44 protein-coding genes and 1 pseudogene (1 of these 45 running past the window's edge) are annotated in these 57,671 nt (G+C 71.5%); 21 read left to right on the forward strand and 24 right to left on the reverse strand.

Translation table 11 applies throughout. The features are described from left to right. Positions 1-226: 226 nt before the first annotated feature. From ACZ69Q_RS08125 to ACZ69Q_RS08145, 5 genes are all read left to right on the forward strand, one after another. The gene (locus ACZ69Q_RS08125; protein ID WP_471038274.1) at positions 227-1,084 is read left to right on the forward strand and encodes an aldo/keto reductase; all 858 of its coding nucleotides are present in this window, start codon (positions 227-229) and stop codon (positions 1,082-1,084) included. Between the two features lie 108 nt (positions 1,085-1,192). Next, entirely contained in the window at positions 1,193-2,959 is a 1,767-nt protein-coding gene (locus ACZ69Q_RS08130) for an ABC transporter ATP-binding protein (protein ID WP_471038276.1), read from the forward strand. A 231-nt stretch (positions 2,960-3,190) separates the two neighbouring features. Continuing rightward, positions 3,191-4,456: a glycosyltransferase family 4 protein gene (locus tag ACZ69Q_RS08135; protein WP_471038279.1), complete on the forward strand. Its 1,266-nt coding sequence runs from the start codon at positions 3,191-3,193 to the stop codon at positions 4,454-4,456. A gap of 29 nt (positions 4,457-4,485) precedes the next feature. Then, the gene (locus ACZ69Q_RS08140) at positions 4,486-5,307 is read left to right on the forward strand and encodes a transferase (RefSeq protein WP_471038281.1); all 822 of its coding nucleotides are present in this window, start codon (positions 4,486-4,488) and stop codon (positions 5,305-5,307) included. A gap of 25 nt (positions 5,308-5,332) precedes the next feature. Then, a complete protein-coding gene (locus ACZ69Q_RS08145; RefSeq protein WP_471038284.1) occupies positions 5,333-6,181 on the forward strand; it encodes an SDR family oxidoreductase in 849 nt (282 codons plus the stop codon). A gap of 10 nt (positions 6,182-6,191) precedes the next feature. Here the strand turns inward: ACZ69Q_RS08145 and ACZ69Q_RS08150 are convergent, their stop codons facing one another. Then, positions 6,192-6,821: a TetR/AcrR family transcriptional regulator gene (locus ACZ69Q_RS08150; protein ID WP_471038286.1), complete on the reverse strand. Its 630-nt coding sequence runs from the start codon at positions 6,819-6,821 to the stop codon at positions 6,192-6,194. 87 nt (positions 6,822-6,908) lie between these two features. After that, positions 6,909-7,559 (reverse strand): TetR/AcrR family transcriptional regulator, encoded by a 651-nt coding sequence (locus ACZ69Q_RS08155; protein ID WP_471038288.1) that lies wholly within the window; start codon positions 7,557-7,559, stop codon positions 6,909-6,911. Between the two features lie 128 nt (positions 7,560-7,687). Here ACZ69Q_RS08155 and ACZ69Q_RS08160 point away from each other — a divergent pair, with 128 nt between their 5' ends. The 6 genes from ACZ69Q_RS08160 (at position 7,688) to ACZ69Q_RS08185 (ending at position 23,839) form a co-directional block, all read left to right on the forward strand. Further along, entirely contained in the window at positions 7,688-8,821 is a 1,134-nt protein-coding gene (locus ACZ69Q_RS08160) for a VOC family protein (protein WP_471038291.1), read from the forward strand. Continuing rightward, the gene (locus ACZ69Q_RS08165) at positions 8,818-9,777 is read left to right on the forward strand and encodes a fumarylacetoacetate hydrolase family protein (RefSeq protein ID WP_471038293.1); all 960 of its coding nucleotides are present in this window, start codon (positions 8,818-8,820) and stop codon (positions 9,775-9,777) included. Before ACZ69Q_RS08160 ends, ACZ69Q_RS08165 begins: the two co-directional genes overlap by 4 nt. After that, positions 9,774-11,753 (forward strand): acyl-CoA synthetase, encoded by a 1,980-nt coding sequence (locus ACZ69Q_RS08170; protein WP_471038295.1) that lies wholly within the window; start codon positions 9,774-9,776, stop codon positions 11,751-11,753. The genes ACZ69Q_RS08165 and ACZ69Q_RS08170 overlap by 4 nt, the downstream gene beginning before the upstream one ends. Positions 11,754-12,009: 256 nt before the next feature. Beyond that, entirely contained in the window at positions 12,010-13,266 is a 1,257-nt protein-coding gene (locus ACZ69Q_RS08175) for an MFS transporter (RefSeq protein ID WP_471038298.1), read from the forward strand. Beyond that, positions 13,266-16,526, forward strand: a complete 3,261-nt coding sequence (locus tag ACZ69Q_RS08180; protein ID WP_471038300.1) for a type I polyketide synthase — start codon at positions 13,266-13,268, stop codon at positions 16,524-16,526. The genes ACZ69Q_RS08175 and ACZ69Q_RS08180 overlap by 1 nt, the downstream gene beginning before the upstream one ends. Continuing rightward, positions 16,523-23,839, forward strand: a complete 7,317-nt coding sequence (locus ACZ69Q_RS08185; RefSeq protein ID WP_471038302.1) for a MupA/Atu3671 family FMN-dependent luciferase-like monooxygenase — start codon at positions 16,523-16,525, stop codon at positions 23,837-23,839. The genes ACZ69Q_RS08180 and ACZ69Q_RS08185 overlap by 4 nt, the downstream gene beginning before the upstream one ends. Before the next feature lie 69 nt (positions 23,840-23,908). Here ACZ69Q_RS08185 and ACZ69Q_RS08190 read toward each other — a convergent pair whose 3' ends face one another. Further along, positions 23,909-24,259, reverse strand: coding sequence for a hypothetical protein (locus tag ACZ69Q_RS08190; protein ID WP_471038304.1), 351 nt, complete (start codon positions 24,257-24,259; stop codon positions 23,909-23,911). A 69-nt stretch (positions 24,260-24,328) separates the two neighbouring features. Next, positions 24,329-25,327, reverse strand: a complete 999-nt coding sequence (locus tag ACZ69Q_RS08195; RefSeq protein WP_471038306.1) for a GlxA family transcriptional regulator — start codon at positions 25,325-25,327, stop codon at positions 24,329-24,331. A gap of 224 nt (positions 25,328-25,551) precedes the next feature. Between ACZ69Q_RS08195 and ACZ69Q_RS08200 the strand changes: the two genes are divergently transcribed. Beyond that, positions 25,552-26,013, forward strand: coding sequence for a DUF2269 family protein (locus ACZ69Q_RS08200; protein ID WP_471038308.1), 462 nt, complete (start codon positions 25,552-25,554; stop codon positions 26,011-26,013). 168 nt (positions 26,014-26,181) lie between these two features. Further along, complete coding sequence (locus tag ACZ69Q_RS08205) at positions 26,182-26,397, forward strand: hypothetical protein (protein ID WP_471038310.1); 216 nt, start codon at positions 26,182-26,184, stop codon at positions 26,395-26,397. Positions 26,398-26,403: 6 nt separating this feature from the next. On the opposite strand, the gene tgmB is transcribed toward ACZ69Q_RS08205, so the two are convergent. From tgmB to ACZ69Q_RS08240, 7 genes are all read right to left on the reverse strand, one after another. Next, positions 26,404-27,384 carry an ATP-grasp ribosomal peptide maturase gene (tgmB, locus tag ACZ69Q_RS08210; RefSeq protein ID WP_471038313.1) on the reverse strand — a complete coding sequence of 327 codons (981 nt, stop codon included), beginning with the start codon at positions 27,382-27,384 and terminating at the stop codon, positions 26,404-26,406. A 16-nt stretch (positions 27,385-27,400) separates the two neighbouring features. After that, positions 27,401-27,592, reverse strand: coding sequence for a putative ATP-grasp-modified RiPP (gene tgmA, locus ACZ69Q_RS08215; RefSeq protein ID WP_393504048.1), 192 nt, complete (start codon positions 27,590-27,592; stop codon positions 27,401-27,403). Between the two features lie 117 nt (positions 27,593-27,709). Continuing rightward, positions 27,710-28,006, reverse strand: a complete 297-nt coding sequence (locus ACZ69Q_RS08220) for a DUF1232 domain-containing protein (RefSeq protein WP_471038316.1) — start codon at positions 28,004-28,006, stop codon at positions 27,710-27,712. A gap of 405 nt (positions 28,007-28,411) precedes the next feature. Beyond that, positions 28,412-29,575 carry a hypothetical protein gene (locus ACZ69Q_RS08225; protein ID WP_471038319.1) on the reverse strand — a complete coding sequence of 388 codons (1,164 nt, stop codon included), beginning with the start codon at positions 29,573-29,575 and terminating at the stop codon, positions 28,412-28,414. A gap of 219 nt (positions 29,576-29,794) precedes the next feature. Beyond that, positions 29,795-30,289 (reverse strand): lamin tail domain-containing protein, encoded by a 495-nt coding sequence (locus ACZ69Q_RS08230; RefSeq protein ID WP_471038323.1) that lies wholly within the window; start codon positions 30,287-30,289, stop codon positions 29,795-29,797. 101 nt (positions 30,290-30,390) lie between these two features. Beyond that, positions 30,391-31,356, reverse strand: a complete 966-nt coding sequence (locus tag ACZ69Q_RS08235; RefSeq protein WP_471038329.1) for a DUF1152 domain-containing protein — start codon at positions 31,354-31,356, stop codon at positions 30,391-30,393. Between the two features lie 99 nt (positions 31,357-31,455). Beyond that, positions 31,456-32,820, reverse strand: a complete 1,365-nt coding sequence (locus tag ACZ69Q_RS08240) for an FAD-dependent oxidoreductase (RefSeq protein ID WP_471038334.1) — start codon at positions 32,818-32,820, stop codon at positions 31,456-31,458. A gap of 160 nt (positions 32,821-32,980) precedes the next feature. Between ACZ69Q_RS08240 and ACZ69Q_RS08245 the strand changes: the two genes are divergently transcribed. Together ACZ69Q_RS08245 and ACZ69Q_RS08250 are read left to right on the forward strand one after the other, a co-directional pair. Beyond that, complete coding sequence (locus tag ACZ69Q_RS08245; RefSeq protein WP_471038339.1) at positions 32,981-33,670, forward strand: RNA polymerase sigma factor; 690 nt, start codon at positions 32,981-32,983, stop codon at positions 33,668-33,670. Continuing rightward, a complete protein-coding gene (locus ACZ69Q_RS08250) occupies positions 33,663-34,562 on the forward strand; it encodes a CU044_5270 family protein (protein WP_471038345.1) in 900 nt (299 codons plus the stop codon). The genes ACZ69Q_RS08245 and ACZ69Q_RS08250 overlap by 8 nt, the downstream gene beginning before the upstream one ends. Positions 34,563-34,611: 49 nt before the next feature. Here the strand turns inward: ACZ69Q_RS08250 and ACZ69Q_RS08255 are convergent, their stop codons facing one another. The 3 genes from ACZ69Q_RS08255 to ACZ69Q_RS08265 all read right to left on the reverse strand — a co-directional run bounded on the left by ACZ69Q_RS08255 (position 34,612) and on the right by ACZ69Q_RS08265 (position 41,075). After that, positions 34,612-35,430: a chitosanase gene (locus tag ACZ69Q_RS08255; protein ID WP_471038350.1), complete on the reverse strand. Its 819-nt coding sequence runs from the start codon at positions 35,428-35,430 to the stop codon at positions 34,612-34,614. A gap of 157 nt (positions 35,431-35,587) precedes the next feature. Continuing rightward, positions 35,588-38,365 carry a SpoIIE family protein phosphatase gene (locus ACZ69Q_RS08260; RefSeq protein ID WP_471038353.1) on the reverse strand — a complete coding sequence of 926 codons (2,778 nt, stop codon included), beginning with the start codon at positions 38,363-38,365 and terminating at the stop codon, positions 35,588-35,590. 184 nt (positions 38,366-38,549) lie between these two features. Further along, positions 38,550-41,075: a SpoIIE family protein phosphatase gene (locus ACZ69Q_RS08265; protein WP_471038358.1), complete on the reverse strand. Its 2,526-nt coding sequence runs from the start codon at positions 41,073-41,075 to the stop codon at positions 38,550-38,552. A 343-nt stretch (positions 41,076-41,418) separates the two neighbouring features. Here ACZ69Q_RS08265 and ACZ69Q_RS08270 point away from each other — a divergent pair, with 343 nt between their 5' ends. Beyond that, positions 41,419-43,101: a tetratricopeptide repeat protein gene (locus tag ACZ69Q_RS08270; protein WP_471038362.1), complete on the forward strand. Its 1,683-nt coding sequence runs from the start codon at positions 41,419-41,421 to the stop codon at positions 43,099-43,101. 55 nt (positions 43,102-43,156) lie between these two features. Here ACZ69Q_RS08270 and ACZ69Q_RS08275 read toward each other — a convergent pair whose 3' ends face one another. The 4 genes from ACZ69Q_RS08275 to ACZ69Q_RS08290 form a co-directional block, all read right to left on the reverse strand. Next, positions 43,157-45,040: an ATP-binding SpoIIE family protein phosphatase gene (locus ACZ69Q_RS08275; protein WP_471038363.1), complete on the reverse strand. Its 1,884-nt coding sequence runs from the start codon at positions 45,038-45,040 to the stop codon at positions 43,157-43,159. Between the two features lie 64 nt (positions 45,041-45,104). Beyond that, a complete protein-coding gene (locus ACZ69Q_RS08280) occupies positions 45,105-45,785 on the reverse strand; it encodes a class I SAM-dependent DNA methyltransferase (RefSeq protein WP_471038364.1) in 681 nt (226 codons plus the stop codon). Between the two features lie 142 nt (positions 45,786-45,927). Then, a complete protein-coding gene (locus tag ACZ69Q_RS08285; protein WP_471038367.1) occupies positions 45,928-46,278 on the reverse strand; it encodes a hypothetical protein in 351 nt (116 codons plus the stop codon). Positions 46,279-46,341: 63 nt separating this feature from the next. After that, positions 46,342-46,824 (reverse strand): hypothetical protein, encoded by a 483-nt coding sequence (locus tag ACZ69Q_RS08290; RefSeq protein ID WP_471038369.1) that lies wholly within the window; start codon positions 46,822-46,824, stop codon positions 46,342-46,344. Between ACZ69Q_RS08290 and ACZ69Q_RS08295 the strand changes: the two are divergent. Beyond that, a pseudogene (locus tag ACZ69Q_RS08295) lies at positions 46,823-48,393 on the forward strand (amidohydrolase). The gene ACZ69Q_RS08290 and the pseudogene ACZ69Q_RS08295 sit on opposite strands and share 2 nt — an antisense overlap. 191 nt (positions 48,394-48,584) lie before the next feature. Here the strand turns inward: ACZ69Q_RS08295 and ACZ69Q_RS08300 are convergent. Next, a complete protein-coding gene (locus ACZ69Q_RS08300) occupies positions 48,585-50,399 on the reverse strand; it encodes an ABC transporter ATP-binding protein (RefSeq protein ID WP_471038371.1) in 1,815 nt (604 codons plus the stop codon). A gap of 241 nt (positions 50,400-50,640) precedes the next feature. Here ACZ69Q_RS08300 and ACZ69Q_RS08305 point away from each other — a divergent pair, with 241 nt between their 5' ends. After that, the gene (locus ACZ69Q_RS08305; protein ID WP_471038375.1) at positions 50,641-50,814 is read left to right on the forward strand and encodes a hypothetical protein; all 174 of its coding nucleotides are present in this window, start codon (positions 50,641-50,643) and stop codon (positions 50,812-50,814) included. Between the two features lie 63 nt (positions 50,815-50,877). Here the strand turns inward: ACZ69Q_RS08305 and ACZ69Q_RS08310 are convergent, their stop codons facing one another. Next, positions 50,878-51,804 (reverse strand): GNAT family N-acetyltransferase, encoded by a 927-nt coding sequence (locus tag ACZ69Q_RS08310; protein WP_471038376.1) that lies wholly within the window; start codon positions 51,802-51,804, stop codon positions 50,878-50,880. Between the two features lie 83 nt (positions 51,805-51,887). Then, positions 51,888-52,283 carry a peptidase M23 gene (locus ACZ69Q_RS08315; protein ID WP_471038377.1) on the reverse strand — a complete coding sequence of 132 codons (396 nt, stop codon included), beginning with the start codon at positions 52,281-52,283 and terminating at the stop codon, positions 51,888-51,890. A gap of 350 nt (positions 52,284-52,633) precedes the next feature. Between ACZ69Q_RS08315 and ACZ69Q_RS08320 the strand changes: the two genes are divergently transcribed. Beyond that, a complete protein-coding gene (locus tag ACZ69Q_RS08320) occupies positions 52,634-53,083 on the forward strand; it encodes a hypothetical protein (RefSeq protein ID WP_471038379.1) in 450 nt (149 codons plus the stop codon). A gap of 82 nt (positions 53,084-53,165) precedes the next feature. Beyond that, positions 53,166-53,984, forward strand: coding sequence for a DUF817 domain-containing protein (locus ACZ69Q_RS08325; protein WP_471038382.1), 819 nt, complete (start codon positions 53,166-53,168; stop codon positions 53,982-53,984). 43 nt (positions 53,985-54,027) lie between these two features. On the opposite strand, the gene ACZ69Q_RS08330 is transcribed toward ACZ69Q_RS08325, so the two are convergent. The 3 genes from ACZ69Q_RS08330 to mgrA form a co-directional block, all read right to left on the reverse strand. Then, positions 54,028-54,354: an antibiotic biosynthesis monooxygenase family protein gene (locus ACZ69Q_RS08330; protein ID WP_471038386.1), complete on the reverse strand. Its 327-nt coding sequence runs from the start codon at positions 54,352-54,354 to the stop codon at positions 54,028-54,030. Positions 54,355-54,480: 126 nt separating this feature from the next. Then, positions 54,481-55,641, reverse strand: a complete 1,161-nt coding sequence (locus tag ACZ69Q_RS08335; RefSeq protein ID WP_471038390.1) for a S1 family peptidase — start codon at positions 55,639-55,641, stop codon at positions 54,481-54,483. A 239-nt stretch (positions 55,642-55,880) separates the two neighbouring features. After that, positions 55,881-56,924 carry an L-glyceraldehyde 3-phosphate reductase gene (mgrA, locus tag ACZ69Q_RS08340; protein WP_471038393.1) on the reverse strand — a complete coding sequence of 348 codons (1,044 nt, stop codon included), beginning with the start codon at positions 56,922-56,924 and terminating at the stop codon, positions 55,881-55,883. Positions 56,925-57,230: 306 nt separating this feature from the next. On the opposite strand from mgrA, the gene ACZ69Q_RS08345 reads away from it, so the two are divergent. After that, positions 57,231-57,671: the beginning of a DUF8189 domain-containing protein gene (locus ACZ69Q_RS08345; protein ID WP_471038395.1), read on the forward strand. Its footprint extends 1,671 nt past the window's final position; the window shows 441 of its 2,112 coding nt (coding positions 1-441); it begins with the start codon at positions 57,231-57,233; its stop codon lies off the right edge, out of view.

The raw sequence follows: 57,671 nt of genomic DNA on the forward strand, positions 1-57,671 counted from the left end.
GCGCCGGCGGACAGCGGGAGACCGCGCAAGCGGATGGACGGACGGTTGGGCCTATCCCGGCGCTCCACGGATTCAGTGGCACCGTCGCTGAATCCGTTCTCTTTCTTCTATTGGACCTCTCGCGTCCGGACGGCGAGGCTGGTGTCGGTCCGGTCCGGCCGTGCTCCACGGCCCGTTGACCGGCGACAACGTTTTCCGCGCGACAGCCGAGAGAGGTCACGAGCCCATGCACACCCGCCGCATCGGGGATGTCGAGGTCAGCGCGATCGGCCTGGGCGCGATGCCCATGTCCATCGAAGGCCGCCCGGACGAGGCCCGTTCCCTCGCCACGATCCACGCCGCGCTCGATGCTGGCGTGACCCTGATCGACACCGCGGACGCCTATCACCGCGACGCCTACGAGGTCGGTCACAACGAGACCCTGATCGCCAAGGCCCTCGCCTCCCACGACCTGGGCAAGGACGTCCTCGTCGCCACGAAGGGCGGCCATCTGCGCCCCGGCGACGGCAGTTGGACGCTGGACGGCAGCCCCCGCCACCTCAAGGCGGCGTGCGAGGCGTCCCTGCGCCGGCTCGGCGTGGAGGCCATCGGGCTCTACCAGTTCCACCGGCCCGACCCGAGGGTGCCGTACGCCGAGTCCGTCGGCGCTGTCCGCGACCTCCTTGACGAGGGCAAGATCCTCATGGCCGGGATCTCCAACGCGGACCCCGAGCGCATCAGGCAGGCGAACGACATCCTCGGCGGCCGGCTGGTCTCCGTGCAGAACCAGTTCTCCCCGGCGTTCCGCTCCAGCGAGCCGGAACTGCGCCTGTGCGACGAGCTCGGCATCGCGTTCCTGCCCTGGAGCCCGCTCGGCGGCATCTCCCGAGCCGGTGAACTGGGCTCCGCCTACGCCCCGTTCGCGCGCGTCGCCGAGGCGCACGGTGTGAGCCCCCAGCGGGTGTGCCTGGCCTGGATGCTCGCCAAGTCGCCGGTCGTCGTGCCGATCCCCGGGTCGAGCCGGCCGGAGACCATCCTGGACTCGCTCGGCGCGGTCGACCTCGTGCTCACCGCCGAGGAGATCGCCGAACTGGACGCCGTCTGACGGGAATCCGTCCGGGATCGCGTGTGTACTCCCTCCCGGGACCGGATAGGAAGCGCTTGCTATCGCAGGGCCCGCAATCCATCCGGAACCTCGGGAAGGACAACGCCTATGGCGTCGTCGCATGAGAGACCGCTCGACCACCGCTACCGGGACGAACACCCCGTCCGCACACTCGCCTATCTGTTGCGAGCCGACCGCCGCCGTCTCGCGGCGGCGGTCGGCGTCTTCACCGTCAAGCACAGCCCGGTCTGGCTGCTGCCGCTGATCACCGCGTCCATCATCGACACCGTCGTCCAGCATCAGCCGATCAGCAGGCTCTGGCTCAGCACCGGCGTGATCATGCTCATCCTGCTGGTCAACTACCCCCTGCACCTGCTCTACGTACGCCTGCTGTACGGCAGCGTGCGCCGCATGGGCACCGGCCTGCGCTCGGCGCTGTGCACCCGTATGCAGCAGCTCTCCATCGGCTACCACTCCCGTGTCAGTGCCGGTGTGCTCCAGGCCAAGGTCGTGCGGGACGTCGAGACGGTCGAGCAGATGGTGCAGCAGACCGCGGAGACGGGGCTCGGCGCGACCACCGTGCTCATCGGCGGCCTGGTCATCATCGCCGTACGCACACCGGAGTTCGTGCCCGTCTTCCTCGTCGTCGTGCCCGCCGCCGCACTTGTCGTCGCCCGCCTGAGGGCGCGGCTGCGCACCCACAATGAGCACTTCCGCCACGAGGTGGAGACCCTCTCCTCCCGCGTCACGGAGATGACCCGTCTCATCCCGGTCACCCGCGCCCACGGCCTGGAGGGCAAGGCGCTGCGCCGCATGGACGGCACCCTGCGCCGACTCCTGACCTCCGGCATGCGCCTCGACCTCGTCAACGGCCGCTTCGGCTCGCTCGCCTGGGTCGTACTGAACGTCGTCGGCGTGCTGGTCCTCGCCGGCGCGGCACTGATCTCGTACTACGGCGTCTGGGGCGTCACCGCCGGCGACGTCGTCATGCTGAGCGCGTTCCTGACCACCCTCACCAACTCCACCACCACGCTGGCCGGTCTGGCCCCGGTCATCACCAAGGGCCTGGAGTCCGTCCGCTCCGTCGGCGAGGTCCTCCAGGCCCCCGAGCTGGAGGACAACGAGGGCAAGGCCGAACTCACCTCGCTGCGCGGCGCCGTGACCTTCGAGGGCGTCGGATACGCCTACGACGCCGGCCGCCCCGCCGTCCGCGACTTCACCCTCTCCGTCTCGCCCGGGGAGACGATCGCCCTCGTCGGCGCGTCCGGCGCCGGCAAGTCCACCGTGCTGAACCTCGTCATCGGCTTCATCCGCCCGAGCTCCGGGCAACTGCTGCTCGACGGCACGGACATGAACACCCTCGACCTGCGCACCTACCGCCGCTTCCTGTCGGTCGTGCCGCAGGAGTCGATCCTCTTCGACGGCACGATCCGCGAGAACGTCGCCTACGGCATGGACGACGCCGACGAGGAGACGGTGCGCGCCGCGCTGCGCGACGCCAACGCGCTGGAGTTCGTCGACCGGCTGCCGCAGGGTCTGGACACCCTGGTCGGCGAGCGCGGGGCACGGCTGTCCGGCGGGCAGCGCCAGCGCCTGGCCATCGCCCGCGCCCTGATCCGGGACCCGAGGGTGCTCGTGCTGGACGAGGCGACGTCGGCCCTGGACACCCAGTCGGAGGCGCTCGTCCAGCAGGCACTGGCCCGGCTCCTGCACGGCCGTACCACCTTCGTGGTGGCCCACCGACTGTCCACCGTGCGCGGCGCGGACCGGATCGTGGTGATGGGCGACGGCCGCATCCAGGAGATCGGCACCCACGAGGAACTCCTGTGCCGGGGCGGGGCGTACGCGGCACTGCACAGCGGTCAGGTCGCCTGACGCATCCGTCCCGCCCGCTCCACCCACGAGATCGCGTGGAGCGGGCGGGACGGGCAACGAGGCTACGGCAGACCGACCACTGGGCCCAGTTCGATCCGGTCGATGCGCTGCGGGTGTCGCTGCCGCGTGCACCCGGGGTCCTGGTGGTCTGTCAGGCCGGCACATGACCTGCAAGGCAACGGAGCGGTAACAGAAGGCAACTGAAAGGGAGTCGGTGCGGTCTAGTCCGCCATGAAGATCTCTTTCCTGCTCCACAACGCCTACGGGATCGGAGGCACGATCACCACCACGTTCAACCTGGCCCAAGCCCTCGCCGGACGGCACGAGGTGGAGATCGTCTCCGCCCTGCGGCACCGGGAACGCCCGAACTTCACCCTGGACCCGCGAGTGTCGTTGAGGCCGCTGGTGGACCTGAGGCACGAGAAGGAACATCCCCTGCATCTCAGACCGGCGCGGGTGTTCCCCGCCGCCGAGTACCGCTACGGACAGTACAGCGAACTGACCGACCGGCGGATCGGCGAATACCTGGCCCAGACCGACGCCGACGTCGTCATCGGCACCCGGCCGGGGCTCAACGTGCAGCTCGCGCGCCAGGCGCCGGAGCACGTCGTCCGCATCGGGCAGGAGCACCTCACCCTCGACAACCACTCGCCCCGGCTGCGCACCGCGCTGCGCCGGGCCTATCGCCGGCTCGACGTGCTGACCACGGTCACCGAGGCGGACGCCGCCGCCTACCGGCGCAAGATGCGCCTGCCCGGCGTCCGCGTGGAGGCCCTCCCGAACAGCGTCCCCGATCCGGTGCTGCCCGCTGCGGACGGCACCGCGAAGGTGATCGTCGCGGCCGGCCGACTGGTCCCGGTGAAGCGCTACGACCTCCTCATCGAGGCCTTCGCCCCGGTCGCCGCCGCCCACCCGGACTGGCGCCTGCGCATCTACGGCAAGGGGGAGGAGCAGGCGAGGCTGCGGCAACTCATCGAAAGCCTCGGTCTGAGCGACCACGCCTTCCTGATGGGAGCGGCGGCGCCCATGGAGGCGGAGTGGGTCAAGGGCTCGATCGGCGCGACAGCGGCCAACTTCGAGCCGTTCGGCATGACCATCGTGGAGGCGATGCGCTGCGGCCTGCCGGTCGTGAGCACCGACTGCCCCTACGGACCCGGCGAGATCATCGAGGACGGCACCGACGGCCGACTCGTCCCCGTCGGTGACCGCGAGGCGATGAGTGCCGCGCTGCTGGAACTCGTCCGCGACGACGAGCGGCGCCGGCGGATGGGGCGCAGAGCACTGGAGAACGCGCGACGGTTCGCCCCGGTCCCGGTCGTGGAGCAGGCCGAGCGCCTGATCGACGACGCGATGGCCGCACGCAGGGCCGGGCGACGGGCCGCAGCGGGACGCGGACGAATACAACGCGCCCTGGTCAGCCAGGGTTTCGCCGCTCGCGACGCCGCGCACGCCGCGGCCTCCGGCGCGCTGCACACCGTACGGAGGGGACGCCGATGACCACCGAACACGGTACGGAGGGGATGCCGATGACCACCGAACAAGGCACGACGAGCGTGGCCGACCTCCGTGCCGACTGCACGGCCGACGCGGACGGCCGGCTCACCTTCGCGCTGCGGGCACCGTCGGCCGCGGGCCGTCTGCTGCTGCGACTTCGCCCCAAGAAGGGGCAGCCCGAAAAGGTCCTTCACACCCTCGACCTGGAACCGGCGGAGGACGGCCGATCCCGTGCGGTCCTGGTGCCGGAGCCCGCGCTCGCCGAGGGCCGGTGGGACGTCTACCTGATCCCCGAACCCGGCGCGCCGCGGCAGCGACTGCGCCCCGGACTGCGGGACCTGCGGACCCTCGTCGACGGCCATCTGCGCGACCGGCCGTCACCGGTCGCCGTGCGCGTCCCTTACGTCACCAAGGACGGCTACCTCGCGCTGCGGGCGTGGCTGCGCACCGCCCACGCGGAGGTCGAGGGCGTCGATGTCACAGACCACTCGATGACCGTCAGGGCACGGTTGCACGGCGCCACCCTCGGCGCGGGACCGGCCGTGCGGCTTCGTCTGCGGGGCAAAGGCGGCACCGAGCGGACCGTCGTGCCGGTGGCCGAGGAGGACGGCCGGGGGTTCTCTTTCACCGTGGACTACGGGGAGTTGGCCGGTGGCGCCGGTGCCGGGAACAGTGTCTGGGACCTGTCCGTCCGGGGCGAGGGTGAGACCTCGGTCCGGATCGGCCGTCTCCTCGACGACATCGCGGACCGCAAGGAGATCTTCGTCCTTCCGGCCGCTGTGATCGGCGGCGCGGTCGTGCGTCCCTACTACACGGTCGACAACGACCTGTCCGTACTTGCGGACCGAACCTGACCGCAAGTCCTCCTACGGTCGTTCCATGACACAGACACAGCAGGCGCAGAAGGTCCTTGTCACCGGAGCCACCGGAACCGTCGGCCGCCAGGTCGTCACCGAACTGCTGGCCCGCGGTCACGCGGTCCGCGCCCTCACCCGGGACCCGGTCAACGCCGACTTCCCGGCCGGCGTCGAGGTGGTCCGGGGCGACCTGACCGACCCCGACAGCCTGGTGACGGCTCTGGAGGGCGTCACCGGCGTCCACCTGATCACCTTCGGCGGGGCCTACTTCGCTCCGCTGGAGACGGGCCCGCGGATCCTGGAGCTGGCCCGGGCCGCGGGCGTGCGCCGGGTCACCGTGCTGCACGGCGGTGAGGCGACGCCTCTGGAGAAGGCGGTGCGGGAGTACGACGGCCTGGAGTGGACGGTGCTCATGCCGGTCGAGTTCATGGGCAACGCCCTGGAGTGGGCGGACGGCATCGTGACCTCCGGTGAGGTGCGCGAGCCGTTCGTCTCCCGGCTGAGCGCCATGGTCCACGAGGGCGACATCGGCGCCGTCGCCGCGGTCGCGCTCACCGAGGAGGGGCACGGAAGCCAGGTGTACGTGATCACGGGCCCCGAACTGCTCACCGTGGGCGACAAGGTGGCGGCCATCGCCGCCGCGCGCGGCCGGGAGATCGCCCTGGTCGAGCTCACCGAGGAACAAGCCGTCGAGCAGTGGCGGGCGGCGGGTCACTCGGAGGAAGTGATCGGGTTCCTGCTGGAGGCCTACGGCAACACGCCCGAGGTCGGCCGTACGGTCCTCGACACCGTCGAGAAGGTCACCGGCCGGCCGGCCCGTACCTTCGGCCAGTGGGCCGCGGAGCACGCGGACACGTTCAGGGCGGGCTAGCCCGACCGCCCTACCGCCGCCCCTGCGCCAACCGCGCCGCCGCGTCGTGGACGACCTGTGCGTGCAGCTCGAACAACGCCACGAGGTCGACGGTGTCGCCCTTGACCTCGCGGTGCACGAACAGGCCGTCCGCGCCGGCGACGGCGTAGGTGGTGAGGGTGTCCACGGCGGCCTCGTCCAGGTCCGGGAACAGGGTGGCGGCGACCTCGGCGATCTTCCGGTGGGTGATGTCACGGATTTGGAGGAACACCGTGCGGCCCCGGGGCTCGGTGGGGCGTCGCTCCAGGGCGAGCATGAGGCCGAGGCGCAGGAAGTCGGGGGCGTCGACGAGCGACTTCGCCACGTTCCCGGCCATGGCGGTGACCCGCTCCAGGGGCTTACCCGTCTCCTCGCCCGGCAGCTCGACGGCTGTGAGCCAAGCCTCGAAGCTGCGCTCGATGACCGCGGCGATCAGGTCGTCCTTGTCCTTGAAGTGCCAGTAGATGGAACTGGCGGGCAGCCCGCACTTGGCGCTGACGGCAGCGATCGAGGTGCCGTCGTAGCCGCGCTCACCGGCGATCTCCACGGCGGCGTCGAGGATGCGCTGACGTGACTCCACTCCGTTCGCGCGCTTCTTGCGCGTCGTCTGCGCACTGGTCATGGGGTGCCTCCGGTGAACGCTCACATGCTGAAGCGTCCACTCTAATTGGAGCATCCCCTACAGCAGTGCCGGTGCCCCGGCGCGGGCTCAGCCGACGAGGGTGTCGACCACGTCGAGATCCGGCAGGTCGAGCGAGCAGATCCGCGCGGCCTCGTCCGCCGGGAGGCCGAACTGCCGCAGCAGGCTCCGGGCGAGAAGGTCCGCGGACTTCGCGTCGTCGCGGTCGGGCTGGGCGTGCAGCAGCGAGCCCAGCGCCAGCACGGCGGCGGCCGTCATCGTCAGGGCGAGATCCACGTCCTCCACCTCGAAACGCCCCGCGTCCACCGCGGTGCGGATGTCGTGGAACGCCCGGGGCGCCAGGCCCCGTTCGGACCGTGCGAGTTCTAGGCCCTGGTTCAGCAGGACCCGGCTCAGCTCCGGGTGGCGGCGGTGCAGCCGGCCGGTCATCCGGAAGCTCTGCGCGAAGGCGACCGCCGGGTCGTCGATGTCCGCGGTGAGGCGGTCCATCAGCGAGCCCCACCACTCCAGCGCCTCCGCCACCGCGACACGAAAGAGCTCTTCCTTGCTGTCGAAGTGGTTGTAGAACGAGCCGACCCCGATGTCGGCCAGCTCGGTGATCTCCAGGATGGGGACGTCGGTCCGCCCTTCGGCCAGCAGGCGCTGGGCCGCTTCCACCAGCGCGGTGCGCGTGCGCGCCCTTCGCCGGTCGACCCGCCCGGATGCGGTCCGCTCGGCCATCGCACCATCCTCCATCCCGCCCGTACTGCCTTCCCCCGCACTCTAGCTGCACTCTTCTGTTTCCTGAAGATTTCTTCAGTTCCCTTGACTGACGTCAGATTCGGAAGTGAATATTTCTTCAAGAGGTGATGGCCGTGGGTGGCACGCACAACGACCTGCATTCCGAGCAGGGAGCACTCCCCGGGGAGCATCCGGGCCGGGCGACGAACCCGGTGATCAAGGTCCACGACATCGCGTGGCTGGAGTTCCGCAAGCCCGACCTGGACCGCGCCGAGGTCTTCGCCCGCGCCTTCGGCTTCGCCACGTCGTACCGGGACGACCGTGAGCTGCACCTGCGGGGAACGCAGGCCGGCGCACCGTGCGTGATCATCAGGAAGGGACACGGGTCGCGATTCCTCGGCCCCGCCTTCCGCGCCGCGGACACCCGCGACCTGCTGCGGCTGGCCGAGAGCGCCGGTACCCGGGTGCGGTCACTGCCGCAGCAGCTCGGCGGCTCGGTCGTGGAACTGCTCGACCCGAGCGGGCTGCCGGTCCGCGTCGTCGCCGACCTCGACGAGCTGCCCGCGCAGGCCGCGCAGGGCACCCGGACGTTCAACTTCGGCGGTGGACTCGACCGGGTCAACGCCACCCAGCGGCCCCCGCGGGAACCCGCGGGCGTGCGGCGCCTCGGCCACGTCGTCCTCCAGACGACCACCTATGGCCGCACGCTGAGCTGGTACCTGGAGCACCTCGGCCTGATCGTCAGCGACTTCCTCTACTACGAGGGTCAGCGCGAGCGCGGGCCCACCATGAGCTTCATCCGCTGCGACCGCGGCCGGACCCTGACCGACCACCACACCCTGGCCCTGACCCTCGGCCCCTCCAACCGGTATGTGCACTCGGCGTACGAGGTCGCCGACCTCGACGAGCTGGCCGCCGGCGGCCAGCACCTGCTCGGCCAGGGCTACCGGCGGTCGTGGGGGATCGGCCGGCACATCCAGGGCAGCCAGATCTTCGACTACTGGCGCGACCCCGACGGCTTCCTGGTCGAGCACTTCACCGACGGCGACATGTTCGACTCCACCCTGGAGCCCGGCTGGGCGCCCATGACCGCCTCCGGCCTGGCGCAGTGGGGCCCGCCGGCCACCAAGGACTTCCTGGGCATCGCCCCCGGGCGCGAGTCCCTGGCCGAGCTGCGCTCGATCATCACGGCCCTTCGATCCGACGACAACGAGTTCGACCTGGAACGCCTGCGCGGCCTGCTGAAAGTGGCTACCTCATGACCCTCTCCGTCCTCCGTACCTCCGACACGTGGTGGGTCGCGCTCGACGAGCACCGTGCCGTACCGGTCGAGACACCCGCGACGACCACCGCGGAACTCCTCGACGACGTCGTCACGGTCCACATGGCCTTGGCCGAGGCCCGCGCGGGTACCTCGAAGGCGCGGCCCCGCCGCATCGCCGAACTCCCGCTCGTCTCCCCGGTCACCGCGCCCTGCCGGGTGGTCGCGCAGATGACCAACTACGTCTCCCATGTGCGCGACTCGGGCATGAACCCCGAGACCGTCCCGCTGACGTTCTTCCGCAAGACCTCCGGCTCCATCGCGGGACCCTTCGACGAGATCGTGAAGCCGGCCCACGTCCGCTTCCTCGACTACGAGATCGAACTCGGCCTGGTCATCGGACGCCCCCTCGACGTCGGAACCGACGTGACCGCCGCCAACTGGCGGGACCACATCGCCGGCCTGGTCGTCACCAACGACGTCTCCGCACGCGACGTCCAGCTTCCCAAGACCCAGTTCTACGAGGCCAAGTCCTACCCGACCTTCACCCCGGTCGGCCCCGCACTGGTGCTGCTGGACGCCGACGAACTGGACCGCCTCTCCGAGCTCAGGCTCGTCCTCAAGGTCAACGGCGAGATCCGCCAGAACAGCGACCTCACCGACATGATCTACCGCCCGCTCCAGGCCCTCCAGGAGCTCTCCCGCTTCCAGGCCCTCGCCCCCGGCGACCTGATCCTCACCGGCACACCCGGCGGTACGGCCCTGAAGGCGCCGCCCAAGCCGGTGGAGATCATCGGCGCGCTCCTGCCTCCGGCCATGAAATGGAAGGCGTTCTTCAACTCCCAGGCCAAGAACGACAAATACCTCCGCGACGGCGACGTACTGGAGCTGTCCATCCGCACCCCCGACGGCGCCATCGACCTCGGCACCCAGCAGACCAAGGTGAGGTTCGCGTGACCACCGAGACCCCCATGGCGTGGCCGCGCTACGACCACCCCGACGACCTGGCCGCCATCGAGGCCACACCGCTCGCCGCGCGCGGACTGCCCGCCACCTCGTACGACCTGCTGCGCCGGGCCGCCGACCAGTGGCCCGAGCGGACCGCGCTCACCGTCCTGCCCGACGCCGCTTCCTGGCGCACGCCCAGGAACCGCACCCACGCGGACCTCCTCGCCGACGTCCACCGGGCGGCCAACGCCCTGCACCGCCTCGGTGTCCGCCGCCACGACTCCGTCGCCCTGCTCGCCCCGAACTGCGACGAGCTCGTCACCGCCCTCCTCGCCGCCCAGCTCGCCGGCATCGTCACACCCGTCAACCCGGCGCTCGCCCGTGACCACGTCGCCGAACTGGTCCGCCGCGCCGGCACCCGCGTGATCATCACCGCCTCCCCGGAGCTGGACCCCGAGGCGTTCGCCACCGCCGCCGAACTCGCCCGGCAGGGCCTGGTGGACCATGTGCTGCTGCTGAGCCCCACCGCCGGTCCGGCCGTGCCGCCGCCGTCGGTTGAGAACGCCACCGTGGCCCACCTCGCCGACGCCGCGGCCGACCGCCCGCACGACCGCTTCCTCGGCGAGCCGCCCACGAGCACCGACCTCGCCGCGTTCTTCCACACGGGCGGCACCACCGGAGCCCCGAAACTCGCCGCCCACACACACGCCAACGAGGTGTCCGACGCGTGGATGATCGCGGCCAACTCCGTGCTGGACGAGGACTCGGTCGTGTTCGCCGCGCTGCCGCTCTTCCACGTCAACGCACTCATGGTCACGCTGCTCGCACCGCTGTTCCGAGGTCAGCGAGTGGTGTGGGCCGGGCCGTCGGGCTACCGCGACATCACCCTGTACGCCGAGTTCTGGCGCATCGTCGAGCACTACCGGATCGCCACGATGAGCGCCGTGCCCACGGTGTACGCCGTGCTGGCCACGTGCCCGGTCGACGGGACTGACATCGGCTCGATGCGCTGCGCGATGGTCGGCGCCTCCGCGCTGCCCGACGGGGTGCGCGCCAACTTCGAGACGGCGACCGGGATACCGCTGCTGGAGGGGTACGGCCTGACCGAGGCGACCTGTGCCAGCGTCCGCGGATTCCTCGACGTCCGCCGGCCCGGGTCGGTCGGGCAGCGGCTGCCGTACCAGAACATCAGGATCGTCGACACGGACACCGGCGCCGAGCGGCCGGCCGGTGCCGTCGGCACCGTCCTCGTCAGCGGTCCGACGGTCTTCCCCGGCTACGTCCAGGGCCGTACCGCGGACGGCTATCTGATCAGCGGTCAGGGAAAGGTGACCGACGGCTGGCTCGACACCGGCGACCTCGGCTACCTCGACGAGGACGGCTTCCTCCACCTCACCGGCCGCGCGAAGGACCTCATCATCCGCGGCGGCCACAACATCGACCCCCGTGTCATCGAGGACGCCCTGCTCTCGCACCCCGCGGTCACCGGGGCCCAGGCCGTCGGGCAGCCGGACGAACGGGCGGGCGAGGTGCCGGTCGCGTACGTGACGCTCGCCGACGGCACGGTCGGCGAGGACGAACTGCGGACCTGGGCCGCCGCGCACGTCAGTGAGGCGGCCGCCGCCCCCAAGGCCGTCCGTGTCCTCGACGCCCTCCCCGTCACCGCGGTCGGCAAGCCGTACAAGCTCGCCCTGCGCGCCGACGCCGCGCGCCGCGTGCTCAACGACGTCCTCGGCGACATCGAGCACGTGGCAGGGGTCGGCGCAGACGCCGACTCCGGGTCGGTCACGGTCACCGTGACGCTGCGGGCCTCGGCACCGACCGGCACCGCGGCCGAGGTGGAACGCCGGGTCGGCACCTTCGCCGTGACCTGCCGAGTCGTCGGCCGGCACGGGGAAACGACTGACGCACGCGCCGGTTCCGGCGACCGGCGCGGGGCCGAGGAGCGCGCCGAAATCGCCAAAACCGGACCGGAAGTCGTCTAGACCTCCCCGGAGTCTTGAACCCGCCGGTCCGGGTCTGCTTGGGTGACGAACCAATGGCCGCTGTCCGGCGGCGTATAGGGGGAATGGTTTCTGTGCTGGGCCGGCAATGGGGGCTTGAACACGCCGTGCGACAGCGGTGGGCGACGCCGTACCGGCTTCTGCCGTCCGCTTGGGGCCCGACTCGCGACTGAGCGGGCGGGCACGGCATTGCGGCCGCACACCACTCACACCCTTCATGCAGACCAGGGGAAGGTGCATGAGGTATTTCCGTCTGCTCGTCCTGGGCAACGGCATCTCGGCGTACGGCAGTTACCTGAACATGGTGGCGCTGAACGTCTTCGTCTACGACGCCACCGGCAGCGCGCTGGCCGCCGGGCTCTTCATGGCCGTCCGCCTGGCGACGAACGTCGTGTCGGGCTGGGTCAGCGGCAGGCTCGTCTCCGCCTATGACCGCAAGAGGCTGATGGTCGGCGCCGACCTGTGCCAGGCCGTGGCGCTGCTGACGCTGCTGTTCGCCCCGGACGGCATGCGCGTGGGGCTGCTCTACGCCCTCGCCGTGATCACCGGAGGCTGCTCGACGCTGTCCCAGGTGGCCCTGCGCAGCAGCATCCCGGAGATCGTCGGGGCCGAGCACCGGGTGCGGGCCAACGGACTGCTGGTGACGGGGCGTTCGCTCGCCATGATCGCCGGGTTCGCCTCGTCGGGCCTGGTGGTGGCGGAGTTCGGGTACTCCGCCGCCTTCGCGCTGGACGCCGCGACCTTCGTGGTCTCGGCGACGGTGCTGTTCCTGCTGCCCGTGCGCACGAAGGCCGCCGCGGCCGGCGCAGGTTCCACGGAGCCCTCCGACGCCGCCCGCTGGACCGCGCGGCTGCTGCTCGGCACGGCGCCGTTGCTGATGGCGATGATCGCCATCCGGGCGGTGGACGGGCTCGGCTCCTCGTCCCACAACGTCGCCCTGCCCATCTACTCCAGCGGCCTGGATCCCGCCCATCCGGCCACGTTCATCAGCCAGTTCTGGGCGACGTGGGCCATCGGCAACATCGTCGCCCAGCAGGTGATCGGCCGTGTCACCAAGAAGAGCGGGCGCACGCCGGGAGAGCGGGCCTTCGCGCTGGGTGCCTGCGTGATGTCGGCCGGGTTCATCGTGGTGTTCTGCGGACTGCCCACCGTGCCCGCGGTCATCGCCGCGCTCATCGCCGGAGCCGCCGACGGATTCACCGAGATCGTCTATGTGTCGCGGCTCCAGACCGCCCCCGACGAGCAGCGCGGCCGCCTCTTCGGGCTGTCCGCCTCGGCCGAGAACACCGGCTTCGGCCTCGGCATGCTCGTGAGCGGCGCCCTGCTGGAGTCCTTCTCGCCGCTCCAGGTGGTGGCCGCCTTCCACGGCCTCGCGATCGCCCTTTGCCTGGCCCTGCTGCTGATGCTGATCAGACGGGGCGGCACACGCGACCGCGGCGTCGAGGACAAGGCCATCGACCGTGACACGTCGACGGTGACGGAGGGACGCGGCTGATGACCACGAACGAACCCGACGCCCGAACAGCCGTTCCGGACCCCCGGATGGCCGTCATCGGCATGGCCTTCCGCCTGCCCGGCGCCGACACGCCCGAGGACCTCTGGCGCATCGTCCACGACGGCACGGACCGCATCACCCGATTCACCGACGAGGAACTGGCCGCCGCCGGCGTCCCGGCCGAGGAGTACGGCGCGGCGGACTTCGTCGGCGCCTCCGGGGTGGTGGAGGACATCGCCGGCTTCGACGCCCAGCACTTCGGGATGAGCGCCCGCGAGGCCCGGATCACGGACCCCCAGCACCGCATGTTCCTGGAATGCGCCCAGCACGCCCTGGAGAACGCCGGGTACGCGGACGAACGCGACGGCACCCGCGTCGGCGTCTACGCCAGCACCGGCTACCACCTGTACACGCTCCAGAACTACCTCCTCAACAACGTCCTGCCGAGCGAGCCCGTCACCGACTGGACGGCCGGCATGCAGATCACGGCCGGCAACTACGCCGACTTCACAGCCACCCGCGTCGCCTACCGGCTGGGCCTGACCGGACCCGCCGTCAACGTGCAGACCGGCTGCTCCAGTTCGCTCGTCGGCGTGCAGTCCGCCGCCCAGTCCCTGCTGATGGGCGACTGCGACATCGCCCTCGTCGGTGCCACTGCCGTCCATGTGCCGCAGATCCTCGGCTACCGGTACGTCAAGGGCTCGATCCTCTCCAAGTCGGGCCGCCTGAGGGCTTTCGACGCGGGCGCCGACGGCACCGTCGGCGGGACCGGCGTCCTGGCCGTCGTACTGAAGAAGCTGGCCCGGGCCGTCGCCGACGGCGACACGATCCACGGCGTCATCAGGGGCTGGGGCATCAGCAACGACGGATCGGACAAGACGGCGTACACCGCCCCCAGCGCACAGGGGCAGCGCGTGGCCATCCGGCAGGCCCTGCGGCGGGCCGGCGTCGGCGCGGACACCATCGGCTACCTGGAGACCCACGGTACCGGCACCCTCAAGGGCGACCCCATCGAGTTCGACGGCGCCGCCGGCGCCTACCGCGAGGACACCGACCGGACCGGCTACTGCGCCCTCGGCTCGACCAAGGCCAACATCGGCCATCTCGACGCGGCCTCGGGTCTGGCCGGACTGGTGAAGACCCTCCTGGTCCTGAAGCACGGCGTCATCCCGCCGATGGCCAACTTCGACGAGCCCAACCCCGCCCTCGACCTCGACCACAGCCCCTTCTACATCCCCCGCACCGCCCGCCCCTGGCCCCAGGGCGACACGCCCCGGCGGGCGGGCCTCACCTCACTCGGCGTCGGCGGCACCAACGTCCACCTGATCCTGGAACAGGCCCCGCAGCCCACACCCCGGACCGAAAGCGCTACACCACCGGACGTGCTCCTGATCTCCGCGAGCAGCGCCGACGCCCTCGCGGACAACGCCCGCGCCCTGAGCGAACGGTTACGGCAGCCGCCCGTACCGCAGTTGGCGGACCTCGTCACCACCGCCGCCCTCGGCCGCTCGCACGGCCGCCACCGGCTCGCGGTCCGTGGAGCCACCCCTGACGCCCTCGCCGACGCCCTCGACGGCTGGCTCGCCGGGAACGCGGGAGCGGCCGTGCACACCGGGACGGCACCGCCGGAAGGACACGCGCGCGTGGCGTTCCAGTTCACCGGGCAGGGCAGCGCATACCCGGGGATGGCCACCGCCCTGCGCGAGCGCTTCCCCGTGGCCCGTGAGGTACTGGACGCCTGCGAGCACCGCTACCGCGAACTCACCGGCGACCCGCTGTTCACCGACGAGGCAGCGGAGGAAGGCGCCCTCCAGGACACCGACACCGCGCAACCCGCGCTGTTCGCCCTGCAATGCGCCCTCGTCCGGCTGTGGCGCGAGACGGGCATCGAGCCCTGTGCCGTCACCGGGCACAGCGTCGGCGAATACGCCGCCCTGTACGCGGCCGGCGCCCTCTCGCTCGACGACGGGCTGCGCCTCACCGCCGAACGCGGCAAGTTGATGCAGGGGCGCTGCGCCCCCGGCGCGATGGTGGCCGTGCCGCTCGACCGGGCGGCAGCCCGCGCGCTGACCGCCGAAGTGCCCGGGCTGGAGACGGCCGTGACGAACGGGGACCGCACCCAGGTGCTCGCCGGAACGGTGGAGGCCGTCGACCGGGCGTGCGCGCTGCTGGAGGAGCGCGGCGTTCCGGGGCAGCGGCTGCCGGTCACCCGGGCCTTCCACACCGCCCTGATGGAACCGATGCTGGAGGAGTTCCGCAAGGTCCTCGCCGACGTGGCCCTGCGGCCGGTCGGCGTCCCGTTCGTCAGCGCCCTGGACGGTGTGACCCACCCGCCCGGCTGGATCCCGGACGCGGACCATCTCGTACGCCACACCCGCGAGCCCGTCCGCTTCGACCTGGCGTTGCACGCCATCGGGGCCCAACAGCCCGACGCACTGCTGGAGATCGGGCCGCACACCACCCTCAGCGGACTGGCCCGCCGGACATTGCCCGCCGTCGCGAACCTGCCGTCCCTGCGCCGCGGTGCGGGGCTCGGCGCCCTGTGGGGTGCGGCGGCGGGGCTGCACTGCGCCGGGGCGGACGTCGACTGGCGGGTGCTCCTGGCGGGCAGCGGGGGCCGGCGCGTGCCCCTGCCCGGATACCGATTCCAGCACAAGGACCACTGGACGGGGCCGCGGTTGACGGCTCCGAGCACGGCAACAGCAGCGAGAGAGGGAGCCGAAGTGCTTCAGCAAGACGCAACGGTCGCGCAGGTACTCCACAGCATCGTCCGGACCACCGCCCGGCACCTCGGCGAGGAGCCGTCGGCGATCCCCGGTGACGCGTCCTTCTTCGACCTCGGCGCCGACTCGCTCCAGATGATCAGCGTGCTGCGGGAGCTGGAGCAGGAGCACCAGGTCAAGGTGACGATGCGGCAGCTCTTCGAGGAGACGGGTACGCCGCGACGGCTCGCGGAGTTCATGGTCGCGCGGATGCCGGCGCCGTCGGGGCAGGAGCCGCCGCAGTTGGCCGCCGTACGCGAACCGGAGCCGGTGACCGTGCCGATGCCCCTGTCCCCGCCGGCGGTCGCCGCACCCGCACCCGCTCCGGAGTCCGCCCCCGCCCCCGAGTACGCCACCCGCGAGGAACTGGAGGACCTCGCCCGCAAGATCCAGCAGATGTCGCAGATACAGCTCCAGCTCATGTCCCAGCTCTCCCAACTGCTGGCGCTCCAGACCGCTTCCGTCTCCGACCGGCTCAACGGCACGGTGACCAAGTGACCGGGCTGAACGGCATATCGGCCGCACTCGACCGCGACCTGGCGGCGATGACCGAACTCTCCCAGCGCATCGCCGGGCAGCTCGGCGACGGCGTTCCGGCTCCGGAGCCGCAGTCTCCGGAGCCGCCGCGCGTGCACGGCCCCCGGGTCACGGTCGCGAGGAGCTCCGGCATGGTGCGGGACGCCTCCCCGCAGACCCAGCAGCAGCACCTGGCCGACCTCGTACGCCGCTACACCGCGAGAACCCCGACCTCCAAGCGGATCGCCCAGCGCTACCGCCGGGTCCTGGCCGACAGCCGCGCGGTGGTCGGCTTCCGCAGCGGCACCAAGGAGATGCTGTACCCCATCGCGGGCCGCAGGGCCAGCGGGGCACGCCTCGAGGACGTGGACGGCAACGAGTACGTCGACATCACCATGGGCTTCGGCGTCCTCCTCTTCGGCCATGAGCCGGAGTTCGTGACGGAGGCCGTGCGCGAGCACCTGTCCCGCGGCATCCAGCTCGGCCCGCGCAACGTCGAGACCGGCGAGGCGGCCGAACTCCTCGCCGAACTCACCGGCCTGGAGCGGGTCGCCTTCGCCAACTCCGGTACGGAGGCCAACTCCGCCGCCATCCGCCTGGCCCGTGCCGCCACCGGCCGCGACAAGATCGTCACCTTCCTCGGCGCGTACCACGGGCACGCCGACAACGTCCTCGGCCGAGCCTCCGCAGCGGGCACCGACCCAGCGACCGTGCCCGTGTCCCGAGGCATCCCGCAGTCCGCCGTCGCCGATCTGCTGGTCCTGGACTACGGCAGCGACAGCGCCCTGGAGAGCATCGAACGGCACGCCGGCGAGATCGCCGCGGTCGTCGTGGAGCCCGTGCAGAGCAGACACCCCGCGCTCCAGCCCGTGGAATTCGTACGCAAGCTGCGGGAACTGACCCGCCGCCACGGCATCGTCCTGCTCTTCGACGAGATGCTGACCGGCTTCCGCCCCGCCCTGCGCGGCGCACAGGAGCTGTACGGCGTCACCCCGGACCTCGCCACCTACGGCAAACTGCTCGGTGGCGGCTTCCCCATCGGGGCCATCGCCGGCCGCGCCGACATCATGGACGGCGTCGACGGCGGCCACTGGTCGTACGGCGACGACAGCTACCCGCCCGCCGACACCACCTTCTTCGGCGGTACGTACATCCAGCACCCGGTCTCGATGGTCGCCGCGCGCGCCGTGCTCAGCCACCTCAAGGAGCACAGCCCGAGCCTCCAGGAACGGCTCACCGCCCGCACCGCCGAACTCGCCGCGACGCTCAACGGTTTCTTCGAGGCCGAGGAGTACCCGCTGCGCATGACGCACTTCGGCTCCCAGTTCCGCTTCGAGCACCGGGCCGACCTGGAACTCCTCTACCACCACCTGATGCTGCGCGGTGTCCACGTCTGGGAGTGGCGCAACTTCTTCCTGTCCACCGCCCACTCGGACGGCGACATCGAGTTCGTGGCGGACGCCGTACGCGATTCGCTGCGCGAGCTTCGGTCGGCGGGCTTCTTCCCGGGCGGGCCGCTCGTGGCGCCGCCGAAACCGGTACCGGTGCCGTCGACTCCGGCTCCCGAACCGACACCGCCCACCCGGGTGGCCTCCATGGCCTGGAACGCGGCGGCCGTCACCGAATCCCGCACGGCCCCCGCGAACGAACAAGCCCCGCGCACCCCCGACTTCAGCGTCTACTTCTTCGGCGACTACCCGCAGGACGCCTCGACGTCCCGGCACGGCCAGTACGAACTCCTCATGGACGTCGCCCGGTTCGCCGACCGACACGGGTTTCACGCGCTGTGGATGCCCGAGCGCCACTTCCACTCCTTCGGCGGACTCTTCCCCAACCCGGCCGTGCTCGCCGCCGCGCTGTCCCGCGAGACCGAACGCATCCGGCTCAACGCGGGCTCCGTCGTCCTGCCCCTGCACGACCCCATCCGGGTCGCCGAGGAGTGGTCGATGGTCGACAACCTCTCCGGCGGGCGCGTCGGCATCGGTGTCGCCAGCGGCTGGAGCGCCAAGGACTTCGTCTTCTTCCCCGACCGCTTCGGCCGGCACAAGGAGCTGATGTACGAACAGCTCGAAGAGGTACGGAAGTTCTGGCGCGGCGACGCCCTGCGCCGGACCGGCGGGGACGGTCAGGCCGAGGTGCGGCTCTTCCCCCGACCGGTGCAGGACGCCCCGCCCCTGTACACGGCGGTGGTCGGCAACCCCGCCTCGTACGAACTCGCCGCCCGCCACGACCTGGGCATCGTCACCAACCTGATGACCCAGAGCGTGGAGCAGCTCCGCGAGAACATCGCCCTCTACCGCCGCACCCGGGCCCGGCACGGCCTGGACCCGGACACCGGGCGCGTGGCCGTCCTGCTGCACACCTACCTCGCGGACGACCACGACACCGCGAGGACCGAGGCGTACGAACCGCTGTCCCGCTACATGCGCGCATCCCTGTCCGTCTTCAGCGGCGTCACCAACAGCCTCGGACACAGCATCGACCTGGCCGAACTGAGCGAGGACGACCTGGACGCGGTGTTCCGCCGCGCCTACGGCCGCTACTGCGACCAGCGCGCCCTGATCGGCACGGTGGACAGCGTCCGGCCGGTGGTGGACGCGGTCACCTCGGCGGGCGCCGACGAGATCGTCGCCCTGGTCGACTTCGGTGTCGCGCAGGACGCGCTGCGCGAGGGCCTGCCGCACCTGGACGCATTGCGGCGCCACCACCGCCGGCGGGCCACCGAAGCCGCCCCCGTCGAAGCGCCCTTGTCGCCCGGCCAGGAACGGATCTGGTTCCTGGAGCGCCTGCTCCCGGGCCGTACCGCCTACAACGAGATCAAGGCGATCCGCCTCGACGGTCCGCTCGACACGTCCGCGCTGCACGCCGCGTTGCGCGGACTCGTCACCCGCCACGAGGGGCTGCGCACCGTCTTCCGGGACGGCGCGGGCGCACCACGCCAGGTGGTACGGCCGTCCGCCGACCCGGACTTCGAGGTCGTGGACGGCACCGGCAGCCCAGAGACTGTGCTCCAGGACGTCCTCGCGGTCGAGAGCGCACGCCGTTTCGACCTGGCGGACGGCCCGCTCTTCGTCACCCGGCTGGTCAGGCTCGCCGAGGCGGAGCACGTCCTCGTGCTGTCCCTGCACCACATCGTGGTCGACGCCGCCTCCGCCACCGTCCTCGCCCGCGACCTCTCGGCCCTCTACCGAGCCGAACGCGACGGAGCAGCCCCCGACCTCCCCGAGCTGACCTGGTCGTACGCCGACCACGCCAGGGAGCAGGCCGCGTCCGCGCACGGCCCGCAGGCCGACGAGGACCTGGCCTACTGGCGCCGCACCCTCGGCGGAGAGCTGCCCGTCCTCGCCCTGCCCTATGACCGGCCGCGCCCGGCGACGATGACGTCCGCAGGCCGCGCCGTCTTCCACACCCTCGAACCCGAACTCTCCCGACGGCTGAGGGAGTTGAGCCGGACCCGCCGCAGCACCCTGTTCATGACCCTGCTCGCCGGGTACGCGGCGATGCTGCACCGGGTCACCGGACAGACGGACCTGGTCGTCGGCACCCCGATCTCGGACCGGCCCGAGCGCGCCGAGAATCTGCTCGGGTTCTTCGTGAACACCCTCGCGCTGCGCCTGGACCTGTCCGGGGACCCCGGGTTCGGCACGCTGCTGGACCGCGTGCGCTCGGTCGCGCTCGACGCGTACGACCACGCGCGCGTGCCGTTCGAGAGGGTGGTGCGCGAGCTCGCCCCGCCCAGGGCGGTGGACCGGACGCCGGTCTTCCAGGCGTTCGCCGAGTTCCAGCGCGCCGAACCGTTCCGCTTCGACCTGCCCGGCGTCGAGGCCACCGCGCTGGACGCCGGTCCGGACAAGTCCCTGACGGACCTGACCGTGTACTTCACCGACCAGCCGCAGGGCATTCGCTGCCATCTGGAGTACAACACCGACCTGTTCGACGCGCTGACCGTCGACGGGTTCTTCACCACCTTCCGCGATCTGCTCACCGCCGCCGTCGAGACACCCGAGGCGCCGCTGTCCCGGCTCGCTCCGGCCGCCGCAGACGGCGACCCGGTGCCGCTCGCCTGGCAGCGCGGCCCGTCCCGGCCGGTACCGGACACGACCGTCCACGACCTCGTCGCCCGGCGGGCGGCCGAGCTGCCCGGCAGCATCGCGGTGATCAGCGGCGACACGCGGCTGACGTACCGTCAACTCGATGACAGGGCAGAGCGCCTGGCGAGCGCCCTGCGGGAACGGCACCCCGAGGGCGGCGCCGAGATCGCCCTGTGGCTGCCCCGATCCGCCGACCTCGTCGTCGCCATGCTCGCCGTGCTCAAGGCCGGCTGCTCCTATGTGCCGCTCGATCCGTCGCTCGGACGGGCGCGTGCCGAACAGATCCTCGCCGAGTGCGGGGCCCGGGTCCTGGTGGCGACGCGTGAGCAGGCCGCCGCCCTCGAACTGCCCGCGGGTGTCACGGTCGTACCGCCCGACGCCACCGCGCAGCACGCGTCACGCGTGCCCGCGGGTGTCACGGTCGTACCGCCCGACGCGACCGCGCAGCACGCGTCACGCGCCGCGTCCCCGGGCACGGGCCACGAACCATGTTGCGTGCTCTACACCTCGGGCAGCACCGGCACGCCCAAGGGCGTCGTGGTGCCGCACCGTGCCGTCGTCGACCTGTCCGAGTGGCAGCGCCGTCGCTTCGCCTTCACCCCGGCCGACCGCAGTGCTGTCGTGTGCAGCCAGAGCTTCGACGCCTCGCTGCTGGAGCTCTGGCCGGCGCTGACCTCGGGAGCGTCGGTCACGGTGGCGGACGAGGAGGTCCGCAGGGACCCGTCGGCCCTCGCCCGGTGGTACGCCGAGCAGGGCGTCACCTTCTCCATCCTGCCCACTGCGCTCGGCGAACAACTGCTGCGGCTGCCACCGCGCGACCAGCCGCCGCTGCGCCATCTGCTGCTGGGCGGCGACGTACTGCGTACCCGGCCGCACCCCGAAGCGCCGTACGAGACGGTGAACGTGTACGGCCCCACCGAGATCACCGTCCTGTGCACCACGGAGACCGTCGCCCCGAAGGGCAAGCACTCCACCGCACCGATACCGATCGGACGCCCCGTCGACAACGTGCGCCTGAGCGTGCTGGACGAGTCCGGCGATCCCGTCCCGGTGGGCACGGTGGGGGAGTTGTACGTCGGCGGCCCGGGCGTGGCCCTCGGCTATCTGCACCGTCCCGAACTCGGCGCGCAGCGCTTCCTCCCGGACCCGGGCATCGACCCCGACGCCCGCCGGTACCGCACCGGCGATCTGGTCCGCTGGACCCCCGACGGGAAACTGGAGTTCTGCGGGCGGGCCGACGACCAGGTCAAGGTCCGGGGTTTCCGGGTCGAGCCGGAGGAGGTCTCGCGCGCACTGAACGCCCTCGACGGGGTGCGTGAGGCGGCCGTGCTGGCCCGGCGCAACGCCCGGGGTGAGGCGTACCTCGCCGCCTATGCCGTGCCGGCCAAGCCGATCGGTACGACGGCCGACGACCGGCAGGCCCACGCCGACCTGCTGACCGCCGAACTGGCGGCCCGGTTGCCGGAATACCTCGTGCCGCGCGCCTGGCGTGTCCTGCCCGCCCTGCCCGTCTCGGGCAACGGCAAGCTGGACCGCTCCGCGCTGCCCGCACCCGACCTGGTCTCCACGGCACCGAGCCGCAGGCCCGGCGTCCGCTCCGCACCGTCCGCCGGCCACCGAACGGACATCGAGCGGCGCGTGCGGGAGCTGTGGGCGGACGAGTTCGGGATCGACGCCGACGGCATCGCGGACGACGCCTCGTTCTTCGACCTGGGCGGCCACTCGATCACCGCGATGCGGTTGGTCAACCGTGTCCGCGAGGACTTCGGCACCGAGTACCCGATGCTGAGCTTCTACCAGGACCCGACACCGCGAGCCATGACGGCTCACCTCGCCGGCGGGACGGGCGAGGAGAGCGGGGCGGCGTCGAGCCGGTCGTCCGAGGGCGATGCCGGGCCGAGCGCTGTGGAGCGCCGTGGGCCGGCCACCGCGCAGCAGGCCCGCTTCGCCACCGTCCATGCCGACCACCCCCTGCCCCAGGTGTTCAACGTCGCCCTGCGCATCACCCTCTCCGGCGAGCTGGACCCGGCGGCACTGCGGACCGCCCTGACCCGACTGGTCGAGCGGCACGAGGGTCTGCGGACCCGTCTGGCCCGCAGCGGGGAAGGCTGGGAGCAACAGGTACTGCGGCCCGGCCCGGTCGAGCTGCCGGTCGAGGACCTCACCGCGCGGCGGGCGCAGGAGCGGGAGTCCGCTGTGGAGCGGGCCAGCGCCGAGGCCGCCGAGACGCCCCTCGATCCCACCCGCGGTACGCCGCTGGCGCCGCGTCTCCTGCGGACCGGCCGGAGCACCTGGGTTCTGCTCCTCGTCCTGCACCACTCCGCCTGCGACGGCTGGTCGGTCAGCCTCCTGCTGAAGGAGCTGGCCGCGCTGTACGGGGCCGCCGTGCGCGGCGAACCGGACACCCTCCCGCCCGTGGGGTGCCAGCCCGTGGCCTACGCCCGGTGGCAGCAGGAGCAGGCCGACGACGCCGCCGACGGGCGGAACCTGGAGTTCTGGCTGCGCGAGCTCGACGGAGTCCCGTTCACCGTCGGCCTGCCGCTGGACCGACCCCGGCCGCAGAGGGCGAGCGGACGTGGCGGCGCCGTGGTGTTCACCGTGCCCGCCGAGGTGCGCGCCGGAGTCGACCGGCTGGCGAGAGCGCGGCGGACGACGCCCTTCGTGGTCACGGCGGCGGCTCTGGGCCGGATGCTCGCACGCAAGTCCGCCCAGTCCGACGTCGTGTTCAACGTCTCCTACGCCAACCGGGAGCGGCGCGTGTTCGAGTCCATGCTGGCCTGCACGATCACCGGCTTCGCGCTTCCGGTACGCGACGGCGCCGCCGATTCCTTCGCCGCTCTGACGGACCGGGTCGCCAGGGCAGCGGTGGAGTGCATGGACCGTGCCATGCCGGTGCGCCGGATCGCCCCGGCCATGCGCGAGCGCCACGGCGTCGACGTACCGGACAAGCTGGACGTCGGTTTCGCGTACCAGAGTTCGCTGGAGGCGGAGGTCGAACTGCCCGGACTGACCACGGCCATCGAGGATCTGGCGCCCGCCGCGTCCCGGACCGAGCTCACCTTCGGGCTCATCCCGGCCGGGGACGAACTCAGGGGCTTCGTCGAGTACTCGTCCGACCTGTGGGACCACGCCACGATCGAGGGCTGGGCCCGCGACTACGTCGACGTGCTGCGCGAGGAGGTGGAGCGGGCGCTGCGGAGCTGAAGTCCGTCCGCGACGCCGTCCCCCGAAGCGCCGACGCCGGCGCGGCGCGGGGGACGGCGTCGCGGACGCTCACGCCGCGCTGCTGCGGCGCGGCATCCAGTGCCGGCAAGTCATCTCGTGCTCGGTGCCGAGGCTCGTCCACCAGCGTTCGCAGCACGCCGAATCGAGCTCCGCCCGGACGATCGCCTCGGCGGCGTCCCCGCCCCCGCGGGAGGCCCGCGCGATCAGATCCAGCAGAATCCGCCGCTGTTCACCGATCACCGTCTCGCGTACGACGGCGATGACCGGCACGAGACTGGCGGCCGCGAACAGACAGGCGGCCCACATGGGGCCGTACCGGACCTCGAGGATCGAGGTCCAGGCGAGCCCCCCGCTCGTGGCGACGTAGAGGACACACAGCAGGCGGCTGGAGCAGTTCATGGGCACCGTCCTTGGGGCGGATGGAATCCCCCTGTCCAACTGCTCACAGCCCTCGTGGATTCGGGTGAATTATCCCACCGTGACTGACCGGGCGTGATCCGCCGGATTCGACGGGGCCGCGACGGCGGCCTTCCCCTGGAACGCGGCCCGATAGGAGTGCGGTGTCGTGCCCACCACCCGGCGGAAGCGCTCGCGGAACGCCGTCGGCGAACCGAACCCCGCCTGGCGTGCGATCCGCTCGACCGGATGGTCGCTGTTCTCCAGCAGATACTGCGCCCGCCGCACCCGCGCCCGCAGCAGCCACTGCAACGGAGTGGTGCCGGTCTGCTCCCGGAACCGGCGGCTGAAGGTGCGCTCGCTCATCCCCGACCGGTCGGCCATCGCCCCGAGGGTGATCTCCGCGGCGAGGTTGTCCTCGATCCACTCCAGCAGCGGTTCGAGCGCCGAGCCGCGCGGCACGGGCGGGTGCTCGTGCACGATGAACTGCGCCTGACCGCCCTCGCGTTCGAGCGGTACGACGGACATGCGGGCGGTGTGCGCGGCCACCGCCGACCCGAGGTCCCGCCGGATCATGTGCAGGCACATGTCCAGTCCCGCGGCGGCGCCGGCCGAGGTGAGGATCTGCCCGTTGTCGACGTACAGCACGTCCGGCTCCACCTGCACGTCGGGGAAGCGCCGGGCCAGGTCGTCGGTCGCCATCCAGTGGGTGGTGGCGCGCAGCCCGTCCAGCAGTCCCGCCTCGGCCAGGACGAAGGCGCCCACGCAGACGGACGCGATCCGCGTGCCGGCCTCGGCGGCGTCACGCAGGGCCGCCGTCACGTGGGCGGAGGGCGGCCGGGTCTCGTCGCAGCCCGGCACGATGATCGTGTCCGCGTCCGCCAGCCCGTCGAGCCCCCGGTCGATGCGCAGGGCGAAGCCCTCGGTGCGCACCTCGGGCGACTCGGCGCACAGCCGGACCCGGTAGGGACGGCGGCCGTCGGGGAGCCGTGTCCAGCCGAACATCTGGAAGGGCGTCGCCATGTCGAACGGCACCACGTTGTCGAGAACCAGGATCGCCACGGTGTGCATGAATGCCACCTTAGGCAGCTTCCCGCCATTGCCAGAAGCCCTGGTCAGGGCAGTGATCCTGGGCACAGGACAAGATAGGGGTGATGGCGAGAATCCGTTGGTTCCTGTCATTTCAGCCCCTGTGCGACGAGGCTGAAGATCCCTAACGTGGGCGGGGCCGCCGTCCCGCGCGAGCCGGGGCCGCGGCCTTGATGCCACGCCGACACGGAGACCTACACCACCCGATGACCAAGATCCTGCTGATCCTTCACGTCCTTGCCGCCATCGTCGCCGTCGGCCCCGTCACCGTCGCGGCCAGCATGTTCCCGCCGGCCGCACGCCGCGTCCCGGCGACGGACGGCGCCGTGGCGGTGGGCACCGTCCGCCTCCTGCACCGCATATGCCGCGTCTACGCCGCCATCGGGCTGTCGGTTCCCGTCCTCGGCCTCGCCACCGCCCTGGCGATGGGCGTCCTGGGCAGCGGATGGCTCATCACGTCCATCGCGCTGACCGCGGCTGCCGCCGGCCTGCTGATCGCGTTCGTTCTGCCCCGTCAGGAGGAAGTCCTGGAGCAACTGGCCGCCGAGAAGCCCCTCGAGCGCTCCGCCACCGTGCAACTGGCCATGGTCACCGGCATCTTCAACCTCCTGTGGGCGACCGTGACCATCCTGATGATCGTCCGGCCCGGTTCGACGACCGGTGCCTGAACCGGGCAGGCCGGCGGCCCGCGACCGCGCGTCGGGGCCGCCATAGCACCGGTTCGTCGCCCGTGAAGCGCTCTGGCAGAATTCGTACTTCAGTGTGCGTCGGCGCCTAGACTCGACAGCCGTGCCCATATGCACACAGGGGCCACGACATGAAAGGCGCGTTGACGGGTGTTTCAGGATTCCCCCATTTACGACCGGCTGATCGCGGAGCGCGGCGACATCCCCACCCAGGTGCGCAGGGAGGCCGAACGCGTCAGCCGGGACCTGGAGTTCGTGATGCAGCCGGGGCCGCCCCTCGGCCACGCACCGGCTCCGATGCGAACGGCGCCGCCGGCCCCGACCTGGCAGCGCAGTGCCCTGCCGCCCGGTCCGCACGTCGGCTGAGCCTGCTCAGACAACCCTCGCGCTCGCGCCGTTGACGTGCGACTCCGGCCCGGCGACGGGCCGGGCGAGCCACTCGGCGATGGTGCGGGCGATCGGCTGGCCGGTGTCCACCTCGACGAAACCGAACTGGCCCGACTGGTTGCACTCCAGGAACCACCACACCCCGTCGGCGTCCTCGACGAAGTCGAAGGCGCCGTAGGACAGTTCGGCGCCCCGCATGTAGGCGAGGACCGCTTCGGCGACCCGCGGCGCGACATCGACGGCCTCCCACGGCGCGTCGGACGTCGCGAAGCGGACGTCCACCTCCACCTCCGCCTCGGGACCTGTCGCCTTGCGGGCGGCAAGCAACCGGTCGCCGACCACAGTGAGACGGATGTCGGCCCGCTTGGCGACGCGCCGTTGCAGCAGGGTCGGTCCGAACGCGACGGCGGAGAAGTCGCTGTCCGGAGCGACCCTGCTGGTCGGAACCGCACGCGGCGGATCCTGGGGATGCGCGCCCGACACCGGCTTGACCACCAGATCCGGGTAGCGCTCGGCGAAGTCGCGGGCGGCTTGCGGGAATGTCGTGATCAACGTGGCCGGCACGGGCAGTCCGCACCGCTGGGCCAGCCGCAACTGCCAGGGTTTGTGACGGGCCCGGCGGGCCGCGTCGGGATGGTTCATCCAGCGGGCCTCGCTGCCGCGCAGCATGCCGTACAGCGCCTGCCCTGCCTCCTCCGTCAACCAGGTCGAGGGGCTGGCCGCCCGCTGCGCCGCGGCTCCCGGCCTGCGCAGCCAGACCGAGCGCAGCCCGGCGATGCTCACCAGGCGTCCCGAGGCCGACAGATGGCCGCGGAACGCACCGTGCACGAACTCGCCCGACAGGGATACCCCGCCGGTCAGGTCGGCGGGGTCGAGCCGGAACACCGGAACGCCGGCCGCGTTCAGATGCACCACCACCATGTCCGCCGTCACGTCTTCTTCGCTCGTCAGAATCAAGACGGTCATCGTCGCCGACCTGTGTTCAGTCGTCGAAGTGAGTCTTGGAGCCCGCTGTGGACGTCGTGGTGCCCAACTCCCGCATCAAGGCGTGATCACAGGCGGCTATGCGGCCGTCACGGAGCACGTTCAACTGCATACCGGAGTCGTAGACGTACGGAGTGGTGACCTCCAACTCCGCTGCCGGCCGTGCATAGTTGAGCGCGAACGGTTGCATCGTCTCTCCCTTACAGGTGCTGCTCCGATCGAGCCTGGTCACCCGGCGGCGGCCCTCGGTCACCGACGCCCTTAGGTTTCCACTTACTTAAACGAATCGAACGAGTGATTGGTTTCCTTACTTTCTGTAATCAACGGCGTCCGGCGGTCCCGCCTCGGGAGAACGGCGCAGGGTACGCAGTGCCAGCAAGAGCACGCCGATGTCGTCCAGATACACCGGATCCGGCACCAGATCGGCCGGCAGGACGAAGTACAGGACGGCACCCCAGAACACCCATCGCGGCCCGGTCGGCAGCCCGGAGCGCCGCAGCAGTCGCCGCGTCCGTACGAGCCGCACCAGCACCCCGACGGCCACGGCGAGAACGACGGCCGCGAGGGCCACGGCGGCGATGATCACCGCGGTGGTCGACTCCACTGACCCTCCTCCTGCCGGTGCCGCGCGTCACACGCACTGCTAGTCGGATGCCCGCTCCGGTCGCGCACATTGCATGAGGACGGTCACCCGGCTGCATCGCATCACCCGTCAGGACGGAAGACGCACAAACTGCCCGGTCACCTGCTCGCCCCACCCCATCGACACACCGAACGCCACCCGCCCGACGCAGTAGGCCGCCCCCACGAAAGCACCGCAGCCGCAGTACGCCGCGGCGCCTCGCCCGCAGCCGACCCAGGGGCGCGGGGAACCGCGCGACCGACCACGCACGACCCGAAGTCGCCCGCGAACCCGGAGCTCTGAGCTTTCGCGCCGCCCGCGAACCCGGAGCTCTGAGCTTTCGCGCCGCCCGCGAACCCGGAGCCCTGGGCTCTTTTGCCGCCGCGCCTACCGGTGCGACGTCTCCCGTTGAGGCTCGACGGCCTCGGCCTCCTGGTCGATGCCCGTGTCAGGCGTGGCCTTGCGGGTCCGTGTCGAGCTCTTGAGGCGTTCGAAGGTGCGGGTCAGGTGCTGGAGAGGGGTCGGTGCCGTGGTGGTGGCCGGCTGGGCCTGCCGCTCGGGCGCGGCGTCGGCGGACTCCCGGAAGGCGGCCAGGGCCGCGTGCGCCTGCTCGGCGGCCTCGCGGTACAGGTCCCGGGACTTCGTCATCGCCTCCAGGGCGTCGGCGTACATCGCCACGAGCTCGCGCTCGCGCGCGAGTTCCTCCTCCAGGGTCAGCAGCCGCCAGTCCTCCCGCAGGGCGGTGAGGGCCTCCATGCCGCCCTCCGGCAGCGGCCGTGGGAGCGCGGCGAAGCGCGTCACGGCGTGGATGAGTTCTGCCGGCTCCGAGCCGTCGAGGAAGACGCTGCGTACGGCGAAACCGTCGGCGTCGTAGTCGGCCGGGGCCGGCGCGCCGGGCAGCACCACGGCGCCGCCGCGCGGCACCTGTACGCCGAGGTCCCGCAGGGCCCAGTTCACGACGCGAAGCTGACTGGGCACGGCGCGATGCTCGACCACCCGGTGCCGCAGGCTCGGCGGCAGCATCCCGGCCAGCGGCATCTGCCCGCGCTGGTCGGTGGTCATGGCCTCGTGGACGACGACATGGATGCTCCAGCCGTCCCGCGCGGCGTCCCGCAGTATGCGCCGTACGGCCTTGTCGTCCGAGGGCAGGGGGTTGACGTCCCGGAACCGCAGGTCCGTGACCGGGTCGTGGTCCCAGGCCGCGTCCGGCTCCTGCGGCCAGAACATCGCGGCCGGCGACGGCCACCGGGGATCCCACGGAGCCTCCGCCTCCGCGACCAGTACCCACTCCTGTCCGCTGCCTGAGTCGGGTCGTACGGTCAGCCGGGCCCTGACGGTCACCGATCCGGCGACCCGCCATCGGGCCTCGAAGACCCAGTCCTGGGCGGCCTGGCCCTCGGACACTTCCAGGAAGTCGTCGATGGTGCGGCTGTCCTTGAGGTGCCGCAGGCCGGTCCGGACCGCGTCCTGAGCCGCGGGACCGGGGTGGCGGCCGTGGGCCGACCACACCGTGGGAGGGGTCATGGGGCGGGTGCTGGAGGAGCTGGGCATGGGTCCATCTATGGGCGGGGGCGCGTGCTTCTTACAAGTATCGTCGTCGCAGATGCCTGCCCACCGGGCGGGGTCCGCACACGGGGTGTGCGTGATCCGCACCGGCTGATGGCCGTTCACCCGTGGCCCGCGCCACGTCCCGTCATGACAATGACTCGTTGAGCGGGACCCGCCCACCATCCGCATTGGGGCGGGTCCCGCTCATCCGTCCACGTCCGCTCAGTTGTGGTACCCGATGTAGCCGTTGCCGTCGCGGTCGTTCTGCGTCTTGGTGTAGGCGTGCGAGTCCGCCCCGGCGCCCGAGGGCTTGTAGAGGTAGATCGTGTCCTTGTCGTTGTTCCACATGAAGTTGCAGTTGTCGCGGTAGACGACGTTGCCTCTGTCGGAGTCGGTGCCGTTGCCGCCCCGCAGCTTCACATAGTCACCGGGCTCGAGGTTGTGATTCGCCGTGAACGTGAACTTGTTGCCGGCCTTGTCCTTCACGACGTAGCCCTTGAGGTTGACCGTCGTGCCGGACGAGTAGTTCTTGATCGTCAGGTACTCGTCGTCGGTGTTGCCGGTCCGGCAGTTGTTGGAGTCGCGGCCGGGCGCGTCGTACTGGATGCCGCGGATCTTCAGCGCGGACGAGTACTCGGTGGCCTGGGCGGGTGCCGCGGCGAGAGCGGCGAGGGTTCCGGCCGCGAGGGCGGTCGTGGCGATAATGCGTATGCGCATGGAGAAACATCCCCCTGTGTGGAGCTTCTGTGAAGATCAGGAGTGTAACCAGGCGCTGCGGGAGCTGAGCCGACTTCACCGAAATGCGAGACGCGGGTGCGTCAGTGCGGGTAAGCCCGAGGTGGCCGCTGGCGGGGGAGCTCGTCACGGAAGTCCGAGATGACCGAACTGATCTGACGCATGAGCGCGGTGTTCTCGAGCCGGTCGAGATACAGGTTCTGCCTGGCGAGGGCGGGCGCGTCCACGCAGAAGTACAGGGCCATGAGCGGATTGACGAAGAGTTCGCCGCCCTTGGTCCGCTCGGTGAACCGGACGTCGCCGAAGTCGCCGCGCACCGCCGCGGCGACGGAACCCTGGACGATGCTCGGGTGGTCCGGCGTGCACCGCTGGGCGTGCGCCACCGCGTCGAGATACAGGCGCCCCTCGCGGCTGTCGCGCGGCAGCGAGAACGCGCCGAGATAGCCGCCCTCGCGGTCCAGGGCGGCGAGATTCTCCAGCACCAGCGAGTGGTTGACCCCGTGATAGGCGTCCACCCCGAAGCCGAGGCACGCCACCAGCCGTACGGCGACCTCGTCGAGCCCGGCCACGGCGGCCAGGCTCGCCATGTCCTCCTCCGGCGTACCGAGCCCGTTCTCGTCGCCGCGCATGAGGATGTCGGTCCCGCCGTCCACCAGTACGACGGCGTCCACGCCGCCCAGATGTGTCAGCAGCGTGCGGTAGGCGGCCCTGAGCGGCCGCACGCCCGTGAGCGGGAACGCGTACACCGTGTCGGGCAGGTCCTGCTCGGCCAGCCAGCGGGCGAGCGTCCGCTCGGGGAAGTAGTCGCCGCGCGCGGCGGTGTCCGGGCGTATCGCCGCGACGTCGTGGTCCACCCACACATCGAGGTCCAGTCCGTACAGGTCCGAGAAGGACAGGTTGGCCAGATGGACCTCTTTGCCGGCCGTCCGCAGGGCGAGCGCCAGGGGGAGTCCGGCGTACACGTCGAAACCGCCGCCCGCGCCGGCGACGAGCACCCGCCGCGCGTCGCGCAGCCGGGTCAGGAAAGGGGGCTCCAGGAGTGAGAACACCGGGGGACGCTAACAGGCGGCGATCACCGGGGTGAGGGAAAAACCGGGAGGGCCGGAGGTACGAACCTCCGGCCCTCCCTGTCGATGCCCGTCGGCGGGTTACGCGCCGCTCTCGCGGAGCATGTCCTCGCGCTCGACGAGCTTCACGCGCTCACGGCCCTGCGGCTCGCCCAGCGCCTTCTCGGCGGCGTCGAGCTTGTACCAGCCCTCCCACGTGGTGAACCGCACGTTCCGCTCGGCCAGGAAGGCGTCCACGGCCTCCGGCTCGGGCGAGGCCGGCGTCTGGAGACGACCGTTCGTGAAGTCGTCCAGCAGGTTCGACACCGTCTCGTTGGCGTCGCCCTTGGTGTGACCGATCAGGCCCACCGGACCGCGCCGGATCCAGCCGGTGACGTACGTCGACTGAAGGTGCTCGCCGGACTCCTGTATGACCCTGCCGCCCTCGTCCGGGACCGTGCCCGACTCGATGTCCCAGGGCAGCTTGGGGAGTTTGTCGGAGAGGTAGCCGACGGCGCGGTAGATCGCGGTGACGTCCCAGTCCTTGAACTCGCCGGTGCCCTTGACGTTGCCGGTGCCGTCGAGGGCGGTGCGCTCGGTGCGCAGGCCGACGACCTCGCCGTCCTCGCCGAGGACCTCGGCGGGCGACTCGAAGAAGTGCAGGAACAGCTTGTGCGGGCGGTCGCCGACGTCGCGGATCGCCCAGTTCTCCAGGGTCTTGGCGACCATGTCGGCCTGCTTGTTGCCGCGCCGGGTCGCGATCGAGCCCTCGTCGTAGTCGATGTCCTCGGGGTCGACGATGACCTCGATGTTGGGGGAGTGGTCCAGCTCCCGCAGCTCCATCGGGGAGAACTTCGCCTGCGCCGGGCCGCGGCGGCCGAACACGTGGATCTCCAGCGCCTTGTTGGCCTTCAGGCCGTCGTAGACGTTCGGCGGGATCTCCGTCGGCAGCAGCTCGTCCGCGGTCTTGGCCAGGATGCGGGCCACGTCGAGGGCGACGTTGCCGACGCCGAGCACGGCGACCTTCTCCGCCTGAAGCGGCCAGGTGCGCGGCACGTCCGGGTGGCCGTCGTACCAGGAGACGAAGTCCGCCGCGCCGTACGAGCCGTCGAGGTCGATGCCCGGGATCGCCAGCGCACGGTCGGCCGTCGCACCGGTCGAGAAGATCACCGCGTCGTAGAACGCGCGCAGGTCGTCCAGGCTGAGGTCGGACGGGTAGTCGACGTTCCCGAAGAGACGGATCTGCGGCTTGTCGAGCACCTGGTGGAGGGCCGTGATGATGCCCTTGATCCGGGGGTGGTCGGGGGCGACGCCGTAACGGATCAGTCCGAACGGCGCGGGCATGCGCTCGAACAGGTCGATGGAAACGCCGGGCTCGGCGGCCACCTCGGACTTGAGCAACGCGTCGGCGGCGTAGATCCCGGCGGGGCCGGCTCCGACGATGGCTACCCGCAGGGGGCGGGGCATGATCAGGTTCCCTTCGAGAGGCGATAGATCGACTCGAACGGGAAGCCTAAACTAAGGCAAGCCTAAGTCGGTACGCGGGTCCGACCTATGAGCTCATAAATCAATTCTATGGGCTGAAAACCGGAACTCGAACACGGGCATCGGCCAACAGCAGTCGACCATGCCCGCGACCTCGAGGGAAAGCCATGCATCTGGAAGGCGAGCAGTGACCGCCGCGCCGAGCGTCGGAGTCAACGCCGTGCCCGGCCCGCACGACGACCCCGACTCCGACGCCTCGGTCATCGAGCGGTCCTGGGCCGACCCCGACGTGTTCGCGGTGCTCTTCAACCGCCACGCCGACGACATACACCGGTACGTGGCCAGGCGGCTGGGCACCGAGGTCGCCGACGACCTGATGGCCGAGACCTTCGTGATCGCCTTCCAGCAGCGCCGCCGCTACGACCTCGCGCGTCCGCAGGCTCGCCCGTGGCTGTACGGCATCGTCACCAACCTCGTCGGCCAGCACCGGCGCGCGGAGGCTCGGCGCCTCAAGGCGCTATCCCGGGCCGCCGCCACCGCCCCGGCGCAGGGCGAGCCGCTCGAGGACCGGGTGGCCGCCCGCGTCAGTGCCGAGGGCTCCCGTGCCCGGCTGGCGGGCGCCCTCGCGGCGTTGCCCGCCCGCAACCGGGACGTGCTGCTGCTGATCGCCTGGGGCGACCTCGACTACGCGGAGGCCGCCGAGGCCCTCGGCGTCCCCGTCGGAACCGTGCGCTCGCGGCTGCACCGGGCGCGCACCGGACTGCGCCGGGCGCTGGGCGGGTCGGATCCCACAGCCCTTCACGAGGAGACCGAGGAGACCGATCGTGGATGACCTCACCGCGGTGCGTGACCTTGCGGCCGACGTGCCCCCGCCCACCGACGACGCCCGCTCGGCCGCCCGCGCCCGGTTGCGGCACGCCATCGTCCAGGAGGGCCGGCCGCGCCCGCTGTCGCGGCGGCTGATGCTGCGCGTCGCCGTCGCGGGGACGGCCGCGGCGGCGGTCACGGGAGGAGCGGTGTACGCGTCACGACGGGACCGGGAAACCGACAGCCCGCGGATGACCGCGCTGAGCGCCGCGCAACTGCTGCACCGCGCCGCGGACCGCTCCCGGGCCGACGGCGTGCGGTTGCCGATCCCGCGCAACGACCAGTACGTGTTCACCAGGAACTTCATCACCCGGACCTATGTGAAGGACGGCAGGACCAAGACCTGGACGGACGAGAGCTGGATCTCCGTGGACGGCTCCAGGCCGTCCCGCCGCCAGGAGTACGGCAAGGTCCACAACGACCCACCGCTCGGTGAGCACGAGGTGGCGTGGCCGCCGACCGAGTACGCGAAGCTGGCGAAGTGGCCGACGGACCCGGACCAGCTCCTGAAGTTGCTGAGGATGCATCGCCCCGGCGGTGACATCGAGGCGTTCTCCAACGCGTGCCAGTTCTTCGTCGTGCCGCGGGTCATGCCCCCGGGCCTCGAGGCGGCCACATTCGAGGCCGTCGCCAGGATTCCCGGCATCAGGATCGACCACGAGGCGCTCGACGGGCTGGGCCGCGAGGGGGTCGCGGTGGCCTACCCCCAGCTCACCTACTCGTTCATCTTCGACTCACGGACCTACGCCTACCTGGGCCTGCGGCTGAAGGGCAGCACCGGGGGCCGCGACAAGTACCACGAGATGCGCAGCCGTGCGGAGATCGGCGTCGTGGACCGCATCGGGCAACGCCCGTAGGCCGGCGGGTTGCCGTACGGAAGGGGGCCGTACGGCAACCCGTGCCGGGTCAGCCGATGTGGAAGCTGTCCCCGTACACCTTCCAGTCCAGCGGGGTGTTGAGGTCGAGGTTGCCCGCCCGCAGGAAGACCCGCTGGGCCGTGTCGACCCGGCTGGTGTCGCTGTGGGCCTCCTCCTGCTTCATGGCCCACACCCGCGCGTCCAGGAAGGCGTTGAGGTACGTGACCTCGTCGCCGCCCTGCGCCGGCGGCCGGGCCCGGTTCAGGGCGCGCTTGCGGATGTTGCGGAAGCTGGTCGGGTCCGTGCCGTCGCCGTGCATGACGATGGCGTCGTAGTACGCGAACTGACCGAGCACCCTGAGGCCGTCGGCCTTGCCCTGCTGCACGGCCGGGTTGAAGTACACCCGGTCGCGCTCGTCGTTCTGCGCCTGCTTGAACGCCTGGTCCTGTGCGGCCCGGCCCCAGTCGCGGGGGTAGTTCGGGTCGAGCCCGTCGTGCGAGTCGGTGCCGTCGACCCGGCGCAGCGCCGGCAGATACGGGGCGAGTACGTTGCCGGGGCGGCGGTCGGAGTACAGCTCGACGAGGTCGAGCATGTCGCCCGTGCCGGAGCAGAAGCCGATGATGCCGGCGGTGTAGCCGCGGCCGTCGCCGATGTCCTCGATGTACTTGTACTGGGCCTTCCAGTCGAGCGAGGAGTTCTCCGCGCTCGACACCAGCTTCATGGCGATCTCCTTCTTCGCCGGGTCGTCGAGTCCCACCGCGACGCTGTGCGCGGCGGCACGGGGGGAACCGAGGAGTGGGGCTGACGCCAGTGACGCGCCGATCAGGGTGAGAAGCGTACGGCGCGACGTGTGCGTGGGGTGCTTCACGGCGGCTCCAAGTGGAGGTGGGGGGTGGGGAGTTGGCCGTTGCTGATACTGATAGGAAGGTTTCCTATCAGAAACAGGGCGCACAGGGCACCGGTCGTGTCAAAGGTTCGTACCTATCTACAAGCCGCCATGGCTGCGGCAGGGGCTGCCGCGCCGGTCACGGAAGCGGCTGCTCCGCCCAGATCACCTTGCCCGCCGGCAGGTACCGCGTGCCCCAGCGCTCGGCGAGCTGCGCGACCAGGAACAGGCCGCGCCCGCCCTCGTCGGTCATGGCGGCGTAGCGCAGGTGCGGCGAGGTGCTGCTGGCGTCGAAGACCTCGCAGATCAGACTCCGGTCGCGCAGCATGCGCACCCGGATCGGGTCACCGCCGTACCGGATGGCGTTGGTGACCAGCTCGCTCAGCATCAGCTCCGTGGCGAACGACAGCTCCTCGAGCCCCCAGCGCTCCAGCGTCTCCGTCACCGCGGAGCGGACCTGGGCCACGGCCGCCGGGTCGGACGGCACGTCCCACTCGGCGACGAGGTCGGATCCGAGCGCCCGCGTCCGCGCCACGATCAGCGCGATGTCGTCGCTCTGGCGGCCCGCCAGCCGCGCCTCCAGTACGGCCTGGCAGATCTCCTCCGGCGAGCGGCCGCTCCCGGTCAGCGCCTCGCGCAGCAGCTCCAGACCCTCGTCGATGTCGTGGTCCCGGTCCTCCACCAGACCGTCCGTGTACAGCACGAGCCGGCTGTCCTCCGCGAGCTCCAGCTCGGCCGTCTCGAACGGCAGACCGCCCAGGCCCAGCGGGGGACCGGCGGGTACGTCCGGGAACTCCACGGTGCCGTCCGGCCGGACCAGGGCCGGCGGCGGATGGCCGGCGCGGGCGATCGTGCACAGCCGGGAGACCGGGTCGTAGATCGCGTACAGGCAGGTCGCGCCGGTCACCGCGGCGGTGTCGCCCTCCTGGGCCTCGTCCTGGTCGATGCGGGCGACCAGCTCGTCGAGCAGCGAGAGCAGCTCGTCGGGCGGCAGGTCCAGGGCGGAGAAGTTGTGCACGGCCGTGCGCAGCCGTCCCATGGTGGCCGCCGCGTGCAGCCCGTGGCCCACGACGTCCCCCACCACCAGAGCGACCCGGGCGCCGGACAGCGGCAGCACGTCGAACCAGTCGCCGCCCACGCCGGCCTGCGCCGGCAGATACCGGTAGGCGATGTCCAGGGCGTTCTGCTCGGGCAGGTTGCGCGGCAGCAGGCTGCGCTGGAGCGTGACCGCCATGCTGTGCTCACGCGTGTACCGGCGGGCGTTGTCGATGGACACCGCCGCCCGGGCCACCAGCTCCTCGGCGAGCGCCACCTCGTCGGCGTCGAACGGCTCGCCCTTCTGCGACCGCCAGAAGCTCACCACGCCCAGCAGCAGCGACCCCGCCCTGAGCGGCACCGCGATCAGCGAGTGGATGCCGAAGTCCACCACCTGCGCCGAGCGCTCCAGATCCTGGGCACGCCAGCCCGGCGCCTCATCGAGTCGCGGCTGGTTGACGGCCTGCCCGCCGCTCAGGGCCCGGGCCTGCGGCGAGGAGTCGACGAACCGGATCTGCTCGCCCACCGGGTACAGCGGCGCGTCCTTGCGGATGCCGCTGTACGCCGTGCGCCGCAGCCGCGTCACCGCCTCCGGCTGTCCGCCGCCCAGCACGGCCTCGAAGAGGTCGACGGTGGCGAAGTCCGCGAACCGGGGCACCGCCAGCTCCGCCAGTTCCTCGGCGGTCCGGGTGACGTCCAGGCTGGTGCCGATGCCCACTCCGGCGTCGTAGAGCATGTTCAGGCGCTCGCGGGCCTCCTCGGCGCGGCCGGACAGGGCGCGCAGCTCCGTCGAGTCACGCAAGGTGGCGACGCTGCCGGAGGGGCGGCCCCTGAGGTGGGTCGGGCGCTGGTTGACCGCGAGGAGGCGGTCCTTGACCAGGTGCACCTCGTCCGTGGCCATCCGGCCGGAGTCGAGGAGCTCGGCCGTGTCGGGGGCGAGGCCGAGGTCGAGGACCCTGCGTCCCTCGGCGTCCTCGGGCAGGTCGAGCAGCCGGTGCGCCTCGTCGTTGGCGAGGAGCAGCCGGCCCTCGTCGCCGACGATGATCACGCCCTCGCGCACGGCGTGCAGAACGGCGTCGTGGTGCTCGTACATCCGGGTCATCTCGTCCGGCCCGAGACCGTGCGTCTGCCGCAGCAGCCGCCTGCTGACCAGGGCCGTGCCGGCCGTGGACAGGGCGAGCGCGGCAGCGGCGGCGGTCAGGACGAGCGGTAGCTGCCGGTCCGCCGTACCGCCCACGGTGGCCGTCGTGATCCCGGCCGACACCAGGCCGACGACCTTCCCGTCGGGGTCCTTGATCGGGACCACGGCCTGCACGAGCGGCCCTATGGTTCCGGTGATCTGCTCGGTCACCACCTTGCCCTCGAGCGCGGGCTCCAGGTTCCCGACGAACTTCTTGCCGATGCGGTCGGGCTTGGGGTGGGTGTAGCGGATGCCGTCGGTGTTCATGACGACGATGAAGTCCACATCGGTGGCCTCGCGCGCCGCCTCGGCCTTCGGCTGGAGCACGGCCGTGGGATCGGGGCTGTTCAGCGCCTCCCGGGTGCCCGGCGCGTTCGCGAACGCCTCGGCCACCGCGACCGAGCGGTTGCGGGCCTCCTGCGTGCTGTCGTAGCGGACCTGGAGCACCAGGGCCACGACCGCGGCGACGACCAGCAGCAGCACGATCACGACCTGGAGCAGGAACACCTGCCCGGCGACGCTGCGGCCTCCTACGGCGGCCCGAAGCCAGGCGAGCGGGCCCCTGCGCGGCTCCTGTGCGCCCGGATCGAACGGCACTGCGCGTTCGGGCACCACCGTGCCGCGGTCCGGCGCACGCCAGGTGCGGGGACCGCTTGGACGACGTGCCGACCGGGCCCCGGATCGACCCGATAGTCGGACCATGTGCCCATGTCTACACTGCCGGGCCTCCGGAGGCGAGAGACGTCACGGACCGTGACAGGAGCTGTTTGCTCTCTCACACGACGATCACCCGACGATCACCGCAGTGATCCGCCGAAATCGGGCAACTCCCGCCCCCGCCACAGCAGTACGGCGCGGACGGCCCCCGGATGCGCAGGCTCGGCCCTCACTTCCGGCGCAGTGGTGTGGCGCGCCGGGTGGCGAGCAGCAGCGCGATGTCGTCGGGTCGGTCCGTCATGTGCCGGGCCGTCGCGGTGAGCCGGTCGGCCAGGCTCGCCAGTGAGCGGCCACCCGGGCGGGCACCCGGGCCGCCCGCCCTGGCCAGCGCCACCCGCAGCGCGCTGATGCCGTCGTCGATGTCGACGCCGGGCCGCTCCACCAGCCCGTCCGTGTACAGCGCCAGCACGGCACCGGGCTCCATCCGCAGCTCCGAGACCGGGTACTGGGCCTGCGGGTCCACGCCGAGCACGACGCCGCCCGGCAGGTCAAGGAGATGGGTGCGGCCGTCGGGGCGGCGCAGCAGCGGGCGCGGGTGCCCGGCCACGGCCGCCTGCGCGACGCCGGTCGCCGGGTCCAGCCGGATGTAGCAGCAGCTCGCGAACAGCCCGGCGTCGAGGTCGATGAGCAGGTGGTTGGTGCCGCTCATGACCTCGTCCGGCGGCCGGTCGCCGAGGGCGAAGGCCCGCACTGCGCTGCGCAACTGGCCCATGGTGGCCGCCGCCTGCACGCCGTGCCCCTGCACATCGCCGATGACCAGTGCGATCGCGTCCCCGGCGGACACGACGTCGTACCAGTCGCCGCCCACCTCCATGCCCTGGGTGCCCGGCAGATAGCGTCCCGCGGTCTCCAGCAGCGGGTGCTCCGACAGCCGCCGCGGGAGCAGCGCCTGCTGGAGACCGCGGGCCAGCGCGGCCTCGCTCTCGTAGCGCTGCGCCTTCTCCAGGGCGTGCGCGATCAGCCCGGCCATGGCGGTGAGCACCGAGCGTTCCTCGCCGCTGAAGCTGCGGGGCCGGTCGAAGCCGAGGATGCAGGAGCCGACGGGACGGCCGGAGGCGATCAGGGGCAGGAAGGCGCGGGCGCCCTCCGTCGCGTCCAGCGCGATGCCCGGGTAGGCGTCGGCGAGCTGCTGCATCGAGTCGAAGAACAGCGGGCGCCCGTTGGTCAGCGTCTCCACGCCCGGCAGCCCCTCGTCCAGCCCCACACCGTCGAACGGTGCGAGGAACCCCTTGGGGAAGCCCGTCTCCCAGGCCAGGTACAGATGCCGTTCCTGGAGCAGGTAGATGGCGAGCCGGCGGCCGCCGAACACGGGCAGCAGTTCCCGCATCACCACGGCGGACACCTGGCGGGGCGTGACGGCCTCCGTCAGCGCGATGGCGAGGACGATCGGGCGGTACAGGGGAGCGAGCGAAGGCGCCCCGGCGGCCTCCTGCGTGCCGTGCGCGTCCAGGAGGTCGGAGGTGGTGTCCGTCGCGCCGTGCCCCGGGCGGATCGTGCAGGTCAGCAGGTCGGGGCCGGGGTACAGGGACAGGGCCAGCAGTTCCTCGCTGAAGGTGCGGGCAGCGGTCTCGCGCTCGGGGTCGGGTGGTCTGCGGACGTGGAAGTGCACCGGATCCGGAGACAGCAGCGCGACCCGCAGATGGTCCTCGACGGTGGGCTGGTTCAGCCACGGCACGCTCTCCCACAGGGTCCGGCCCAGCAGCTCGCCGCGCGGCCGGCGCAGCAGCTTCGCCGCATGTGGGTTCACGTAGACGACCGAGCCCAGCCGGTCCAGGCAGAACACCCCGTCCGGTAGCTGATCGGCCGCCACGTCCGCCACCGCGCTTGCCCCCGGGTCGAGGACGACGCCGCGTACGGGCGCCGTGCCGAAGCGGGTCGTGTCGTCGTTCGGCCCCCAGACCTCGACCAGCCGCAGCGTGTCGTTGGCCGCGCGCACGTACAGGGGCAGGGCCGGTGGACGGCCGCCGGCCGCCTCCCGCAGCGCCGCCAGGATCCGGTCCGTGTCACTCGGGGCGACGGCCTGCGCGAACTCCTCCACGGTTGCGTGGGCCTCCCCGGGAGCGGCACCCAGGACGACGTTCAGCCGCTCCTCCGCGGTGACGACGTTCGTCCCCGGATCCCAGGCGAACCGGCCCAGATAGCCGGAGGGCCGACGCCTGGCCGGCGGCCGCACGCACAGCGGCACGCCGTCCCAGTTCACCGCCGAGGCGTCCGAGTCCTCAAGGGTCCGCAGCGCCGACCCCAGCTCCTTCGCGAGCTGGGCCATGCGCTCGCGCACGGGCAGCAGCTCGGTGGCGTCGCCCGCCGAGGGCCGCAGCACGGTCAGCACCCCGAAGACCGAGGATCCGCCGGTGACGGGGACGTACAGGGATCCGAACTGGAACGGCAGACCGGCCGCGAACTGCGGGTAGCGGCGCATCGTCTCCGTCGCGTTCGGCAGCACCACCTCGACGCCCAGGCGGTAGGCGTCCGCGACGGGGAACGGCCGGTCCACGTGCAACCGCCACCACGGCCGGAACAGCGGGCCCGGCAACCCCTCCAGCACCGCCAGCCGGAGCAGTCCGGGCGTGCTGGAGCGCAGATAGACCCCTCCCGCGTGCCCGCCGGCCGCGCTGATCGCCTCCGCCGAAGCATCGATCAGCAGCGCCGCCAGGCCGCCGGGTGTCCGCTCTGCGCCCTCGGCGCTCCCAGTCATCGGCCCTACCTCGTCCGTACGCCGTCACGCGCGCGACACAGCAAGAATGCGCCAAGACCCACCCCGCTCGCACCTGGGCGGCGGAACCCGGCGTACTCGCCCACCGTGCCGGGCGGGCCGGAACCCGGCCGGAACCGGTGCCCACACGGCAGGCACGGGCCCCGGACCAGCCCCTGCGCCCGGCAGTTACGTGAACGACGACTTCCGGCCACTGCGACTGCCTCCGCCGACGGGGTGCCGAAACCGTGCCACGGCCCCTGCCGTTGTCCATGCGATGCCCGGGGCTGTCCGGAAGACTCGGGAACGGGCTCGGCGGGCCCGGTACAGGCAGGAGAGCAGACGCATGGAGTACTACGACCTCGGCACGCACACCCGCTCTGTCACCACGTCCTCCGCCCAGGCCCAGCTCTGGTTCGACCGTGGCCTGGTGTGGACGTACGCCTTCCATCACGAGGAGGCCGTCGCCTGCTTCGAGGCCGCCGCCGAGGCCGACCCCGACTGCGCCATGGCCCACTGGGGCATCGCCTACGCGCTCGGGCCGAACTACAACAAACCCTGGGAGTTCTTCGACGACCAGGACCTCGCCCGTACCGTCGACCGTACTCATGCCGCCGTGGAGCTGGCCCACGACAAGGCGACGAATGCCACGCCCGTCGAGCAGGCCCTGATCGCCGCGCTGCGAGCCCGCTACCCGCAGGCCAAGGCGGTGGCGGACTGCTCGATCTGGAACGCCCCCTACGCCGACAGCATGCGCGCGGTCTACGAACTCGCGCCCGACGACCTCGACATCGCCACCCTGTACGCCGACGCGCTGATGAACCTCACGCCCTGGCAGCTCTGGGACCTAAGGAGCGGCGAACCGGCCGAGGGGGCCCGCACCCGGGAGGCCAAGGCGGTGCTCGACCGCGGCCTCGCCACCCCCGCAGGGCGCGACCACCCGGGGCTGGTCCACATGTACATCCACCTCATGGAGATGTCCCCGACCCCGGAAGCCGCCCTGAGGGTCGCCGACCGACTGCGCGGACTGGTGCCCGACGCAGGGCACCTCAATCACATGCCCTCGCACCTGGAGGTGCTGTGCGGCGACTACCGGCGGGTGGTCTCCGACAACACCGCCGCCATCGCGGCCGACGAGAAGTACCACGCCCGGGCCGGGGCGATGAACTTCTACACCCTGTACCGCTCGCACAACTACCACTTCAAGATCTACGGCGCGATGTTCCTCGGCCAGTCCGAGGTCGCCCTGGAGACCGCCGCACAGCTCGAGGCGTCCATCCCCGAGGACCTGCTGCGGGTGCCGAGCCCGCCCATGGCCGACTGGCTGGAGAGCTTCCTCGCCATGCGGGTCCACGCACTGATCCGCTTCGGCCGCTGGGAGGACATCCTGGCCCTGCCGCTGCCCGCCGACCCGGAGCTGTACTGCGTGACGACCGCGATGCTGCACTACGCCCGCGGCGTCGCCCTCTCCGCCACCCACCGTGTTGCGCAGGCGGAGGCGGAACGCCGGCTCTTCCGGGCGGCCATCGCCCGGGTCCCCGAGACCCGCATGCTCTTCAACAACACCTGCGCCGACATCCTCGCCATCGCCTCGGCGATGCTCGACGGCGAGCTGGAGTACCGCAAGGGTCACCACGACGCCGCCTTCGCCGCGCTGGAACGCTCCATCGAGCTGGACGACAGCCTTCCCTACGACGAACCGTGGGGCTGGATGCAGCCCACCCGGCACGCCTACGGCGCCCTCCTGCTCGAACAGGGACGCGTAGTGGAGGCCGAGGCCGTCTACCGGGCCGACCTCGGTCTGGACGGCACCCTCCCGCGCGCCCTCCAGCACCCCGGCAACGTCTGGTCCCTGCACGGCCTCCACGAGTGCCTCATGCTTCTGGGCCGGACCGGGGAGGCGCAGATGGTGGCCCAGGAGCTGCGCCTCGCCGCCGCGCTGGCGGACGTCCCCATCGAGGCGTCCTGCTTCTGCCGGCTCGACACGACCGCCGCAGCGGCCGCCGAGGACGGCTGCTGCGCGGAGTGAAGGGACCGGGGCAGCCTGCGTGGCGAGTGGGCGTCGACCGTTCCAGGACGTGGTGTCAGCGTTTCCCCGGCGTGCCGGGCAGCGGCTGTTCGAACCAGACCACCTTGCCCGTGCTCACCCTCGTCGCGCCCCAGCGCAGCGCGAGCTGGTCGACGAGGAACAGGCCTCGGCCGCCCTCGTCGCTGAGCCGTGCGTGCCGCATCCTCGGCACCACCGTCGAGTCGTCGCCCACCTCGCAGCGCAGCACGTCCGTGTGGAGCAGCCGCAGGGTGATCGGCCGGGTGGCGAACCGTACGGCGTTCGCCACCACCTCGCTGACCAGCAGCTCGGTCGTTTCCACCAGGGATTCCAGACCCCAGTCGGCGAGCGTGCGGCGGGTCAGCCGACGGGCCTGACCGGCGGTCTGCGGGCGAGGTGCCATGTACCAGTACGCGACGGTCTCCGGCAGGATGCCCTCGAACCGGGCGGCCAGCAGCGCGATGTCGTCGTCGCGCACTCCCGATCCCAGAGTGCCGAGGGCCGCGTCGCACAGTTCCTCCAGCCCCAGGTGAGCGGATCCGCGGGCTGCCGTACGCAGCCGTGCGCACAGTCGCTCCACACCCGTCACGACGTCCGAGTCACGGGACTCGACCAGGCCGTCGGTGTACAGCAGCAGCGTCGCCCCGGCCGGCGCGTGCGTCTCGACGGACTCGAAGCCGCCGCTGCCGACGCCGATCGGCGCTCCGGGCGGGGCGTCCAGGACCTCGACGCGGCCGTCGGGACGCAGCAGCACCGGCGGCAGATGGCCGGCGTTGGAGACCAGCAGCCGGTGCAGCACGGGGTCGTACATGGCGTACAGGCAGGTCGCCGTGTGCTCGCTGCCCAGCCGCCCCGCCTGGTCGTCGAGGTGGTGCAGCACCTCGTCCGGGGGCAGGTCCAGCCCGGCCAGGGTCTGCACGCTGGTGCGTAGCTGACCCATGATCGCCGCCGAGGTCATGGAGTGGCCCATCACATCGCCGATGACCAGGGCGACACGGTTGCCGGGCAGCGGGATGGCGTCGTACCAGTCGCCGCCGACCTGTGCGGTGCGCGAGGACGGCAGATAGCGGCTGGCGAGGCGGACGCCGGGCGGTTCCGGCAGCGACGGCGGGAGCATCGTGCGTTGCAGGGTGTTCGCGACGGAGGCCTCACGCTCGTACAGCATCGCCTTCTCCAGCCCGAGCGCGGTGTGCGTGGCGAGCTGGGAGGCCACGAGCAGATCGTCGGCGGTGAAGTCCGGTCGGTCGGGTTCGCGCACGAGGAGGACGCTGCCCAGGGCGTGGTTGCGGCCGTGCAGTGGCGCGATGATCAGCCGTTGCCCGGGCGGGGGTGCCGGGGGAGTGCTCGCCGTGCCCAGCAGCTCGGCTGCCGCGGAGGCGACGCCCGGGGTGTCGCCCAGCGCCGGGCGCCCGTCCCGCAGGAGTTCGGCGAGGGGGCTGCCGGGAACCGGGTGCACGGTCTCCGCTGCCGGGAGGCCATGAGGGGCGGCCGGCGGCGGCTCGGGCGCAGGGGGCGGCTCGGCGGCCTGGGCACCGGGGTCCTGGCGTTCGGAGAGGTCCGTGCAGTGCAGGCGCAGGACGCCCGGACCGGCGTCGGTCTCGTCGCCGACCGGCAGCGGCGCGTAGAGGTGGATGAACGCCCGGTCGGCGAAGGCCGGGACGGCCGCCCGGCACAGTTCCCACAGGGTCTCGTCGAGGTTCATGCCGCGGGCGATCCGGCGGGTTGCGGCGTCGAGGTAGCGCAGCCGGTCGGTGAGCGGCTCGGCGAGGTCCGGCCCGTCGCCGGTGCGGGTCGGGGGAGGAGCCTGTGCGGACGGGGGCGACGGATCGGGGTGCTGCGGCCGGTGTGCGAGCGCAGCACCTTCACGCATGCCGGGTGTCTGCTCCCGGATGCCGTCACCACCTCCGAGCTGCTTCGCCATGCCCGTCCTTCTGCCTGCCCTTCCGGCTGTGCGGCCCGCGTCGCGGCGAGCGGATCAGAAGTCGTCAGGCCCGCCGTGCGCAGCGCAGGAAGATCTGCACCTCGGGCTGGATGTCGGCGACCGCCGGCGCGTAGGTGTACGAGGTCTCGTCGACGATCTCGAAGCCCGTTCCCTCGACGACCTCGCGCAACTCCTCCCCCAGATAGCCGGAGACGCGGATGCTGCTCCCGATGAACGGGATCGCGAAGTCGTCCACATCGGCCTCCACCATCGACAGCGCGAACAGACCCCCCGGAACGAGCAGGTGGCGGACGGTTCGCAGAGCGAGCGGGATCTCGCCACGCGGCAGCATGAGCAGGGAGAAGAAGGCGGTCACCGCCTGGAAGCGCCCGAGATCCAGGGGACCGCCGGGCCGCAGATCGGCGATGTCCGCCCGATGGAACACGCCGCCGGGCACGTGGCCGCGGGCCAGCGCGACCATGCGCTCCGACAGATCCACGCCGATGACCTCGAATCCCGCCAGGGCCAACTGGCGCGCGGTCGGGAGCCCGGTGCCGCAGCCCAGGTCCAGTACCCGGGATCCGGTCCGCAGGGACCCGATGAGCCAGTCGGCGGCCGCGATCTGGCCCTCCTTGTGCGGGAAGGCCTCGTCGTAGCGGTCGCCGATCGCGTCGAAGGCCTCGGCCTGACCTGTGCGGTCGCGCCGTAGGGCACCGTAGTCGAGCTCGTCGGGAGGGTTGCTCACAAGGATTCTCCTTGGAGGCATTATGGTCGGTTTCCCTGACTTCACATAGGCATGAAGTTATTCATGTCGACGTGACCAATAATGCCCGACTTCGGCGCCGATGCTCGCGCCGGGGCCCCTGGATCCCCGCGAGCATCGTCGCTCACGGCGCCACGTCCTCCAGCGGCCGTCCGCTCGTCTCCTCCGCGGCCGCCCCCGCCGTGAGCGACCCGAGGAGGGCGACCACGGCGAGGGTCACGAAGACGGCGCCGAGCGCGCCGCCCGCGTACGCCGCGCCGACGACGATCGGACCGAGGATGACGCCGAGGAAGAACACCGCCGACAGGGACGTCCAGATCAGCACGCTGCTCGCCGAGCCGCCGGCGAACAGGCCGAGGAGCAGCAGGCACAGGGCGGCGCCGCCCAGGCACCACGTGACGGTGTGGCGCCGCCCGACCCGGTCGACGGTCAGGGCGACGGCGAGACAGCCGAGGAAGCCCGCGCAGGACGTCACCGTCGAGTACAGCAGCGCGTCGGACAGGCTCAGGTGGAACCGGGAGCCGTAGATGGTGGGCAGTCAGGACGAGATGCCGTAGTTGACGAAGTAACCGCAGAGCCAGGACGAGACGCCGTAGTTGACGAAGTAACCGCAGAGCCAGGACGAGACGCCGTAGTTGACGAAGTAACCGCAGAACCACAGGGGCGCAGACGACCAGGGTGCGCTTGCGGTAGCGGCCGGTGAGGAGCTCGCGCAGACCGCTCCTGGCGTGGGGCTCGCGTACGACGGGCGCCGTGGGCGCCGGCTGTGCCAGCGGCTCACCCGTGATCTTCTCCACCTTCGCCTCGATCGAGGCCATCGTCGCGAGCGCCTCCTCGTGCCGGCCGTGGTCCGCGAGCGGCGCGGCGACTCGGGCACACAGCGCACGACCAGCACGCACAGCACTCCGGGGATCGCGGCGAGGCCGAACATCCAGCGCCAGCCGAGCAGCGGCATCAGCCACCAGGCGAGCACGGCGCACGCGGTCAGACATCCCCGGCCGCCAAGGAGAAACAGCCACATGCCCACCGCCGACCTCGTCATCACCGGCGCCCGCGTCCGCACCCTCGACCCGGAGCGCCCGTACGCCTCCGCGGTGGCCGTGCGCGACGGCCTGATCGCCGCCGTCGGTGAGGAAGCCGACGTACGGGACTGGCGTGGATCCGGCACCGAGGTCGTGGACCTGGCCGGGGCAAGCCTCGTGCCCGGCCTGGTCGACTGCCACAGCCACCCCGTCTGGGGCCTGGAGATGGCCACGGGACTGGATCTGTCCGACGTCCGCGACCTCGACGGACTGCGGGCCGCGCTCACCGGGGCCGAGCGGACCGAGGGATGGGTCGTCGGCTACGGCCTCGACCACAACGCCTTCGAGGGCCGCCCCATCGACCGGGCCCTGATCGAGGACGTACTGGACGGCGCCCCGGCCTTCTTGCGCCTGTACGACGGGCACTCGGCCCTCGTGACCGGCGCGGCACTGACGGCGGCAGGCGTCACCGGGCCCCGGACCTTCGCACAGCGCTCCCACCTCGTGACCGACGCCGACGGGCGTCTGACCGGGCACCTCGTCGAGCACGCCGCGATGGACCTGGTCGGCGCGGTCGTGCCCCGGGCCTCGCACGCCGAACGGCGCACTCGACTGGTCGAGTTGCTGTCGGATATGGCGGCGACCGGACTCATCGGAGCCCACGTGATGGACCTCGGCGACCTCGACCTGGTCGACACCGTGGCACGGGAGATGGTCCTGCCGCTGCGGCTGCGCTTCGCCCCTTGGTGCATGCCGGGCGTCGACAAGGAGGCCCTGGACGAACTCGTCGCGCTGCAGGACCGCGCCGGGCGGCACTGGCGGGTGGGCGGGGTGAAGTTCTTCATGGACGGCACCGTCGAAGGCGGCACCGCCTGGCTGGAACACCCGGACTGCCACGGCCAGGGCACCGACGCCTTCTGGCCGGACCCTGCCGCGTACAGCGAGGCCGTACGCCACCTGCACCGCGCCGGCGTGCGGACGGCGACCCACGCGATCGGCGACGCGGCCGTGCGCCACGTCCTCGACACCGTCGAGTCACTCGGGCCGGACGCCCGCCTCGTCCACCGCGTGGAGCACTTGGAGTCGGTGCCGGACGACACCGTGGCCCGGTTCGCGCCCCTCGGCGTCATCGCCTCCATGCAGCCCCGCACACCGCGTACACCCGGTCCGACCGGTCCGACGAGTGGTCCCAGCGGCTGGGCGGGGCGCGCGCCGCGCGGGCCTGGCGTCTGCGGGACCTGCGGGACGCGGGAGCGGTCGTCGCGCTCGGCTCGGACTGGCCCATCGCCCACTTCGACGCCCGTACGGTCCTGGCAACCGCCCGGGCGCCCCGCGGAGCGGCCTCCGCCAAGGCGGGACTGACGGGTCTTCAGGCCCTGGAGGGCTGCACCTCGCACGCGGCCCTCGCGGCCGGCGAGGCGTCCGTCGCCGGGCGCATCGCCGAAGGCTTCCGGGCCGACCTGACCGCCCTGGGCGTCGATCCCGTCGAGGCGGATGGCGACGAGGTCGCCGAGGCGCCGGTGCGCCTCACCGTGACGGGCGGACACGTGGTGCATCGCGAGGTCTGAGCACGGGCGCGGCCGGCTCGCTCGAACCAGCGGGGCGGCCCTCGGCGCCGATGCGGGCGCGGCTGGTCGGCCGCAGCAGGGCCGGCCCTCGGCACCGATGCGGGCGCTGCCGGTCAGCCGCAGCAGCGCCGCGCGTCGTCAACGGTCGGACGGCCGCCGCGAGTTGTCGTCGACGGCCGGCCGCCGCGAGTTCAGGGCAGCTCGGCCCGCTCCGGACTGTCGTCGAGGAAGCCGCCCGACTGGTGCTGCCACAGCTTGGCGTAGGCGCCGTCCATGGAGAGCAGTTCGTCGTGGCTGCCCTGCTCGACGATCTGTCCGCGATCGAGCACGACGAGCCGGTCCATGGTGGCGACCGTGCTCAGCCGATGCGCCACCACGAGCGCCGTCCGCCCCTCCATGAGCCGCCACAGCGCCTCCTGGACGAGGAGCTCGCTCTCCGAGTCCAGAGCGCTCGTCGCTTCGTCGAGCAGGAGGATCGGTGCGTCGCGCAGGATCGCCCGGGCCAGGGCCACCCGCTGGCGCTGGCCGCCCGACAGCTTGATGCCGCGCTCGCCCACCATGGTGTCGAAGCCGAGCGGCAGCGCGTCGGCGAACTCCGTGACATGCGCCGCCTCGGCCGCGCGGCGGATCTCGGCGTCGTCCGCGTCCGGCCGGCCGAACGCGATGTTGTCCCGCAGCGTGCGATGGAACATCGCCGGGTCCTGCGGAACGTAGGCGATCTGGCCGCGCAGGTCCGTCTGGCGCAGCTTGCTGATGTCCTGACCGCCGATCAGGATCCGTCCGGCGTCGATGTCGGTCATCCGCAGCAGCAGCCGGGTCAGCGTGGTCTTGCCGCCGCCGGACCGGCCCACGAGGCCGATCTTCGCGCCGGAGGGCACGGCCAGGTCGAGCCCGTCGAACAGCGGCCGGCCCGCAGTGTGGGCGAAGGTCACCTTCTCGAAGCGGACGTCGGAGGACTCGGTCAACAGCGGCTCCGGCGACGGCGGATCGAGCACGGTCGGCGGGGTCAGCAGCAGCTCGGTGAACTGCGCGGCCTCCGTCATCGAGCTCTCCAGCCGACGGTAGATCTGGTTGAACTCGAACATGATCCGCGTCGCGTTGCTGTAGTAGGTGAAGGCCACCACGATCGCCTCCACCCCGTGCGCGCCCCCGCCGAGCGTGACCGCGAGCAGCAGGCCCAGCGCGTTCGTCAGCACCGACATCGGCGCGACGAAGGTGTCGATGCGCAGATTGCCGTAGTCCCACGACCGCAGCGTGAGCCGCCGGGACGCGGCGACCCGGGAGCGGTGCTCGGCGGCCTCGCGCTCCTCGGCGGCGAACGCCCGCACCGTGTCCATGTTCATCAGGCTGTCGGCGACATGCCCCGACACCCGCGCGATGGCCTCCTCACGCTGGTCGACGAGCGCCTGCCGGCGCCGGATGAGCGGCACCACGCACACCGCCGTCACCGTGATCATCGCCAGGAGGCCGACCACGAGCAGCGGTTCGTAGCGCCACAGGACCACCGCGCCGAACACCAGCGGCACGAACATCCCCACGATCTGGAACGTCAGCGTGTCCACGAACTGCTCGAAGCGGGAGGCGAAGCTGAGGACTCGCTTGGTGAGCGACCCGGCGAAGTTGTCGTGGAAGAACGCGGCGTCCTTGGCGAACAACTCGTCCATGCCGACCACGTACAGATGCTCGATGCCCAGGGCGTCCAGGCGGTTGAGGCAGTGCAGCGCCACCCGCCACAGCGCCTCCGAGAGCAGCAGCACACCGACGAAGCCGACGACGTACGGCAGTGTGGAGGCGACGGTGATGTCCGCGTCGCCGGCGATCTCGCCGACGAGCTTGGCGACGATCAGCGGCGCCACATAGTTGATTCCGATGTTGCCGACTGCCGACAGCAGCATCGTCGGCACCGCCAGCCACCTCAGACGGGCCAACTCCCGTCCGTAGTGACGAAGTGCGAGAAGCACCGACCTCTTGCCCGGCAGAACCCTGCGTGATTCAGGCGTACCCATCCCACCCCTGTGACCTATGACTACGTAGAGTTTCTGGTCGAATACGCAGTGTCCCGCGAGGGTGGTCGCGCAGTCCAAGCGTTTTCCGGGCCGGCGGGAGCGCGTGGGGGGCGTACGGGGCAACCGGAGCCGCGACTTCCCTGTACCACAAGTAACATGATCCACTTTTCTCTCGGTGCCATTCCCGGCACCGCGGCACCCGCTCGGCCGCCCCCTTCCGTCGATCACTCAGAGGACTTCCATGTCGTCTCAAGGCGATGCCCTCAGGCAGGCGCACACCGACTACGAGCAGCACATGCGGACCTGCCGGCAGTGCCACGCCGACGGCGCGCCGTGCGCGGTCGCGAAGCATCTGCTGCGGCTGTACAACAACGCCCGAAGAAACGGCACCCGAGCGGGCACGGGAGATCGCTGACCGCGCCCTTACGTCCGCTGACCTGCGCGGTCTTCAACCGCGCGGTGATCGGCGGCCGGCCCGTCACTTCAGGACCGTCTCCCAGGTGTCGACGGCGAAGTGCACGGTCATCCCGTGCCGGGCGTACAGGGCCGGAGCCCCCGTGGCGTTGGAGGTGTCCACGCCTAGTCCCACCGTCTCCCGGCCGCGCCGGGCGAACGCGGCGAACGCATGCCTCAGCAGCAGGCCACCGAGACCTGCGCCCCGCGCCTCACGCCGCACGCCTATGCTCCGGATCCAGCCCATGGCCTCACGGTCGTCGCGCGCGATGAGGAACCCGGCGTCGCCGAGTTCCTCGGTGCCGGCGATCCACACCATGGACCAGTCGAGGGTGTCCGCGTCGACGTCGTACAGCCACTGCTCGTAAGCGCGCGGCTGGAAGTCGAAGTGCTCGGCGAAGCTGGACTGGTACAGCGCGTGGACGCGCGCACGGTCCGCCTCGTCGGCGCACGCCCGCAGCGTCACGCCGGCCGGGAGCGTCGGCACGAGGTCCTCGGCGGCGTTCAGGGGGCGTTGCAGCACGTGATAGCGCCGCACGGCGTACCAGCCGCGACGCGTGATCAGGTCGGTGTCGAGGGTCGGCTCCGTGTTGAGGTGCAGATGCACCACCGCCCTGCCCGCACCGTTCTCATGGGCCTTGTCCATGGCCCGGGCCTGCATCGCGTCCAGGATCAGCTCACCGGCCCGCTGATGTTCGGGGAGCACGTAGTGGTCGACGTCGACGCGCTCGCCCCCCGACTCGTCCCACAGCAGGCCGTACGCCACCAGCCGGTCGCCGTCGAAGGCCAGCCACGAGTCGCGTTCCAGGGTGATGTCGGGCCGCTTCAGATCGGCCTCGACGGTGTGCAGGTCGGTCTCGGGCCGGCCGATCTCGATCCGGTCGACTTCGTTGAGGAGCTCGGTGACGGCGGCCGCGTCGGTGAGGCGGGCCGGACGAAGGGCGTAGGGCATGGCCTCAGGGTCCGGGGAGGGCGGGGCGGCCGCAACGGATTTTCGACGGCCGCCCCGCCCTCCCCCTGCTCAGGGCTGTGCCGTCAGCAGTCGCGGACGCCGGCGATCTTCTCGCCGCCCCGGATGTAGAGGTTGTTCACCCACGCGATGTCGCTGCCGGCGAACTCCTGCACAGCCGTCCACCAGTCGTTGCCGCCGACGGCAGGGTCGTTGACGTACTGGCCCCGGGTCTGGCACACGGCGTCCATCCAGTACTGCGAACGGACCGTGAGCCGCGGGGAGTCGGCCGTCGGCTGGCTGCGCAGGTTGACGTCCGTCGCCCAGATGTAGATGTCGGTCAGGGTCGGGTCGCCCTGGTTCGCGGCCGCGACGGCGGACGCGTCGGCCTTCGGCGCGGCCTCGGCCGTGGCGGCGAGGGTGCCGACAGAGAGCGCGGCCACGGCCAGGACGGTGGCGTAGCGACGCAGCGGTGTCTTCACGGGTGTCCCCCGGTCGTTGAAGGTGTCGGTATCGGTCGTTGAAGGCGACAGTGGTCAGCAGGTCGCCGAAGCGGGCTGGTCGCCGTACACGTTGCCCTTGAGGTACACGGCGTTCCCCCCTGTTTTGCGCAAGTTGCGGCAGCGCGGAGGCTTTTCGAGGAGTCGTTCGCTCGGCACCTGGCCGACGCCCCGAACCCTAGGCGAGCACGGTGCCCAAGGGACCCTGACACTTGTCAGGTACCGCTGCGGCGGCTTGGGCCCCTACGGTCCTGACGACGAGGAATGCGAAGCCGGACGACGGCAGGCACCACCGTCAAGACGACACCACCAACCCATGAAAGAGGGCTCGCATGCGTCGCCGTACGCTCCAGACCCTGCTGGCCACATCGGGCGCCGCCGTGATGCTGGCGCTCACCCCGCTGACCGCCGAAGCCGAGCCGTTCTCGGGCGGCAACTACGGGGCCTACGGATTCGAGGACCAGTACCCGACCGTCGGCGGCTGCACCGGCAGCTTCCGGCAGGTCGGCGCGACCAAGACCGCCCAGGGCATGTCCCTGAAGTACTTCTACTCCGACAGGTGCGGTTCCTACGCCCGTATCGACAACTCCCGCACCAACTGCGCAGCCGTCATCGAGCGCTCGAACTCCGGGGCGGGGAACGCGGACGGCTGGGTCTCGGAGACCGTCGACCCGGGCATCAACTACGCCTACACGAAGATCGGCAACAACCTCAACGGCCGCGTCTCACGTGCCCTGCTGACGTGCGACGGCCACGTCCTGACGAACACGAACTGGTACTGAGCGCCGGACGGCGCCGCGGTACCGACATGGTCCGGCCGGGAACGGGGGCAACCGGCCGGGCCATGCGCTCGTCCTAGGGATCATGGTCACCGTCGCCAACCTCGGCCCCTTGGCCGCCTCGTCACGCCAGCTCCTGGAGTTCGCGTGGATACAGACCCGGTCCTGCGCCTTCGCCATCGCCCTGATGTCCGGCGTGGCGGCGTCCACCCTGCTGCCCGGCCTGCCCGTGGCCCGCTACGACCTGCTCGTCGTCTACGGTGTGCTGCTGACGCTGCTGTTCTGGCTGCGTGGCTGGGAGAACGGGCGGGACGTCGGCGTCATCGCCGTCTGCCATGTCATCGGCCTGGCGTTCGAGGTCGTGAAGGTGTCACTCGGTTCGTGGAGCTATCCGGAGCCGGCCGTACTGAAGTTCGCGGGCGTCCCGCTGTACGGCGGGTTCCTGTACGCCGCCGTCGGCAGCTACGTCTGCCGGGCCTGGCATCTGTTCGACCTGGAGCCGGTCCGCTACCGCCCCCGCTCGACGGCCCTGGTCGCCGCGGCCATCTACATCAACTTCTTCAGCCACCACTGGCTGCCCGACGCGCGCTGGCTGCTGGCCGCGGCTCTGCTGGCCGTCACCGCCGGCAGCTCCGTGCGCTATACCGTGCGCGGTGTACGCCGCCGGATGCCGCTCGCGCTGTCGTTCGTCCTGATCGGCTTCTTCCTGTGGGTCGCGGAGAACCTCGCCACCTACGTGGGCGCCTGGCGCTACCCCTACCAGGCGGACGGCTGGCAGCCCGTGGGTGTGGAGAAGTTCGGTGCCTGGTCCCTGCTGATCAGCGTCACCTTCGTACTGGCGGCGGTCGCCCGGTCGCGGCGTGGACACGGCGAGGCCGCTGCCGTGGGGGCCGGGAAGAGGTGACGGCGGGGACCCGGCCCCCGCCGTCACGCACAGCCGGCCGGCGCTACTCGCTCTTCGGGCCCGCCTGCTGTACGACCTCGAACGACCACAGCGTGGACCCGCTCGCCGCCGGCTTGGGGCGCTCGCCCTCCGTGCCGCCGCCCTGGTGGGCCGACTTCATGGGACCCTCCATCCAGGCCTGGAAGGACTCCTCGTCCCGCCAGCGGGTGTACACGAGGTAGGTGTCGGTGCCCTCGACCGGGCGCAGGAGCTCGAACCACTCGAACCCGTCGGAGCCCTCCACGGCGTGCGCACGGGAGGCGAAGCGCTTCTCCAGCGTCTCGCGCTGCTCGGCCGGGACGGTCAGCACGTTGATCTTGACTACGCTCATGGTGCTCATCCTGCCGCACGGCCGCCGGCCGGCACGCGGCGGCTCGTGCATCACGGCAACGAGGTCACTCGGCGGGGAGGGGCGGTCCGGCGGGGGAGCGCCCAGAACACCCCTCCCCGCTCCGGATCACGCGGTGTGCAGCGTCAGGCCGTAGCGGCCGAGGATCTCGTTGACCGGCTGGAACCAGGTCTCCCCGCCGCCGGAGCAGTTGCCCCAGCCGCCCGAGGTGACCCCTTGCGCCTGGTCCCCGCTGATGAAGGAGCCTCCGGAGTCACCGGGTTCGGCGCAGACGCTGGTCTTGGTCATCTGGTGCACCGCGCCCTGGCTGTAGTTGACGGTCTCGTTCTTCGCCAGCACCGCGCCGCAGTGCCAGTGCGTGGTGGAGCCGGACCGGCAGATGGAGGTGCCGACGGGAGCCTCGGCCGAGCCCCGCACGAGCTGGTCCGGGATCGTGCCCCAGCCCAGCACGACCGGTACGGTCCACCAGCCGCTGCCGACGTTCACCCAGGCGTAGTCGTTGTCCGGGAACGAGGAGCCCTGGAAGTTCCCGATGTAGCTGCCGTCCCAGCCGCGGACGCCGGCGCCCGCCTGCCCGCAGTGCCCAGCGGTGATGAAGCCGCCGTGCACCGAGAAGCCTATGGAGCAGCGGACGTTGCCGGTGTAGTAGGGGTCGCCGCCGACCGTGCCCGCCGCGAAGGTGCGCGGGGCGGCGGGGACCGTCTCGACGGTGACGGGTCCGGTCGCGCGAGCACGGGAGACGAAGCGGCGGACATCGTTGTCAGTGCGCTCGGCGTCGACGACGTTCACGACCACGGTGTTCGCCATCGGGTCGACGTGCCAGCCGCCGACGCCCGAGGGCGCGGAGAGACGGTCGATGCGTGCCTTGGCCGCGTCGAGTTCCCGCGCGCTGTGCGTGACGGTGCGCACGGTCGCCCCGGTGGCCCGGACCTTCCGTACGGTCGCGGCGGGGGAGTTCGACGTCACGGCCACCGTGAGCCGTTCGCTCTTCGCGTCGAACCACGAGCCGCCGTAGGCGGATCCGGCCGCCTTGCGTGCCTTCGGGGCGAGGTCCATGGCGGTGCGTTCCGCCGCGAGCCGGGTCTCGGCCTGCTCCTTCGACAGGCCGAGGTCGCGCTGCATGGCCTGGAGCAGTCCGGCGGAGGCGGGCGCGGTATCGGCCGCCGTGGGGGAGTCGTCCGCCGCGGCCTGCCCGGTCCCGCCGGCGGTCCAGCCGCCGAACAGCAGGATTGCGGCCAGGCCGGCGTACTTGAGTCTGCTGCGTCTCAAGGGAGTTGCCCTTCGTCGTTCCAGCAAGGTGGGGTGGAACAACCGCAAGCTGAGAGCGCTCTCACTCGGTGTCGGGCAGAGCATAGCCAGGGTGGCGTGTCAGGTCCAGACCAAAATTCCGCCGGGTGTTCCGGCCGCAATTCCGCCGGATGTTCCGGCCGAACGGCACGCCTAAACGCAGCGCACCCCGGATGCCGTCGGGCGTCCGGGGTGCGCGAAGGAACCGCGCGGCTCGTGCCTCAGCCGAGTTGGCCCGTCCGGGCCTCCCGCCACAGGTCGACGCCGCCGTCGGTGGCGTACTTGTCGATCTCGGCGAGTTCCTCGTCGCTGAAGTCGGCCTTCTCCAACGCGGCCACGTTCTGCTCCAACTGCTCGGTGCGCGAGGCGCCGATCACCAGCGACGTCACACGCCGGTCGCGCAGCGCCCAGGCCAGCGCCATCTGGGCGAGGCTCTGCCCGCGCCGGGCCGCGATGTCGTTGAGCGCGCGCAGCCTGCGCAGCATGTCGTCCGTCAGCCAGGTCTCGTCGAACGACTTGCCCTGGGTGGCGCGCGAGCCGGCGGGGACACCGTCGAGGTAGCGCCCGGTCAGCAGCCCCTGGGCCAGCGCGGTGAAGCCGATCACCCCGAAGCCCTCCTGCTCGGCCGCGTCCAGCAGGCCCTCGGTCTCGATCCAGCGGTTGAGCATGCTGTACGACGGCTGGTGGATGAGCAGCGGCGTGCCCAGCTCCCGCAGGATGGCGGCCGCCTGCCGGGAGCGCTCGGCGTCGTACGAGGAGATGCCGACGTAGAGGGCCTTGCCCTGGCGGACGGCGGTGTCGAGCGCACCCATCGTCTCCTCCAGCGGCGTGCTCGCGTCGAGCCGGTGGGAGTAGAAGATGTCGACGTAGTCCAGCCCCGTCCGGCGCAGCGACTGGTCGAGGGAGGCGAGCACGTACTTGCGCGAGCCGCCGCCCTGGCCGTAGGGGCCGGGCCACATGTCCCAGCCCGCCTTCGTGGAGACCACCAGCTCGTCCCGGTAGGGGGCGAGGTCCTGCTTCAGCAGACGGCCGAAGTTGATCTCGGCGGCGCCGTAGGGCGGGCCGTAGTTGTTGGCGAGGTCGTGGTGGGTGATGCCCAGGTCGAAGGCGCGCAGGGCGATCTCGCGCTGGGTCTCGAAGGGCTTGTCGTCGCCGAAGTTGTGCCAGTACCCCAGGGACAGCACGGGCAGGTCGAGTCCTGAGCGTCCGGTGCGCCGGAACCGCATGGTGCCGTTGTAGCGCTCGGGATCGGCGACGTGGTTCATCGAGTGTTCTCCGCATGGTGCAGTCGGGGGGCGGGTGAGGACCTGTTCACTGTGCTCCAGCCTGATTCTGACGTCCAACGCATCCTTTTCATCGGATTCAGCGACACCGTTTCTGAATGCCGGGTGCCGCCGCTGCTCCGGCTTGCGCGAGGTGTCTGCGGGCTCCTTGTTTCTGTAAATTAGTAATTAATATTGACAGGGTTCCGACCGCGCGCCACAGTCTTCGCCGTGACGCCGACGGCCCCCGCCCGACCCGAGCGGCCCGCGTCACACCTCCTCCTGCTTACCGACCTCCGGGAGAGGCACGTGACTTCACTCGCCCTCGCGACCGCGATCTCCGTGGTCCTGACCGCCTCCGCGGCCCCAGCGGGCGCCGCCGACACCACCGCGGACGCCGTGGACCAAGGAGCGCCCGCCTTCTACGACAGCGGTCTCGCGCCGACGCCGTACATGGGCTGGAACACCTACTACGGGCTCGGCGCGCCCACCGAGAAGGAGGTCCGCGCGGTCGCCGACAAGCTCGTCAGCAGCGGGCTGCGCGACAGCGGCTACGACATCGTGTGGCTGGACGGCGGCTGGCAGGCCGACAACCCCCGCGACGCCCAAGGGCGGCTGGCGGCCCACCCCGACCGCTTCCCCTCCGGCATCCCCGCGCTGGTCTCCTACCTGCACAAGCGCGGACTGAAGGCAGGCATATACACCGACGCCGGCACCTACGACGGCGGCAAGACCTGCGGGCTCGGCAGC

It is taken from the genome of Streptomyces sp. NPDC036764, from assembly GCF_055609385.1.

Bases quoted from the DNA above. Each gene is read 5' to 3' on its own strand.
- ACZ69Q_RS08125 (WP_471038274.1), top strand. From the start codon at position 227: ATGCACACCCGCCGCATCGGGGATGTCGAGGTCAGCGCGATCGGCCTG.
- ACZ69Q_RS08130 (WP_471038276.1), top strand. From the start codon at position 1,193: ATGGCGTCGTCGCATGAGAGACCGCTCGACCACCGCTACCGGGACGAA.
- ACZ69Q_RS08135 (WP_471038279.1), top strand. From the start codon at position 3,191: ATGAAGATCTCTTTCCTGCTCCACAACGCCTACGGGATCGGAGGCACG.
- ACZ69Q_RS08140 (WP_471038281.1), top strand. From the start codon at position 4,486: ATGACCACCGAACAAGGCACGACGAGCGTGGCCGACCTCCGTGCCGAC.
- ACZ69Q_RS08145 (WP_471038284.1), top strand. From the start codon at position 5,333: ATGACACAGACACAGCAGGCGCAGAAGGTCCTTGTCACCGGAGCCACC.
- ACZ69Q_RS08150 (WP_471038286.1), bottom strand. From the start codon at position 6,821: ATGACCAGTGCGCAGACGACGCGCAAGAAGCGCGCGAACGGAGTGGAG.
- ACZ69Q_RS08155 (WP_471038288.1), bottom strand. From the start codon at position 7,559: ATGGCCGAGCGGACCGCATCCGGGCGGGTCGACCGGCGAAGGGCGCGC.
- ACZ69Q_RS08160 (WP_471038291.1), top strand. From the start codon at position 7,688: ATGGCCGTGGGTGGCACGCACAACGACCTGCATTCCGAGCAGGGAGCA.
- ACZ69Q_RS08165 (WP_471038293.1), top strand. From the start codon at position 8,818: ATGACCCTCTCCGTCCTCCGTACCTCCGACACGTGGTGGGTCGCGCTC.
- ACZ69Q_RS08175 (WP_471038298.1), top strand. From the start codon at position 12,010: ATGAGGTATTTCCGTCTGCTCGTCCTGGGCAACGGCATCTCGGCGTAC.
- ACZ69Q_RS08180 (WP_471038300.1), top strand. From the start codon at position 13,266: ATGACCACGAACGAACCCGACGCCCGAACAGCCGTTCCGGACCCCCGG.
- ACZ69Q_RS08190 (WP_471038304.1), bottom strand. From the start codon at position 24,259: ATGAACTGCTCCAGCCGCCTGCTGTGTGTCCTCTACGTCGCCACGAGC.
- ACZ69Q_RS08195 (WP_471038306.1), bottom strand. From the start codon at position 25,327: ATGCACACCGTGGCGATCCTGGTTCTCGACAACGTGGTGCCGTTCGAC.
- ACZ69Q_RS08200 (WP_471038308.1), top strand. From the start codon at position 25,552: ATGACCAAGATCCTGCTGATCCTTCACGTCCTTGCCGCCATCGTCGCC.
- tgmB (WP_471038313.1), bottom strand. From the start codon at position 27,384: ATGACCGTCTTGATTCTGACGAGCGAAGAAGACGTGACGGCGGACATG.
- tgmA (WP_393504048.1), bottom strand. From the start codon at position 27,592: ATGCAACCGTTCGCGCTCAACTATGCACGGCCGGCAGCGGAGTTGGAG.
- ACZ69Q_RS08225 (WP_471038319.1), bottom strand. From the start codon at position 29,575: ATGCCCAGCTCCTCCAGCACCCGCCCCATGACCCCTCCCACGGTGTGG.
- ACZ69Q_RS08230 (WP_471038323.1), bottom strand. From the start codon at position 30,289: ATGCGCATACGCATTATCGCCACGACCGCCCTCGCGGCCGGAACCCTC.
- ACZ69Q_RS08240 (WP_471038334.1), bottom strand. From the start codon at position 32,820: ATGCCCCGCCCCCTGCGGGTAGCCATCGTCGGAGCCGGCCCCGCCGGG.
- ACZ69Q_RS08245 (WP_471038339.1), top strand. From the start codon at position 32,981: ATGCCCGCGACCTCGAGGGAAAGCCATGCATCTGGAAGGCGAGCAGTG.
- ACZ69Q_RS08260 (WP_471038353.1), bottom strand. From the start codon at position 38,365: ATGGTCCGACTATCGGGTCGATCCGGGGCCCGGTCGGCACGTCGTCCA.
- ACZ69Q_RS08265 (WP_471038358.1), bottom strand. From the start codon at position 41,075: ATGACTGGGAGCGCCGAGGGCGCAGAGCGGACACCCGGCGGCCTGGCG.
- ACZ69Q_RS08270 (WP_471038362.1), top strand. From the start codon at position 41,419: ATGGAGTACTACGACCTCGGCACGCACACCCGCTCTGTCACCACGTCC.
- ACZ69Q_RS08275 (WP_471038363.1), bottom strand. From the start codon at position 45,040: ATGGCGAAGCAGCTCGGAGGTGGTGACGGCATCCGGGAGCAGACACCC.
- ACZ69Q_RS08290 (WP_471038369.1), bottom strand. From the start codon at position 46,824: ATGTGGCTGTTTCTCCTTGGCGGCCGGGGATGTCTGACCGCGTGCGCC.
- ACZ69Q_RS08300 (WP_471038371.1), bottom strand. From the start codon at position 50,399: ATGGGTACGCCTGAATCACGCAGGGTTCTGCCGGGCAAGAGGTCGGTG.
- ACZ69Q_RS08305 (WP_471038375.1), top strand. From the start codon at position 50,641: ATGTCGTCTCAAGGCGATGCCCTCAGGCAGGCGCACACCGACTACGAG.
- ACZ69Q_RS08310 (WP_471038376.1), bottom strand. From the start codon at position 51,804: ATGCCCTACGCCCTTCGTCCGGCCCGCCTCACCGACGCGGCCGCCGTC.
- ACZ69Q_RS08320 (WP_471038379.1), top strand. From the start codon at position 52,634: ATGCGTCGCCGTACGCTCCAGACCCTGCTGGCCACATCGGGCGCCGCC.
- ACZ69Q_RS08325 (WP_471038382.1), top strand. From the start codon at position 53,166: ATGGTCACCGTCGCCAACCTCGGCCCCTTGGCCGCCTCGTCACGCCAG.
- ACZ69Q_RS08330 (WP_471038386.1), bottom strand. From the start codon at position 54,354: ATGAGCGTAGTCAAGATCAACGTGCTGACCGTCCCGGCCGAGCAGCGC.
- mgrA (WP_471038393.1), bottom strand. From the start codon at position 56,924: ATGAACCACGTCGCCGATCCCGAGCGCTACAACGGCACCATGCGGTTC.